The 57671-nt window shown below is 41.5% G+C and carries 37 protein-coding genes and 1 pseudogene (1 of these 38 running past the window's edge); 12 read left to right on the forward strand and 26 right to left on the reverse strand.

All coding sequences use genetic code 11. The features are described 5' to 3' along the window. Positions 1-280: 280 nt before the first annotated feature. Positions 281-535 (forward strand): annotated as a pseudogene (locus HY063_04925) (response regulator). A 144-nt stretch (positions 536-679) separates the two neighbouring features. Here HY063_04925 and HY063_04930 read toward each other — a convergent pair. From HY063_04930 to mnmH, 4 genes are all read right to left on the reverse strand, one after another. Then, the gene (locus HY063_04930) at positions 680-1714 is read right to left on the reverse strand and encodes a PorP/SprF family type IX secretion system membrane protein (protein MBI3501118.1); all 1035 of its coding nucleotides are present in this window, start codon (positions 1712-1714) and stop codon (positions 680-682) included. An 11-nt stretch (positions 1715-1725) separates the two neighbouring features. Then, the gene (locus HY063_04935; GenBank protein ID MBI3501119.1) at positions 1726-16203 is read right to left on the reverse strand and encodes a PKD domain-containing protein; all 14478 of its coding nucleotides are present in this window, start codon (positions 16201-16203) and stop codon (positions 1726-1728) included. A gap of 454 nt (positions 16204-16657) precedes the next feature. Next, positions 16658-17758 carry a selenide, water dikinase SelD gene (gene selD / locus HY063_04940; GenBank protein MBI3501120.1) on the reverse strand — a complete coding sequence of 367 codons (1101 nt, stop codon included), beginning with the start codon at positions 17756-17758 and terminating at the stop codon, positions 16658-16660. Positions 17759-17801: 43 nt separating this feature from the next. Next, positions 17802-18896 carry a tRNA 2-selenouridine(34) synthase MnmH gene (gene mnmH / locus HY063_04945; protein ID MBI3501121.1) on the reverse strand — a complete coding sequence of 365 codons (1095 nt, stop codon included), beginning with the start codon at positions 18894-18896 and terminating at the stop codon, positions 17802-17804. A 53-nt stretch (positions 18897-18949) separates the two neighbouring features. Here mnmH and HY063_04950 point away from each other — a divergent pair, with 53 nt between their 5' ends. Further along, positions 18950-20431, forward strand: coding sequence for a DUF2079 domain-containing protein (locus HY063_04950; GenBank protein MBI3501122.1), 1482 nt, complete (start codon positions 18950-18952; stop codon positions 20429-20431). Here HY063_04950 and HY063_04955 read toward each other — a convergent pair. Beyond that, positions 20415-21887: a T9SS type A sorting domain-containing protein gene (locus HY063_04955; GenBank protein ID MBI3501123.1), complete on the reverse strand. Its 1473-nt coding sequence runs from the start codon at positions 21885-21887 to the stop codon at positions 20415-20417. The genes HY063_04950 and HY063_04955 overlap by 17 nt on opposite strands. Before the next feature lie 69 nt (positions 21888-21956). On the opposite strand from HY063_04955, the gene HY063_04960 reads away from it, so the two are divergent. Beyond that, a complete protein-coding gene (locus tag HY063_04960; GenBank protein ID MBI3501124.1) occupies positions 21957-22610 on the forward strand; it encodes a phosphatidylserine decarboxylase family protein in 654 nt (217 codons plus the stop codon). Between the two features lie 5 nt (positions 22611-22615). On the opposite strand, the gene HY063_04965 is transcribed toward HY063_04960, so the two are convergent. Then, complete coding sequence (locus HY063_04965) at positions 22616-24007, reverse strand: hypothetical protein (protein ID MBI3501125.1); 1392 nt, start codon at positions 24005-24007, stop codon at positions 22616-22618. Positions 24008-24115: 108 nt separating this feature from the next. Here HY063_04965 and HY063_04970 point away from each other — a divergent pair, with 108 nt between their 5' ends. Further along, positions 24116-24400 (forward strand): hypothetical protein, encoded by a 285-nt coding sequence (locus HY063_04970; GenBank protein MBI3501126.1) that lies wholly within the window; start codon positions 24116-24118, stop codon positions 24398-24400. A gap of 45 nt (positions 24401-24445) precedes the next feature. Here the strand turns inward: HY063_04970 and HY063_04975 are convergent, their stop codons facing one another. The 9 genes from HY063_04975 to dnaE all read right to left on the reverse strand — a co-directional run bounded on the left by HY063_04975 (position 24446) and on the right by dnaE (position 34131). Then, positions 24446-24934, reverse strand: a complete 489-nt coding sequence (locus HY063_04975; protein MBI3501127.1) for a hypothetical protein — start codon at positions 24932-24934, stop codon at positions 24446-24448. Positions 24935-24937: 3 nt separating this feature from the next. Next, positions 24938-25588 carry a uracil phosphoribosyltransferase gene (gene upp, locus HY063_04980; protein ID MBI3501128.1) on the reverse strand — a complete coding sequence of 217 codons (651 nt, stop codon included), beginning with the start codon at positions 25586-25588 and terminating at the stop codon, positions 24938-24940. Then, complete coding sequence (locus HY063_04985) at positions 25589-26518, reverse strand: hypothetical protein (GenBank protein ID MBI3501129.1); 930 nt, start codon at positions 26516-26518, stop codon at positions 25589-25591. Then, a complete protein-coding gene (locus HY063_04990) occupies positions 26515-27753 on the reverse strand; it encodes a polysaccharide deacetylase family protein (GenBank protein MBI3501130.1) in 1239 nt (412 codons plus the stop codon). Before HY063_04990 ends, HY063_04985 begins: the two co-directional genes overlap by 4 nt. An 18-nt stretch (positions 27754-27771) precedes the next feature. Beyond that, positions 27772-28920, reverse strand: a complete 1149-nt coding sequence (gene wecB, locus HY063_04995) for a UDP-N-acetylglucosamine 2-epimerase (non-hydrolyzing) (protein ID MBI3501131.1) — start codon at positions 28918-28920, stop codon at positions 27772-27774. Between the two features lie 103 nt (positions 28921-29023). Further along, complete coding sequence (gene radC, locus HY063_05000; protein ID MBI3501132.1) at positions 29024-29725, reverse strand: DNA repair protein RadC; 702 nt, start codon at positions 29723-29725, stop codon at positions 29024-29026. 59 nt (positions 29726-29784) lie between these two features. Beyond that, positions 29785-30039, reverse strand: a complete 255-nt coding sequence (gene rpsT / locus HY063_05005; protein MBI3501133.1) for a 30S ribosomal protein S20 — start codon at positions 30037-30039, stop codon at positions 29785-29787. 59 nt (positions 30040-30098) lie between these two features. Then, positions 30099-30416, reverse strand: a complete 318-nt coding sequence (gene trxA / locus HY063_05010; GenBank protein ID MBI3501134.1) for a thioredoxin — start codon at positions 30414-30416, stop codon at positions 30099-30101. A gap of 115 nt (positions 30417-30531) precedes the next feature. Beyond that, on the reverse strand, positions 30532-34131 hold the full coding sequence (gene dnaE / locus HY063_05015; GenBank protein ID MBI3501135.1) for a DNA polymerase III subunit alpha: 3600 nt from the start codon (positions 34129-34131) through the stop codon (positions 30532-30534). Positions 34132-34327: 196 nt separating this feature from the next. On the opposite strand from dnaE, the gene HY063_05020 reads away from it, so the two are divergent. The 4 genes from HY063_05020 to HY063_05035 all read left to right on the forward strand — a co-directional run bounded on the left by HY063_05020 (position 34328) and on the right by HY063_05035 (position 38288). Further along, positions 34328-34630, forward strand: coding sequence for a T9SS type A sorting domain-containing protein (locus HY063_05020; protein MBI3501136.1), 303 nt, complete (start codon positions 34328-34330; stop codon positions 34628-34630). A 184-nt stretch (positions 34631-34814) separates the two neighbouring features. Continuing rightward, positions 34815-36086 carry a T9SS type A sorting domain-containing protein gene (locus HY063_05025; GenBank protein ID MBI3501137.1) on the forward strand — a complete coding sequence of 424 codons (1272 nt, stop codon included), beginning with the start codon at positions 34815-34817 and terminating at the stop codon, positions 36084-36086. Between the two features lie 69 nt (positions 36087-36155). Next, on the forward strand, positions 36156-37292 hold the full coding sequence (gene mqnE / locus HY063_05030; protein ID MBI3501138.1) for an aminofutalosine synthase MqnE: 1137 nt from the start codon (positions 36156-36158) through the stop codon (positions 37290-37292). Positions 37293-37352: 60 nt separating this feature from the next. Then, the gene (locus tag HY063_05035; GenBank protein ID MBI3501139.1) at positions 37353-38288 is read left to right on the forward strand and encodes a DUF58 domain-containing protein; all 936 of its coding nucleotides are present in this window, start codon (positions 37353-37355) and stop codon (positions 38286-38288) included. Here the strand turns inward: HY063_05035 and HY063_05040 are convergent, their stop codons facing one another. Genes HY063_05040 through mtaB form a run of 3 tightly spaced genes read right to left on the reverse strand, consistent with a single transcriptional unit; the run spans position 38289 to position 42141 of the window. Then, positions 38289-39662 carry a nodulation protein NfeD gene (locus HY063_05040; protein ID MBI3501140.1) on the reverse strand — a complete coding sequence of 458 codons (1374 nt, stop codon included), beginning with the start codon at positions 39660-39662 and terminating at the stop codon, positions 38289-38291. Then, positions 39655-40812, reverse strand: a complete 1158-nt coding sequence (locus HY063_05045) for a prolipoprotein diacylglyceryl transferase (protein MBI3501141.1) — start codon at positions 40810-40812, stop codon at positions 39655-39657. The genes HY063_05040 and HY063_05045 overlap by 8 nt, the downstream gene beginning before the upstream one ends. Positions 40813-40827: 15 nt before the next feature. Beyond that, positions 40828-42141 (reverse strand): tRNA (N(6)-L-threonylcarbamoyladenosine(37)-C(2))-methylthiotransferase MtaB, encoded by a 1314-nt coding sequence (gene mtaB, locus HY063_05050; protein ID MBI3501142.1) that lies wholly within the window; start codon positions 42139-42141, stop codon positions 40828-40830. A 220-nt stretch (positions 42142-42361) separates the two neighbouring features. On the opposite strand from mtaB, the gene HY063_05055 reads away from it, so the two are divergent. After that, positions 42362-43987: an ABC transporter substrate-binding protein gene (locus HY063_05055; protein ID MBI3501143.1), complete on the forward strand. Its 1626-nt coding sequence runs from the start codon at positions 42362-42364 to the stop codon at positions 43985-43987. 3 nt (positions 43988-43990) lie between these two features. Here HY063_05055 and HY063_05060 read toward each other — a convergent pair whose 3' ends face one another. From HY063_05060 to HY063_05070, 3 genes are all read right to left on the reverse strand, one after another. Beyond that, complete coding sequence (locus tag HY063_05060; GenBank protein MBI3501144.1) at positions 43991-45103, reverse strand: endonuclease/exonuclease/phosphatase family protein; 1113 nt, start codon at positions 45101-45103, stop codon at positions 43991-43993. A gap of 115 nt (positions 45104-45218) precedes the next feature. Continuing rightward, the gene (locus HY063_05065) at positions 45219-46082 is read right to left on the reverse strand and encodes a rhomboid family intramembrane serine protease (protein ID MBI3501145.1); all 864 of its coding nucleotides are present in this window, start codon (positions 46080-46082) and stop codon (positions 45219-45221) included. 19 nt (positions 46083-46101) lie between these two features. Next, positions 46102-48192, reverse strand: a complete 2091-nt coding sequence (locus HY063_05070) for a hypothetical protein (GenBank protein MBI3501146.1) — start codon at positions 48190-48192, stop codon at positions 46102-46104. A 42-nt stretch (positions 48193-48234) separates the two neighbouring features. On the opposite strand from HY063_05070, the gene HY063_05075 reads away from it, so the two are divergent. After that, positions 48235-49473 carry an insulinase family protein gene (locus HY063_05075; protein ID MBI3501147.1) on the forward strand — a complete coding sequence of 413 codons (1239 nt, stop codon included), beginning with the start codon at positions 48235-48237 and terminating at the stop codon, positions 49471-49473. Positions 49474-49482: 9 nt separating this feature from the next. Here the strand turns inward: HY063_05075 and queA are convergent, their stop codons facing one another. The 5 genes from queA to HY063_05100 form a co-directional block, all read right to left on the reverse strand. Then, positions 49483-50535, reverse strand: coding sequence for a tRNA preQ1(34) S-adenosylmethionine ribosyltransferase-isomerase QueA (queA, locus tag HY063_05080; GenBank protein ID MBI3501148.1), 1053 nt, complete (start codon positions 50533-50535; stop codon positions 49483-49485). Between the two features lie 354 nt (positions 50536-50889). Then, positions 50890-51735, reverse strand: coding sequence for a tRNA pseudouridine(55) synthase TruB (gene truB / locus HY063_05085; protein MBI3501149.1), 846 nt, complete (start codon positions 51733-51735; stop codon positions 50890-50892). Further along, entirely contained in the window at positions 51732-52523 is a 792-nt protein-coding gene (locus tag HY063_05090; protein MBI3501150.1) for an undecaprenyl-diphosphate phosphatase, read from the reverse strand. The genes truB and HY063_05090 overlap by 4 nt, the downstream gene beginning before the upstream one ends. A 1-nt stretch (position 52524) precedes the next feature. Continuing rightward, complete coding sequence (locus HY063_05095; GenBank protein MBI3501151.1) at positions 52525-52806, reverse strand: DUF3098 domain-containing protein; 282 nt, start codon at positions 52804-52806, stop codon at positions 52525-52527. Between the two features lie 114 nt (positions 52807-52920). Further along, on the reverse strand, positions 52921-53790 hold the full coding sequence (locus tag HY063_05100; protein MBI3501152.1) for a cell division protein FtsX: 870 nt from the start codon (positions 53788-53790) through the stop codon (positions 52921-52923). A 120-nt stretch (positions 53791-53910) separates the two neighbouring features. Between HY063_05100 and HY063_05105 the strand changes: the two genes are divergently transcribed. Together HY063_05105 and HY063_05110 are read left to right on the forward strand one after the other, a co-directional pair. Beyond that, positions 53911-56841 (forward strand): leucine--tRNA ligase, encoded by a 2931-nt coding sequence (locus tag HY063_05105; GenBank protein MBI3501153.1) that lies wholly within the window; start codon positions 53911-53913, stop codon positions 56839-56841. A 64-nt stretch (positions 56842-56905) separates the two neighbouring features. Then, a protein-coding gene (locus HY063_05110; GenBank protein ID MBI3501154.1) for a DUF3108 domain-containing protein crosses the window boundary here: on the forward strand, positions 56906-57671 show its 5' portion. It continues 53 nt past the right edge of the window; 766 of the gene's 819 nt are visible here — the first part of the coding sequence; its start codon is at positions 56906-56908; its stop codon lies off the right edge, out of view.

The following is a 57671-nucleotide window of genomic DNA, read 5'->3' on the forward strand; positions in this document are numbered from 1 at the left end:
AATGATGATGTAGTGTTAATGTTCGGTAATAACTCGCCACGAGTTATTCTGAACATTAATACTGTTGCTCTAAAACAAAAAATGTAACTTTAAACTCTAAACCAAAAATCGCCTTGTTGCGCTAAGGCCTTGAATGCACCTTACAGGTTACGGTATGCAGGTGACACGTTACCACGCACTCGTTACGCGTAACAGAATGCTTGTTACTCGTAACGAGACACTGGTTGCAGCGCACCATGCACTGAATCTCAGGCGCGGAATGCCGGGTGCTAAGTAACCGCCCGATTTAATTCTTCTCGATTTGAATATGCCAAAGAAAGACGGGCGTTCTGCGCTAAGGGAAATAAAAGGAGACGAGCGTTTTCAAAAACTGAACGTAGTTATTTTTTCAACTTTTATTTCCATCGAAGATAAATTATACACGACTTCGCTCGGAGTTTCACAGCATATCACAAAACCTTTTGACTTCAGCGAACTGGTTGAAAAAATAAAATCTGTTTGCAACTCTTTTGCTGTAACCGAATCGCATGAATAAATTTATGGAATTCGAAAAAATAAATAACCTTGACGCGCTGATGATTGCCTGTCCGACAAAGTACGGACTCCGTAACTCCGTTCGGAGCGGAATAATTTTATGCGCGTTTGTGCTTCTGGCGGTTGGCACAGCAAGGTAAAAACATTACAAAGTTTTATTTACGGTTTTCCCTTTTCCGAATTTAGGATTGAACAGCGGTTTTCCTTTTATGCCGGTGAGAATGAGAGAAAACTCAAATGCTCCTCTGCCATTGGTGTAATTATTCAGGTAAGAAGTGTTAATATCATAACTGAATGTAAAAACATGCTGCTCGTATTTTCCTCCCAACTGAATTATAATTGCGTCTTTGTTTCTGTAATTTAATCCGCCCAGCAAATCATACTTGGTATCTTTCAGATGATAAAATCCAAGCGCTCCAATATTCAGTTCGCGCGCTTTTCCCTGCATCATGAATAAAATCATGGGAACAGCAGTTATTTCTTCGGTGATTTTATAATCAGCGCCAAGTTCATACACCCATCGCATCGGAATATTATCTTTTACATTTCCGGTGAGCGATTGATTGGGTTTGGTCAGATGGTAAACGGAATAGCCCGCCCAGGGTTGAACTTTCCAGTCCTCTTTTTTGTATTTGTAAAACACGCCCATGTTCGCATCGAGTTTGAGCAAACTGGTTTTGCCAAAATTTTCTCCGCTCGAAATGTTCTGGTCAAAGCCGGTGGGATTATCGGTGGAAAACTGGTTATCGTATGTAAAATGATTCGGGTCAAAACTTTTATAAATAATTCCCAACTGCATGCCCACCGAAAGATTATGCGGGCTGTTCAGTTCATTGGTAATTTTATAAGCGGCAGAAGGCATGAAGTTAATCGTATTAAATCCCCCGGTGCCGTTGCGGTTGTGAATTAAATATCCACCCAATCCATATTGCTTGTAAGGCATATCGTACGCAAGATAATAAGTTGAAAAAGGTTTTACACCGAGCGAACGCCATTGCGAACGGTAATCGGAATAAATGCGGTAATCGGCTGCGTTGCCGAAATAAACTCCGGTGAGCGCGGGATTAAAGTAATGCGGTGTGGCATCGTACTGCGAAAGATGAAAATCCTGCGCAACAGATTTCTGCCGGAAGAAAATCAGCAGGCAGATGCAAATGAGTAGTGAAAAATATTTTTTCATTTCGAAATTTTTTATCTGATAATTGTTACATCACCTTTTTTATTTATTTCTTCATCTCCGAAAGTTGTTCCCGTAAGCGTATAAACATATCTTCCTGCCGGCTCAAGTTTTCCTTTGTACGTTCCATCCCAACCCTGGGTTTGGTCGGTGGCATGGAAAAGTTCATTGCCCCACTCGTTGTAAATTCTCCAATCCATTTCTTTCAGCGGACCGCCACGCACTTTCAGAATATCATTCACACCGTCTCCGTTTGGCGTGAAAGCAGAGGGAACCGCCACAATATTTGTGTTGAAGATGAAAGAATATTTTGCAGTGTCGGGACATCCATCGTTGTTAGTTACAATCAGCATCACATCCAGCGTTCCGTTTTGGTTAAACTGATGCGAAGGATTTTCCTGCGTGCTTGAATTTCCATCGCCAAAATTCCAAAGCCATGAAGTGGCATTCGATGAGTGGTCAACAAAATCAATCACCGCTCCTACATTATAGGTTCCGTTGTTCGGAGAAAAATCAGCCGAAGGCGGAGCAGTTACGGTCAGCGTATAAGCGGCAACGGATGAACATCCGCCCGAAGTGGTAACGGTGTGAGTAATCACATACGTTCCCGAAGCAGAATAAGTGTGAGATGGATTGCAACTTGCCGAACTTATTGGCGAGCCGTCACCAAAATCCCAAACGCAATTTGAAATGGTATCTCCGTTTGCAACGAAAGAAGAATCAGTAAACGCATAGGAGAAATTGCAATTGCCCGTGTGGCTGAATGCGGCAATAACTCCTTTTACAGGAGTTACCGTATCAGTAAATGTAGAAGTGCATCCGGAATCGGAAGTAACCGTAAGCACAACAATATAATTTCCGAGCGAATCATAATGATGCACAGGATTTTGCAAAGAAGAAATATTATTTGCTCCCGAAGCCGTGTCTCCGAAATTCCAGTTCCACGAAATAATATTTCCGCCTGCAATCGTGGATGTATTGGTGAAGAACATCGTGTCAACTGCGCAAGTGGTCACGAAACTAAATGAAGCAGCGGGAGAAGGATTTATGGTAATGATGTGCACTGCAGTATCGATCAAGCCAAGATTTGTAAACACAATCAGCGAAACAGTATCTGTTCCCGATTGCGAATAGGTGTGCGAAGGATTCTGAACATTATCAGTTCCTCCGTCACCAAAACTCCAGTTCCACGAAACAATGCTGTCGCCCTGCATCACAAAAGAAATATCGGTGAAGGAAATAGTTTGCCCGGTGCAAACGGAAGAAGAAGAAATAAATCCTGCCGTTACATGACTGCATGGTGCAACCGTATCGCTGAATATATCCGTGCATCCTGAATCAGATACAACGGTAAGTGTTACAGTATAAGTTCCTGTTGCAGTATAATTGTGCGCGGGGTTTTGCAATGCGCTTGTGTCTCCGTCTCCGAAATTCCAGTTCCACGAAATAATATTTCCGCTTGCAATGGTGGAAGTATTCGTGAAGAACACAGAATCTTTCTGGCAATCCACCGAGAATGTAAACGAAGCCGCAGGAGTTGGATTGATGTTTACAATATGATAAGCCGTATCGGTGCAGCCGATGCTTGAAGTTACAATCAGCGTTACGGAATCTGTTCCTGAAACAGAATAAGTGTAAGAAGGATTCTGCACGGTGTCATTTCCTCCGCCAATGGTCCAGTTCCACGCAACAATGGAATCATTCACGCTGATAACCGAAGAAGTGTCGGTGAAAGTAATGGACTGCCCGGTACAAATTTTAGAATAAGAAAATCCGGCAACGGGCGATCTTCCGATGGAAAGAATCATTGTATCGCTTACCGCAAGGCACTGGCCATTTCCGGTAGAAGTGAGAACAAGTGTTACACTTCCTGCAACTGCATCGGCTGTGCTTGGCGTGTAAACAGCATTGAGCGTGGAATCATTCGGAACAAAAGTTCCGGTGCCGCTTGTTGTCCACACACCGCCCGTTGCAGCTGAATTAATTGAACCGTTAAGCGCAAGAGAAAGCCCTTCGCAAATAGCAGTGTCATTTCCAGCAAACACATCGGGTGCATCGGTAATGATGAGAAGCATTGTATCGGTAATGGCATTGCATCCTTTCGTTGAAGTGAGCACAAGTGTAATTGTTCCTGCAGCAGTATCACCTGCGCTGGGCGTATATACTGCATTCAATGCAGAACTGTCGGGAGCAAAAGTTCCGCTTCCGCTGGTTGTCCAGTAACCGGTGGTTGAACCAACTGTTATGCTTCCTGTCAATGCAACGGCAGCATTATTCGCGCAAACAGTTAAATCAATTCCGGCATTTACAACGGGAAGAGGCGTGATAATTATTTGCACCGTATCGGTTACCGCCAGGCAAGTTCCGTTGTTGGTGGAAGAGAGAACCAATGTAACTCCTCCGGCTGCAGTATCAGCGGAACTTAAAATGTAACTTGCATTCAGCGTGGAATCATTGGGAACAAAAGTTCCGCTTCCGAGCGTTGACCATTGTCCCGTTGTTGTGCCCACCGAAACAGAACCGTTTAACTGAGCAATGGTGTCGCCCTGGCAAATCGTAACATTTGCTCCGGCATTTACAACAGGCGGAGCAGTGAAAAATACCATCACCGAATCTGTATCGCCCGGGCATATTCCTTGTCCGCCAGTAATAAGAAGAAGAGTTACACTTCCCGCAGTAGTATCGGCACTGCTTGGAATATAATTTCCGTTCAGCGTGGTATCGTTCGGCACAAAAGTTCCGGTGCCGCTTGTTTGCCAAACTCCGGATGACGTGTAGAACACCTGCCCGTTCAGCGGAGCAACGAGATTATTTTTACAAACAAAAATATCTGCTCCTGCATTTGCTGCGGGCTGAGGAGTAATATTCACCGTCATTGTATCGGAAGAAGCAGGGCAAGGACCATTATTCGTGGAAGAAAGCACGAGTGAAATAATAGAATCGCCCGGAGCAAATCCATAATCAGCGCCAAGAATTGTATCGGCAGGAGAAAATGCTCCGTGTCCGGCAGGAAGAGTTGACCATATTCCGGTTCCGGCTCCGCCCGAAATAATTCCATTCAGTTGAAGTTGAATTCCGCAAATGCTCGTGTCATTTCCTGCAAAAGCAAGAGGCGGCTGCATCACAAAAATTTTCATCTTATCAGAAACCGCAAGGCAATTTCCGTTGCCGGTGGAAGTGAGCGTGAGCGTAATGCTTCCCGCAGCGCTGTCAGCAGCGCTTAAATTATACGTTGCATTCAGCGTGGTGTTGTTCGGAGAAAAAGTTCCGCTTCCCGAAGTTGTCCACTGCCCGGTGGTGGCTCCGCCAGTAACAGAACCGTTCAATACTGCGGACATAGTTCCTGCGCAAACAGTTTGGTCTATGCCGGCATTCACCACAGGTTTCGGAGTGAAAGTTACATTGAGCGAATCGGAAGCAGGAGCGCAGCCCTGCAGCGATGTAAGCGTAATGGTTATGCTTCCCGAAGAAATATCCGAAGCGCTCGGAATGTATGAAGCGTTCAGTGAAGAATCATTCGGCATAAAAGTTCCGGTTCCGGCAGTGGTCCACAAGCCCGCTCCGGTGGAAGAGGTTCCGGTGAGCGTAACCGTTGCATTGTTCGCGCAAAGAGTTTGGTCGGCACCGGCATTTACATTCGGAGTGTTGGTGAACGTGAGCAGCAATGTATCTGAAACCGGATTGCACAATCCATTGTTTGCAGAAGAGAGAATAAGTTGCACACTTCCCGCGCTTGTATCGGCATTGCTCGGGGTGTAAGTTGTGCTGAGCGAATTGCTGTTGGCAAAAGTTCCGCTTCCGAGCGTTGTCCATGTTCCGCTTCCGGTGGAAGAATTTCCGTTCAGTGTTGCTACCAGATTCGAAAAGCAAATGAGTTGGTCAGGACCTGCATCCACAATGGGTGCATGATTGATAGTGATGAGCATTGAATCGCTCACTGCAAGGCATCCTCCGTTTCCGGTGGTGGTAAGAATAATAGTTACACTTCCCGCAGTGGTATCGGCAGCGCTAGGAGTGTACGTGGCATTCATGGTGGAAGTATCAGGAGAAAAAGTTCCGCTTCCGAGAGTTGTCCATCCTGCGCCCGATGAAACAGTGAATGAACCGTTCAGCGTGACAACCGCATTGTTCGCGCAAACAGTTTGGTCTGCGCCTGCATTTGCAGTGGGTGATGGTGCAAAAGAAACTTTCATTGTGTCTTTAACCGGGTTGCAGGTTCCGTTCTTTGTGGAAGTGAGAATAATATTTATTGTTCCGGCAGAAATATCAGCAGCGCTCGGAACATACGTTGTATTCAGCAACGAAGCATTTGTGAAAGTTCCCGAACCGTTTGTAGTCCATGCTCCCGAACCCGTATTGGAAGTTCCGCTTAAATAAACCGTATCATTATTAGAGCAAACCGTTGTATCATTTCCGGCAAACACAATGGGTTTGTCAATATAAGTAATCACCAGTGTGCTGGTAACAGCCGCGCAGTTTCCATTGTTGGCTGAAGTAAGTGTGAGCGTAACACTTCCTGCTGTTGTGTCTGCAGTACTTGACATATATGTTGCGTTCAGCGTGTTTGCATTCGGATTAAAAGTTCCGCTGCCCGATGTGCTCCACGTTCCGCTTCCGGTGGAAGAAGTTCCGTTCAGCGGAACATTCGCATTGTTCTTGCACGCAACGGTGCTTGCTCCGGCATTTACATTCGGTGCTTTTGTGATGGTAAGCATCATTGTATCTGAAACTGCATTGCAAAGCCCGTTTCCTGTGGTGGTGAGAACAATAGTTACGCTTCCCGAAGAAGTATCGGCAGAGCCGGGATTATAAGTTGCATTCATCGTGATGTTGTCGGGAGAAAAAGTTCCGTCACCGGAAGTTGACCATTGCGCTCCGGAAGAAACAGTGAACGAGCCGCTGAGAATAACTCCGGCATTGTTCGAGCAAACGGTTTGGTCGGCACCGGCATTTGCGGTGGGCGCAGGAGTGATGGTGATGGTCATCTGGCTGGAAACTGCAATGCATCCTCCGTTGTTCAATGTTGTTAAAGTAAGTGCAACGCTTCCGGCAGAAATATCAGACGCACTCGGAGTGTAAGTTGCATTGAGCGTGTTTGAGTTCGGAGAAAAAATTCCGGTTCCAAGGGATGACCAGTGCCCGCTTCCGGTGGAAGAAGTCCCGCTGAGAGCAACAACGGAATTATTAGCGCACACGGTTTGATTTCCTCCGGCACTGGCAGTAGGAGGCGCGGTGAAAATAATTGCCACGGTATCTTTTTCTGCATTGCAGTTTCCATTTCCGGTAGTAGTGAGAATGAGGTTCACGCTGCCGGCAGAAATATCAGCAGCGCCCGGAACATACGTTGCGTTGAGCGTAGTGTTGTTCGGAGAAAAAGTTCCGCTTCCGAGTGTGCTCCATGTTCCGGTTCCGGTGGAAGAACTTCCGTTCAATGAAGCGTTCGCATTATTGGAACAGACAGAAATATCTGCGCCTGCATTTGCAACCGGAGCATGTGTGATTGTAACTTTCATTGTATCGGTAGCGGGGCTGCAACTTCCAACGCCAGTAGTTGTGAGAACAAGAGTAACCGTTCCTGCTGTAGTGTCGGCAGCGCTCGGATGATACACTGCATTCAGCGTGCTTGAATTCGGAGTGAATGTTCCGGTTCCGGAAGAAGCCCAGTTTCCTCCGGTAGCGGAAGAATTTACCGAGCCGTTGAGTGCAACATCGGCATTGTTCGCACAAACAGTTTGGTCTGCGCCTGCATTGGCGGTGGGCGCATGCGTGATGGTAACGGTCATGCTGCTGACAGCCGCAGGGCATCCTCCGTTGTTGGTGGAAGTGAGCGTGAGTGTAACTTTTCCCGTTGCAGTATCGGCATTGCTTGGAATATAATTTCCGTTCAGCGTGGTGTTGCCCGGAATAAATCCTCCGCTGCCGGAAGTTGACCATATTCCAGTGGTGCTTCCTCCGGAAACATTTCCGTTGAGCGACACGGTTGAATTATTTCCGCACACCGTTTGATTGGCTCCGGCATTTGCCGTGATGCCTTGTGTTACAATTACATTCTTTATTGCATTATTGCTTATACATCCGGCAGAAGAAGTTGCAGTCACAGTATAATTTCCCGCATTCGCGGAAGTTGCCGAAGCAATGGTTGGATTTTGCAATGTAGAAGTAAAACTATTTGGTCCGCTCCAATTATAAGTTGCCCCTGAAATGGTGGTTGCACTTAAACTAATCGTACTTCCCGTGCAAACAGGGCTGTTTGCTCCGGCAGATATTACAGGAGTTTGATTAATGGTTACCGAAACTGTTGCAGTAGAACTGCCGCATCCTCCCACCAATGCAGTTACTGAATAAGTTCCGCTCATCGCAGTTGTCACACTTGAGATAGTTGGATTTTGTGAAGTGGAAGTATAACTGAGAGGACCACTCCATGAATAAGTTGCTCCTGAAATTGTGCTTGCCGTGAGTGATAAAATTTTTCCGGAGCAAACAGGGCTGTTGCTTCCCGCAGTGGGCGAAGATGGAGTTTGATTAATCGTAACACTCGTAGTCGCGTCTGTGCTTGTGCATCCGCTTACCGTTGCATTCACAGTATAGGTGCCGGCATCTGAAGTGGAAGCACTGGCAATAGTGGGATTTTGCAATGTGGAAGAAAAACCATTCGGTCCATTCCACGAATAAGTTGCGCCTGTAATTGTACTTGCTGTCAAACTCAATGTTGAACCGGAACAAATCGGAGAATTATTTCCTGCGGTGGGAGCAGAAGGTGTTTGATTAATAGTTACAGAAGTAGTTGCAGCCGGACCTGTGCATCCGTTTTCCGTAGCCGTAACCGAGTAAGTTCCATTGGCAGCGGTAGTAACGCTTGCAATGGTTGGATTCTGCGAAGCGGAAGTAAAACCATTGGGACCATTCCATGAATAAGAAGGGCTTCCCGAAGTTGCCGCAGTAAGCGAAAGTGTTTGCCCGGAACAAACCGGAGAGTTGCTGGATGCAGCAGGCGCAGATGGAGTTTGATTGATGGTAACCGCCACCGTTCCCGCAGCACCCGGGCATCCGCTCACAGTTGCCGTAACGGAATAGGTTCCGCTTGCGGCAGTGGTAACAGAAGAGATAACAGGATTCTGGGCAGTGGAAGTAAAACTATTGGGTCCGCTCCACGAATAAGTTGCTCCTGAAATAGTGCTTGCAGTAAGTGATACTGTTTGTCCCGAACAAACCGGAGAATTACTTCCTGCAGAAGGAGCCGCAGGCAGCGGAGTAATGCTCACGGAAGTTGTTCCCGCAGGACCGGTGCATCCGGCAACTGAAGTAGCCGTTACGGAATAAGTTCCCGCAGCCGCAGAAGTTACTGCGCTGATGACAGGATTTTGCAACGCAGAAGTAAAACCATTCGGACCATTCCAACTATAAGTAGAGCCAACCGAACTTGCCGTCAAACTCAAATCATTTCCATCGCATACCGGAGAATTGCTTCCCGCCACAGGAGCCGAAGGAGTTTGATTCACGGTAACAAAAACAGTCGCAGAAGGACTGGTGCAGCCGCTCACTTTTGCCGTTACAGAATACGTTCCCGCAGCAGCAGTAGTGACGGAAGCAATCGTTGGGTTCTGAGTTGCAGAAGTAAAACTATTGGGACCGTTCCAACTATACGTGGCGCCTGTTACCGTAGTTGCCGTCAGCGAAAGCGTTTGACCTGAACATACAGGGGAATTGCTCGAAGCAGGCGAAGGCGAGGAAGGAATTACATTTATTGTTACCGATGTAGTGGCGGTATTGCTCACGCATCCGTTGGAAGAAGAAGTTACATTCACGGAATATGTTCCCGCATTATCCGTTGTCACACCCGCAATAGTGGGATTCTGCAAAGAAGAAGTAAACGAGTTAGGCCCGCTCCACGAATACGTAGTTCCCGAAATTAAATTTGAACTCAGCGACAACGTAAATCCTACGCACACGGGCGAATTGCTCGATGGAGATGGAGTGGCGGGTGTGGGATTTACCGTTATGGAAATAGGAACTACCGGTCCTGTGCATCCCGAAACAGTTGAAGTAACAGAATAAGTTCCGCTTCCTGCAGTAGTGATTGCAACAATCACAGGATTCTGGTCAGTGGAAGTGAAACTGTTCGGACCTGTCCAATTATAAGCCGCGCCTGAAATGGTGCTTGCGGTTAAACTCAAGTCCTTCCCCGAACACACAGGTGAATTACTTCCCGCAGTTGGAGAAGTGGGAGCAGAAATAGTTACACTCACAGTTCCAGCAGGCCCGGTGCAGCCGCTTTTTGTTGCCGTTACAGAATAAGTTCCCGCATTATCAGTAGTAACGGAAGCAATGGTCGGGTTCTGAAGCGTGGAAGTAAAACTGTTCGGCCCGTTCCAATTATACGTTGCGCCAGCAAGGGTACTCGCAGTTAAACTCAATGTAACTCCGGTGCAAAGAGGACTGTTGCTGGATGCTGTGGGTGCGGATGGAGTTTGATTCACCGTAACAGAAATGGTTGCCGTGGAACTTGTGCATCCGGCAGCAGAAGTTATCGAAACCGAATACGTGCCTCCTGCAGCAGTGCTCACGCCTGAAAGAACCGGGTCTTCATCGGTGGAAGTAAAACTGTTCGGCCCTTTCCAATTATAAGTTACGCTTGCCACCGTGCTTGCATCGAGCGATAAATTATTTCCGGAACAAACCGGAGAATTGCTCGAGAGCGGAGTGGGCGGAGAAGGCGTTTGATTAATCGTAACCGCAACAGTTCCTGTGCTGCTCGATACGCATCCGGGAACAGATATATATAAGGAATAAGTTCCCGCAGCGGCAGAAGAAACACCCGCAATGGTTGGATTCTGCAGGGAAGAAGTAAAACTATTCGGTCCGCTCCAGTTATAAGAGCCGGCAGGAACAGAGGATGTTGTTAAACTTAATGTCTTGCCTGTGCACACAGGGCTGTTGCTTCCCGGAGAGGGAGTGGCAGGGGCAGTATTCACCACCACGCTTGTTGTTCCCGCAGGACCGGTGCATCCGCTCACAGTTGCAGTTACGGAATAAGTTCCGCCAGCGGCAGAAGTAACAGCGGAGATAACAGGATTCTGCGCAGCAGAAGTAAAACTATTTGGTCCGTTCCAATTATACGTTGCTCCCGAAATGGTGCTTGCTGTCAAACTCAAATCACCTCCTAAACAAACAGGAGAATTACTTCCCGCGGTGGGCGCAGCAGGAATCGGATTTACTGTTACGGAAGTGGTAGTGGTCGGATTACTTGTGCAGCCATTGACAGCCGTTACGGTAACAGAATAAGTTCCCGATGCCGCAGTGGTAGCAGCCGTGATAGTTGGGTTCTGCAATGTGGAAGAAAAACCATTGGGTCCGTTCCATTGATAAGTTACTCCGGCAACTGTGGAAGCAGTGAGAGAAAGATTTTGCCCGTCACAAATGGGCGAATTGCTTCCCGCAGTGGAAGCAGAAGGAGAAACATTTATTGCGACCACTGTTGTTCCCGCAGGTCCCGTGCATCCTGAAACAGTTGCCGTAACAGAATAAGTTCCGGCTGCCGCAGTGGTTACGCTTGCAATGGTTGGATTCTGCAACGTAGAAGTGAAACTGTTTGGTCCGTTCCAATTATAAGTTGCACCGCTGACAGTGCTCGCAGTCAAACTCAACGTGTAGCCCGTACAAACTGTGCTATTGCTTCCCGCGCTGGGCGCTGCAGGCGGAGGGCTAATGGTTACACTCACTGTTCCGGCAGCACCGGTGCATCCGCCAACAGTGGCAGTTACAGAATAAGTTCCGTCTTCTGCAGTGGTTACACTTGATATAGTAGGATTCTGATTTGCTGAAGTGAAACTGTTCGGACCATTCCATGAATAGGTTGCGCCTGAAATGGTGCTTGCAGTCAAACTCAATGTTGTTCCCGTGCAAAGCGGACCATTGCTTCCCGCAGTGGGAGCCGCAGGAGTTTGGTTTATGGTAACACTGGTAGTTGCAGTGGAACTGGTGCAGCCGTTTGTGGTGGCAGTTACGGAATAGGTTCCGCCTGCGGCAGTGGTTACACTTGCTATGGTAGGATTCTGCGAAGCGGAAGTAAAACTATTCGGTCCATTCCACGAATAAGTAGTTCCGGTGGAAGTGGCGGTTAAACTCAATGTTTGCCCGGAACAAACCGTGCTGTTGCTTCCCGCAGTTGGTGCGGCTGGAGTTTGCTGAATGGTAACGCTTGTTGTTGCTGTGGAACTGGTGCATCCGTTTGTAGTTGCCGTAACAGAATAAGTTCCATTCGCGGCAGTAGTTACACTTGATATAGTAGGATTCTGAGAAGCGGAAGTAAAACTATTCGGACCGTTCCACGAATAAGTCGTTCCGCTGGAAGTGGCGGTTAAACTCAGCGTTTGCCCCGAACAAACGGTGCTGTTGCTTCCCGGGGTGGGCGCAACAGGAGTTTGATTAATTGCAACCACAGTGATCGCATCCGGTCCCACACATCCGTTAACCGAAGCAGACACTGTATAAGTTCCGGCAGCGGCAGTTGTAACGCTTGCAATAGTTGGATTCTGCAGTGTAGAAGTGAAACTATTCGGACCGCTCCATGAATACACCGCGCTCGAAACAGAATTGGAAGTCAAAGAAAGTGTTTTGCCGGAACAAACCGTTGAGTTGCTTCCGGGAGTCAGCGCAGAAGGAGTTTGGGTAATCGTAACACTGGTTGTTCCTGCTGCGCTTGTGCATCCGTTTGTTGTGGCAGTAACAGAATAAGTTCCGCCTGCGGCAGTAGTTACACTTGATATGGTAGGATTCTGAGAAGCGGAAGTAAAACTGTTGGGACCGTTCCACGAGTAAGTTGTTCCTGTAGAAGTGGCGGTTAAACTCAATGTTTGTCCCGAGCAAACTGTGCTGTTGCTTCCCGCAGTTGGTGCGGCTGGAGTTTGCTGAATGGTAACGCTCGTTGTTGCAGTAGCACTGGTACATCCGTTTGTAGTTGCCGTTACAGAATAAGTTCCGCCTGCGGCAGTGGTGACACTTGAAATAGTAGGATTCTGAGAAGCGGAAGTAAAACTATTCGGTCCGTTCCACGAATAAGTAGTTCCGGTGGAAGTGGCGGTTAAACTTAGTGTTTGCCCTGAGCAAACTGTGCTGTTGCTTCCCGCAGTTGGTGCAGCCGGAGTTTGCTGAATGGTAACGCTCGTTGTTGCTGTGGAACTGGTGCATCCGTTTGTGGTTGCAGTAACAGAATAAGTTCCGCCTGCGGCAGTGGTTACACTTGCTATGGTAGGATTCTGCGAAGCGGAAGTAAAACTATTCGGTCCATTCCACGAATAAGTTGTTCCGGTGGAAGTGGCGGTTAAACTCAATGTTTGTCCCGAGCAAACGGTGCTGTTGCTTCCCGCAGCAGGAGCAACGGGAGTTTGCTGAATGGTAACGCTCGTTGTTGCAGTGGAACTGGTGCATCCGTTTGTGGTGGCAGTTACAGAATACGTTCCGTCTGCGGCAGTGGTTACACTTGCTATAGTAGGATTCTGATTGGTAGAAGTAAAACTATTGGGACCATTCCATGAATAAGTTGTTCCGGTGGAAGTAGCCGTTAAACTCAGTGTTTGTCCCGAGCAAACAGTTGAATTACTTCCCGCAGTTGGCGCTGCCGGAGTTTGCTGAATGGTAACGCTCGTTGTTGCAGTTGAACTTGTACAACCATTAGTAGTTGCCGTTACAGAATAGGTTCCGCTTGCCGCGGTGGTGACAGGTGAAATAGTTGGATTTTGTAAGGCAGAAGCGAAACTATTCGGTCCGTTCCACGAATAAGATGTTCCGGTGGAAGTAGCAGTTAAACTCAGCGCTTGTCCTGAGCAAACGGTGCTGTTGCTTCCTGCAGTTGGCGCAGCGGGAGTTTGCTGAATGGTAACGCTTGTTGTTGCAGTGGAACTGGTGCATCCGTTTGTTGTTGCAGTCACGGAATAGGTTCCACCTGCGGCAGTGGTTACACTTGCTATAGTAGGATTCTGCGAAGCGGAAGTAAAACTATTCGGTCCGTTCCAAGAATAAGTAGTTCCGGTGGAAGTGGCAGTTAAACTCAATGTTTGCCCCGAGCAAACTGTGCTGTTGCTTCCCGCAGCAGGCGCGGCTGGAGTTTGCTGAATGGTAACGCTTGTTGTTGCCGTGGAACTCGTGCATCCGTTTGTGGTGGCAGTTACGGAATATGTTCCGCCTGCGGCAGTGGTTACACTTGCTATAGTAGGATTCTGTGAAGCGGAAGTAAAACTATTGGGACCGTTCCACGAGTAAGTTGTTCCGGTGGAAGTGGCGGTTAAACTCAATGTTTGTCCCGAGCAAACCGTGCTGTTGCTTCCCGCAGTTGGTGCAACCGGGGTTTGCTGAATGGTAACGCTCGTTGTTGCTGTGGAACTGGTGCATCCGTTTGTGGTTGCAGTTACGGAATAAGTTCCACCTGCGGCAGTGGTTACACTTGCTATAGTAGGATTCTGTGAAGCGGAAGTAAAACTATTGGGACCGTTCCATGAATAAGTTGTTCCGGTGGAAGTGGCGGTTAAACTCAATGTTTGCCCTGAGCAGACAGTTGAATTGTTTCCCGCAACGGGAGCAGCGGGAGTTTGCTGAATGGTAACGCTCGTTGTTGCTGTGGAACTGGTGCATCCGTTTGTGGTGGCAGTAACAGAATACGTTCCGCCTGCGGCAGTAGTCACACTTGAAATGGTAGGATTCTGTGAAGCGGAAGTAAAACCATTCGGACCATTCCACGAATAAGTAGTTCCTGTGGAAGTAGCAGTTAAACTTAATGTTTGCCCCGAGCAGACAGTTGAATTGCTTCCCGCAGCAGGCGCAGCCGGAGTTTGCTGAATGGTAACGCTTGTTGTTCCTGCTGCGCTGGTGCAGCCGCTCACAGTTGCCGTTACAGAATAAGTTCCGTTTGCGGCAGTGGTCACGCTTGCTATAGTAGGATTCTGCGAAGCGGAAGTGAAACTATTGGGACCATTCCACGAATAGGTGGCGCCTGCAACAGTGCTGGAAGAAAGAGAAAGTGTTTGCCCCGAACAAACGGTGCTGTTGCTGCTTGCCGAGGGAGCGGAAGGAGTTTGCGTTACCGTTACGCTTACTGTTCCCGCTGAGCCGGTGCATCCGCTCACGGTGGCGGTAACGGAATACGTTCCTGCTGCATCAGTGGTGATACTGCTGATGGTTGGATTCTGCGAAGCGGAAGTAAAACTATTGGGTCCGTTCCAACTATACGTTGCGCCAGCAATGGTGCTTGAAGACAAACTCAATGTTTGCCCCGAGCAAACCGGATTGGGAGTGGCCGATGCCGTGGGAGCGGCAGGCGTTTGATTCACCGTGACGGAGCCCGTTCCCGCAGTGCTGGTGCAGCCGCTGGTAGTGGCGGTAACGGAATAAGTTCCGTTTCCCGCAGTGGTAATGCTTGCTATGGTTGGATTCTGATTAGTGGAAGTAAAACTGTTCGGTCCGTTCCACGAATAAGTTGTGCCGGTGCTCGATGCCGATAAACTTAATGTTTGCCCCGAGCAAACGGGGTTGGGAGTACCCGTAACAGTAGGAGGTGAAGGAGTAACTTGTGATGCGACATTCACCGTTTGCGTAACTGCCGCGCAACTGCTTATTGTGTCCATTACGGTTACTGTATAATTTCCCACTCCGGCAGAAATAGAAGAAGTGGTGGCTCCCGTGTTCCATGTAAAAGTATAAGGCGATGCGCCTCCCGAAGGCGTTGCCTGCAGGGTTACGTTGGGTCCTCCCGTGCATATAACAGGGCTGGAAGGAGAAATTGAAACCGTGAGCGCGGGAGAAACATATACTCTTGCCGTATCGCAATAATTTCCGCTGCTGCAGCCGGTAAATTGTCCGCATGCCGTGTATTTAATAACGGCTGGCGCTCCCACACCGGGAGTTACGGTGGTGGTGTTGCAACTGGTGCAACTCAAATAGGAATTATACTGCCCCGGTGTTCCCGGGTAAACTGAATTCCAGGTAACGTTGGTAAGCCCGTTTGCCGTAAGGGTTCCTCCGCATCCTATGCGAATGCCTTTGCTTTGCGTTACGGAATAGCCGCTGCTGGCTGAAATGGTATCTTCGTCCGCATCGCCTCCCGCTTTGCAGTAGGTAATACAGAAAGTGGTAAAACCGCCCGCGCATGCCTTTGTTCCTATGGAAGTGGGGTTACCGCAGCCGGCAAAACAAGTATCTATGGAGTAAACTCCGCCACCGGGAGGAGCCGGTTTAACGTTAAAGCCCAGTTGTGTGGTTTTGGGATTAACTGTAATATTAAACTTAATGCATTTGTCCGGGCTGCTTGCACCGCAGCAGAGCCCGTTGCGGGGACCCACGCTGAGAATTACAGTGGTATCGGAATTTTTGGAAAAATCAACCGTATATACAGGAACAGTTCCATCGCAGTTTCCGCAAGTGGTGCACGATTGCGCTGCTGCTTCTTTTGCAAGAGGCAGAGAAAGCAAAATGGTTATAAAAATAAACCTGTAAAAACGCATCAAATTATAAATAGGGAATTAGAAGTTATATATGCCTTGTCGAACGTAAAAAACGTTCAAAAGGTTTCAAAATCTTTTCAAAAAGCTTCATTGATTTGTAATGCTGCCAAAGTAGTATTTTTTGTTGAATATTGAGGTTTTAATTTTCGCAATCGGAAATTGCCGTACCAACGGTGGCGTGGTTGGTACGAACGCTGACGATTGCCGTACCAACGGTGACGTGGTTGGTACGAACGCTGACGATTGCCGCACCAACGGTGGCGTGGTTGGTACGAACGCTGGCGATTGCCGTACCAACGGTGACGTGGTTGGTACGAACGCTGACGATTGCCGCACCAACGGTGGCGTGGTTGGTACGAACGCTGGCGATTGCCGCACCAACGCTGACGTGGTTGGTACGAACGCTGGCGATATTCGTACCACTGCTGGCGTGAGTAGTACGAACATGGACGATTTACGCACCATTAATAATAACTGTTTTTTCCTGTTTCGCAGTAAAAACTCCAAAACTTGCTATAGATAATCCTGCTTTTTCAGCGAAAGCAATAAATTCTTTTTCATACATAGAATCTATCGCCACCAAAAGCCCACCGCTGGTTTGCGGGTCGCAAAGAGTAAGAATGGACTCTGCTTGTTGGTTGGGATTTGAAATCCCAACCAGCGAAACTTTTGCTTCGTAACTGTTCCAGTTGCGGAAAGTAATATCGGGATAAATCATTTTGGATGCATAGTGAGAACTATTTTTCAGCAGGGGAATTTTTTCGTATTCAATTTCCGCAGAGAGATTGCTGCCTTCGCACATTTCAATTAAATGCCCGAGCAAGCCAAAGCCCGTAACATCGGTCATTGCTTTTACATAGTCCAGTTTTCCGAATTCATAGCCGATGGAATTCAGTTGCGTCATGATTTCTACCGCTTGAACAAAATCTTTTTTCTCTGCAACTCCTCGCTTGTGCGCGGTAGTAATCATTCCCACGCCAAGCGGTTTTGTCAGAAATAATTTGCAACCTTCGGTGGCGGTGGAATTCCGTTTGATGTTTTTTATTTCCACTTCGCCTGTTACGGCTAATCCAAAAATCGGTTCGGGAGAATCAATGCTGTGCCCGCCTGCGAGAGGAATGTTTGCCTGCTCACAAATTTTTCTTGCTCCGTCCAAGACCTTTTGCGCCACTTCTGCCGGAATTTTTTCCACGGGCCATCCGAGAATCGCAATTGCCATGAGTGGTTTTCCTCCCATTGCATACACATCGCTGATAGAATTTGCCGCAGCAATTCTTCCGAAGTCAAAAGCATCGTCCACAATGGGCATAAAAAAATCAGTAGTGGAAATAATTGCTTTGCCGTTTCCTGTATCATAAACAGCAGCGTCATCTTTTGTGTCGTAGCCAACCAATAAAGCCCCCTCAATCCCCCGAAGGGGGAATTCAGGAAGCATAGATTTGGTTTCCCCCCTTTGGGGGGAGGGGGGGCTTAGTATTTTTTCGAGAATGTTCGGTGCGATTTTACATCCGCAGCCGGCTCCGTGAGAGAATGCTGTGAGTTTATAAGATTCCATCTACTAATTTACTAATCTGTACTAATGTACTAATGAGCAGCCGTCATTGTATTTCGTATTTTTCGTATAGTTTCGCTTTTCGCTGATTCGCGAACTCAATTACTTTTTTTGCATTCAACGCTGCATCTGCACTTTCGCATTCCACAATAAATACATCCTTGAAATTCCTTTTCTCGTGATTATAGTTGTATGCTTTGTCATAGTAAGAAAGAGTTATGTCTGCAACTTTTCTGAGTTCTCCGTTTTCCAATTCTTCGAGCGCGTATTTTGCGTGCTGCGGACCGAGACGTTTTTCAATTTTCAGAATACAATTACCTAATTCTTCTTTTGAAAATTTTCCATAGTCATTCAATAGCCGTTCAATTCTTTTTTCTTTTGGAATTTTCACTCTGAGAATCGGGGCTTGTTTCATTTTTTCCCATAGCGGATTTGGAATCTGGCAAGTGCCAATACTTCTTGATTCGTCTTCCAGAAAAATTCTTTTTGATAAATCAATTTTATTCAGATGAAAGGATAAATTATTTTCGAATTGTTCCTGAGTGGGCTGCTGCTTTTCTCCCAGCGAACCAAATGCGGAACCCTTGTGCTGCGCGAGATTTTCCAAATCAATTATCTGTTCGCCTGCTTCGCCAATCTTTTTCAGAATTTCTGTTTTGCCGCTGCCGGTTTCTCCTCCGAGAATAAGAAGATTTACTTCCCGCTCAAAACTTTTCAATACAAAATTCCTATATGCTTTATATCCTTTTTGCAGCGTGAAAGTTTTTATCCCGGCAAGATTCAGCAGCCATGCAAAATTTGCGCTGCGCATTCCTCCGCGCCAGCAGTGTATTAATACAGTGGCAGCGGCAGTAGCAGTAGGCAGTTGTTTATACGAATGTTCTGAAATTATTTTTTCAACTTCTGAAACAAAAGAAGAAAGTTTTGGTCCCACAATTTCAAGCCCGAGTTTTATGGCGGCATGCCTTCCAACCTGTTTGTAAGTTGTTCCCACTTTTGCCCGCTCCTCGTTATCGAATAGTGGAATGTTATGCGCGTTTGGAATATGCCCTTGCCCAAATTCAGAAGGCGAGCGCACATCAATTACGGGAAATTGCTCGGAGAGTTTTATAAACTCTTCTATGTTTAAAGGAACATTCACGCGGTAAAAATATACTCTACGAATTTATCTAATTTTATCCATTCATTTTACAGATGAGAAAACTATTTCCTGATACGATTTCGCGTTTACAGTTTTTTTGTGTCATTTTTTTTGCAATAGTTTATTCTCTGCTCTCGCTTGTTAATCACTATAACTTCCGCACGTATGCCTATGATTTGGGATTGATGAATAATGCACTTTGGGATTATTCTCATTTTCGGTTTAATGACTGCATGCTGCTTCAGCCAGAATTAAAAAATTACCTGAGCGAGCATTTTGAAATTGTCATCATGTTTCTTTCTCCGTTTGTTTATATGTTCGGAACCTACACGCTGCTTATTTTTCAGATTGCATTTATTTTGTTCGGGGGATTTGGAGTTTATAAATACATTAAAGAAGTTTCTACGGATGAGAAAATTTCTTTCTTAGCGCAACTGCATTTTTATTTTTTCTATGGAATTTTTTCTGCGCTGAGTTTTGATTTTCATAATAATGTTTTGGGCGCCATGTTTGTCCCTTGGTTTTTTTATTTCTTTCACCTGAGAAAATGGAAACAAGCAACTTTATTTTTTCTTCTGATAGTGCTTGCAAAAGAAAATATGCCGCTGTGGCTCGCGTTTATCTGCGCAGGGATTTCTCTTTTATATTGGAAAAATAAAGTTCAGCGCACAGCTGCTATTATTTTTTCTCTTTCCGCCTTCATTCTTTTTCTTTTGATTGTTCAACTAATTATGCCCGCGCTTTCCAATGCAGGCGAAGAATATGTGCAGTTCAGAAGTAATTATTCTTCGGTGGGAACAACTATCAGTGAAATTTCAGAAACTATTTTTTCAAAACCAATTTACGTTTTGAAATTACTTTTTCTGAATCTATCCGGGAATCTTCTTGGTGATAATCAGAAAATGGAATCGTGGATTTTTGTTTTGCTTTCGGGAGGAATTCTATTTGTTATCCGCCCGCAGTTTTTAGTAATGCTCATTCCCATCTTTGCGCAAAAAATGTTTCACAACGATTATTTGAAATGGGGAATCGGCTCGCATTATTCCATTGAGTTTGCTCCCATTTGTTCCATCGGAGTATTTTATGTAATAACTCAATTTAAAAATGAAAATTGGAAAAAATATTTTGCGTATGCGATTACTGCTCTTTGTCTTGTAGTCACCATTCGGAGTTTTGACCGCACCTATACTTATTTTGACCGCGACCGGCACCGCATTTACCAATCGTGGCATTATAAAAAGGATTACGATGTGGCGGAAGCACACCGCGCGCTGAAATTAATTCCGGAAAATGCAAAAGTGAGCGCGCAGTCGCCTTTTGTTCCGCATCTTGCTTTCCGCGAGTATATTTACCAGTTCCCTGTAATCAACGATGCGGAATATATTGTGGTTTCATCGGAAGAATTTTTTTATCCGCTCAATAAAGAATCTTTTGCTGTGCAACTGGCAATGCTGGAGAGTTCTAAAGAGTGGGAGAAAATTTATGAGAGGAACGGAATGGTGATTTGGAAAAGAAAAATTATTTTACCAGAATAATTTTTTTTCTGGCTGAAAGTTCTTTTGAAAAAAAATCCAAAGTATAAATTCCTACTGGTAAAAATGAAATATTAATTTCTCCGGAGCTTGGTGCATTTTTTAATTCAAAAACACTTTCTCCAAGCAGATTAAAAATTCTTATCTCGGAAAAAGGATAATTCAAAGAAAAATAAAATTTGTCTTGAGTAGGATTTGGAAAAATAGTTGCATCATCATCTTTTTCCGCCAATTCATTTACTGAGACATAGGAATTAATAGTGCTGTTATAATTCATGTTTTTATTCATTCGGACAATAATAATATTATCCGTTCCGGTTCCGTAAGTTCCTGTATAACCTACGAGCACATAACCTGAATCTGAAGTTTCCAAAATATCATATGCTTCTTCATCGTATTGCCCTCCTGTTGTTCCGCCTCCCAAGTAACCGTATCCGGTGTTCCATTTATCAAAACTTATATCCTTCCCGTCACTTGCAACTGCGTCTGTCCATCCAACAGTATAATATTCTCCTTCTTTATTTTCCCGGATGCGAAAAATTTCCCGGTTGCCTGTTCCTGCTATGTCAATATTTGAATTAAGTAAATTCCCCTTAGCATTTGTTTTAATAAAAGATTTTTTTTTCAATGTTCCTACTATGGAATATCCACCAAGCAAAAATCCTCCGTCCATACAAATAGTTAAAGAATTACACGCATCATCGGCTGTGCCGCCAAAAGTTGTATCCCATTGCCAATTACCCTGTGAATTTGTTTTAAGAAGATAAAAATCCAAATCACCAAGAGAAGTTCTTGTATATCCTCCTGCAATAAATCCACCATCCGAAGTTTGATGAACTTCATTAAATACATCTTCATTTGAATTGCCAAATGCTTTTGTCCAGAGTGTGTCACCGGAAGAATTGGTTTTGACAAGATATGCCTGAGCATTATTTCCGAAACTATATGTTTCTCCTGCAAGAATGTATCCGCCATCATTTGTTTGCTCTGCCCAATAAGTAAAGTCCCAATCAGTTCCCCCAAAAGTTTTTTGCCATTGAAAATTTCCCTGCGAATCTGTTTTTACAATATACGCATCATACGTACCCAACTCATTAGTATATCCGCAAAGAATAAATCCTGAATCGCTTGCTGGTTGAATTGAAAAACAGTTTTCAATATTAATTCCCCCAATAGTATTTTGCCATTCATATTTTCCCGCGCTGTTAATTTTCAAAAGATAAAAATCTGTACTACCCATTCCATAGCTGCTCGTTGTCGCGCCAATTATAAAACCACTGTCAGGTGTTTGGCAAATTCCCTGTCCTCTGTCATAATTCATTCCGCCATAAACAGCAACCCATGTGCCTGGCTGTGAAAAGGAAAAAATAAAAAAGCATAATGTAAAATAAGCAAGCAATAATATTCTAAGAGAAAAAATATTTTTGCTACTTTCGGAAAAATTTGATAGTGATTTCACGAAGAAATAATTTTCATCAAAGATATGCAGAACTTTTGACTTTTGAATTTTTACTTTTGAATTGAATTTATGATTCACAAAGAAGGAACTCCGACTATTATTCTCACTTTAAGTTTTATTGCAATCCTCAATGCGCTTATTTTTTTTCTTGGCGGAAATGACATTGTAAAATGGATTGGATATTCTGTTTCTGCATTTCTTCTCATTACTGTTTTGCAGTTTTTCAGAAACCCTCCGAGAAAAATTTCTGCTAATGAAAAACATATTCTCTCTCCTGCCGATGGAAAAGTGGTGGTGATTGAAGAAGTAATGGAAGAAGAATATTTTCACGATAAAAGAATTCAGGTTTCCATTTTCATGTCTCCTGTGAATGTGCACGCAAACCGTTATCCTATCAGCGGAAAAATTTCTTACTATAAATATCATCCGGGAAAATATTTAGTGGCATGGCATCCGAAATCATCCACCGAGAATGAACGGACAACAGTGGTGATAGCCCCCGCCCTAAAGGGGGAAAGCATTTTATTCAAACAAATAGCAGGAGCATTAGCGCGAAGAATTGTTTTTTACGGAAAAGAAAATGAAACGGTAAAACAGGGCGAGCAATGCGGCTTCATCAAATTCGGTTCGCGCGTGGATGTGCTGCTTCCGCTCGGAACAAAAGTGAATGTAAAGTTGGGCGAAGCGGTGAAAGGAGGAATCAGCATTATTGCGGAACTCTGAAGAAATTATTTCAGTTCATATGCTGAGAAATTTATTTCTCTCTTCTCATCTGCAAAATTTGCATTATAGAAATTAATCAGATTAGTATTGTTATTCAATTGTTCTTTTGTAACTCCTCCTTCCACTACCGAATACCAATTATCCCAAATAATAATATCATCTTTTTTCAGCTGACTTAAATTTTCATTTGTGAGGTCCAACTTTTTACTTTTGTCAAAGCAATCAATATTTAATACTTCGCTTAAATAGGGCGCCATAAAAATAAAGCGATGTTCTTTTCCTTTCTGTTGAATTATAAAATTGGCGATTTGAATGGCGCATTGCTGTTCTGCGGAAAGCATCATGTCGTTTTTCCAGATTATTGCGGATGGATTTGGAGTGAATGGAAAAATAATTACATAGGAAATCAGAAGCGAGTAACTGATTTTTCCCCACATTTTATTTTTCTCCGAGATTTTTTCAGTAATAAAATTAAATCCTTCAAGCGAAATAATTGCTATGAGCGGAACAATTCCCAGTAAAACCCGTTTCAATCCCATGGAACCAAAAATTCCGAAATACCAGAAGAGAGAATGGGCGGAGAAGTAAACAATGAAACCGAATAAAACCAATACCTGCAGTTCGAGTGATAATTTTTTTTTCAGTAGCATCCAAATCATAACCAGGGTTCCGATTCCAAACAAAAAATAAATCGGAACACCCACTACATCTATCATTTCTTTTGCGAAATGAAATATTCCACCGCTGCCATACGGGCTGCTGAAACCTGCATAGGGAATTTTAGTGAACACCCAGAGCAAATCATGATAAACAAAAAAACCGGCAATGGAATAAACAACATGTCCGGCAAGAAGCAGAGGAAGAAATTTCCATTTTCGTTTCAGCAGTAAATACAAAACAAAAATTCCAATGATGATTAAACCTTCTGAACGGACAAATGGAAGAAATGAAATTAGCAAACAGGAAAGAATATATTTTTCTTTGAGCACCGCATAAATACCCGCACTAAGAAATAAAGCGAAGAGCGGTTCTGTCAATCCGGAAAAAGCAAGTATGTAATATAGCGGAGTGAAAATTAAAATTATGGCAACAATAATTGCATTTTTGATTTTTAATTCGCAGCAAATTTTATAAGTCAGAAAAATAGTAGTGAGAGAAACAAGCGCATTGAAAATTTTTATTCCGGTAAATCCAAATTGCGCAAACGGGCTGGCTACTAAAACAAATAAAGGTTTTGCCCAGTGATGAAAAAAAAGTTCGGGATGAACGGGCGCATATTTGGCATAGAGATAATGCATCACACTGTCTCCGGCATCTCCTGTTCCGTCAAAAAAATAAATTGTAAATCCTGCTATGAGGGAATAAAAAAATAATAAAATATAAATAGGATTCTTCAAAAGGAATTTTCGTTTAACTAAATTTAACAAACAAAAATAGTTTATTTGTAAGTAAAGGTTGTATATTTGATTTCACAAAAAAGAAACAACAACCAATTAATAAACTCTATGAAAAAATTATTTTTTGCTTTAGCGTTCACCGGATTTCTCGGAGCAGCAACCGTCAATACAATTTCTGCGGCAACTCATGTAAAAGTTTTTGTGAAAGGTGGAGAAGATGATAAAAAGAAAAAGAAAGATTGCAAGAAAGACAGCAAGTGCTGCTCGAAGGATGCGAATGCTTCCGCAGGAGATAAAAAAACCTGCGCGAAAGGAACAGGTTGCTGCCATGCGAAAACAACTTCTTCTTCAGAAACAAAAGTTGAAGAAAAGAAAACCGAAACTCAAAAGTAAATTTTCTTTCGTGAACTTGAAGCCCGGTAATTTTATCGGGCTTTTTTATTTGGGAATGTACTGCGAAAGTTTCAGGTATTGCGCAAGGCCGTTTATAATCACCGACCAGAAAAGAACGGACAGCATCAGGAGAAAAATGTTTCTTCCTTTCTTCCGGTAAAAACGGTGAACCATAAAAGTTCCTATGGGAATTGAAATAATTAACGGGGTGGTAATGACCAGTCCAAATTCTCCAAATCTCATTTTTGTTCGGATGATAAATTTATTAAGCCAGGTAAATTTTTTTCTTGGTTTATCTTCTTTTCCGAGCGGCTTGCGGAAAAAATTTATAATCTTCCTCCATCCGTATGCAATCACTTCGCCAATGAAAGTGAAAACAAGAATTCCGATAAATCCTCCACCCGTTGAAATAAAAAATGCTTCTCTGAAATTAAATCCCTGCCGTTCGGCTTCAAAAGGCGCAACCACAAATTTTACACTTGCAATCAAAGCTACTTCGAGAATTTTCAGAAGGTGGATAACATTCGCATCCATGCATCAGATTTTTTTTCCGAAAGCCAAATCGCCTGCATCGCCTAAACCCGGAACAATATACGCCTGCGCAGTGAGTTCTTCATCAACTGCACAAGTCCAGATGGAAATATTTGTGGGAAGATTTTTTTTAATGTAATCAATTCCCTGCGCGCTCGCAATCACCGAAGCAATGTGAATGTGTTTCGGAATTCCGTTTCGCTTCATGGCTTTGTAAACAAGTTCAATCGAAATTCCGGTTGCAAGCATCGGGTCGCAGAGGATTAAAGTTTTTTCATTTATGTCGGGGGAAGACAAATATTCCACCTGCACATCCCAACTTCCATCCTTATGATGTTTGCGGTAAGCGGAAATAAAAGCGCTCTCGGCTTTGTCAAAATAATTCAGCATTCCCTGGTGAAAAGGAATTCCAGCGCGAAGAATTGTTGCAATCACGGGTTGTTCATTCAAAACAGAAGCAGGAGAAATTCCTAGCGGAGTGGTAACTTCAATTTTTTTCCACGCCATCTTCTTGCTGATTTCATACGCGCAGATTTCTCCGCAGCGCTCCAGGTTTTTTCGGAAACGCATGGCATCTTTCTGCATTTCCATATCGCGCAATTCCGCAATGAACTGGCTGAGAATTGAATTTTGTTTGCTGAGTTCGTGAATCATAATTTAACCTTTGAGCCAGCGTACAAGTTTTGATAAATTATTTTTTCTTATTTGTAAATATACATTTTCCTTCGAGCCAAATCCTTTGTAAAACCGCGCGAGCCCGGGCAAGTTCGAACCCTCGAAATCCAAAGTCATTTCTTTTCCTGAATGCTGCTGAATAAACTGGTCAATCAAAAAAAACATGCCACCGTTCTTTTTTGCTTCGGCATTTGTAGCGGAGAAAAGAAAAATAGCACGATTATTTTTAATCAGCCACACAATCCCTGCGCATAATTTATTTTCACCGGTGAATCCTCCCCGTGTTTCTGCATAACCTTTTTTAATGCAAGTGTTAATCAGGTTTAGCAGCACCTTGTAATTTTTATCAGTGAGATTTGTAATTTTCTTTCCGGTATTTTTCCGGAATATGGAAATTATTTCTTGCGGAGGAATATTTTTCCTAAATGTAATTTTATGCTTCTCCGATTTTTTTATGTTGCGCTTTGTATCCTCGGAAAAATTTTTCCGAAGTATTTCATAAGAAGAATTCAAATCAAGTTCAATGTTTATATTTTTTTTTATCTGAAACCCAGAATCCCGATAGCTATCGGGATCAAATGTATTTTGTGTGTTGAGATACATCTCCATGAATTTATATTGTGAAGGAATTTCTTTCAGAAACTCTTCCACTTTCTCCTTCGATAATTTTTCCGTTGAAAAAACTCCGAGTTGCTGGGCGAAATATGGCGGGTACAAATATTCTATTCCGTATTTTTTCCTTGCTGTCAGCGGCATGACTGATTTGTAATCATCTTCTATCAAACAGTTCCAGTTCGGGCAAACAATATCCAGATACCACGAGCAAGCATAAATCAAATTATTTACCGAATGCTCAATGCATTCATCCCATTTTATTTTGTCAATCTCGTTATGTTTGAGAAACCGAATCATTGCGCAAGTTGAATTATTTTTTCGTAAACATCTTTCCATCCTTTCCATTCGCGCCAGTCACTCAGCGTTTCATTATGCCAGATGGAAATAAATTCTCCGTTCACATTTTTTATTTCCTGAATAATTGCTTTTACTTTTTCCAGTGCCTGTTCGGGAGAAAGTTTTAAATAATTATTCAATGTGCCGTCCATCACTGCGAACGGATGGATGATGAGATTTGTTTCTTCTTCTTTTTCCAAATCATACCATTTATAGGGCGTACAAATGCCCGCACGAAAACCAATTTCATCCGCAAAGCCCATGGTAAAATCATCCGTAATCCCCGAAGCGATTAAGTTTTGGTATGTCTGCGGAAATTTTAAAATCAAAAAATGCTGGCGGCTTTTAATAATTTCCTTTCCGGAAATCTTCTTCAACCTTTCTTTTTCAATTGAAATCTTTTCCGGATTTTTATTTGAAGCAAACGAAGGATGAATTCCTAATGCATAACTTTGCGAAATATTTTTTATCAGCGCTTGCATCAACGGATTTGTATGCGGAAGATTTTTATCATTCTCCGCCCAATCACCGAGAAGAAAAAAATAAACCGGCTTCAGATGATATTTTTTATGAAGAGAAAATTGAAAATCGTATGTATCATACGGATCTTTTTCTTTTCCGGATAAAACATTTTTTCTTTTTGCAAAATCTTCTTTATCCGATTTTGAAATGGCGCGCGCATAACCGCCAAGAGTTCTTGTAAAACTTTTTCCTTTATATGCATACGCATTATCTATATCAATACTCGGCTGATAAGAATATTTTTTTTCAGGGAAATTAAAATCTGAATATCGCTCAGAGATTTTTTTTTGAATTTCTTTTGCAGACAGATTTACAGTTGGCTTGTGAAGAAGATTGTAAGAAAAAGATTTCTTAGCAGAAAATCGCCCATATTTATCCGCTTCGAAAGGAAGATATTCTTCATAGCGGGTTGTGAGAAAAAAAGCAAGAGCAAAATTGTCTGAAGGGAGTTGAAAAATATTTCTAATCCCATTTTCAAAAAGCAAATCTTCACTTTGAAAAAATAATTCATCTGCAATGGGTTTTTTCGTGTAGGAGATTTTTGCTTCATCATACGTTTTAAATTTTTCCGCATCCGTTGTAATTTCAAATTCAATTTCCAAAACAGTTTTGAAAATTAAATTGAACGTATAGCGAATCCGGCTGGTAATCTGATGTGTGTAGAGGAGCAGCATTTCCCTGTTGAACGCAGATTACTTGGAAAAATTTTTCACAATCTCTCCGCAGATAAATTCTGACGCGTGTCCGTCTCCAAAAATCGGAGGGAACGAAAGATTTTTTTTATTCTTGAACTGCGTAAAAGCAAATTGAATTTTCTTTTCATCCACATCGGTGATGATTGCCGTTCCGCTTTCCACCAGTTCCACCCATTCGGTTTCGGGGCGAAGAATAATGCAGGGCTTGCGGAAGAAAAAAGATTCTTTCTGCACTCCGCCTGAATCGGTACAAACCAACATGCAGTTTTTTTCCAGCACAATCATTTCCAAAAAAGAAGCGGGAGGCATCAACACAAAATTATTGTTGGAACGAATGGCTTCAAACACTTCCTGCTTCAGATTGCTTTGCAGCGCTTTTGATGTGCGCGGATGAAGCGGCAAAACAATTTTCAGTTTATTTTCCAGAGAAATTTTATTCAGCGAGAGAAAAACGGAAGCGAAACGTTCGGGGTCATCTGTATTATTATTTCTATGAATAGTTGCAAGAATAAAATTTCCCTGAGACAATCCATATTGATTTATTATATCCGATTTTTTTTCGGCAAGTTCGGAAAAATAAATTGCGTTATCATACATGATATCTCCGCAATGAAAAATTTTCGGATTGTCTGCCGTATAAGGCCGCTGGTTAAATTCGGGAAAACCTTCCTTCAAAAGATTTTTATATCCTTTTTTCGTAGGAGAAAATAAAAGCGTGGAGCAGTGGTCGCAAAGAATGCGGTTGATTTCTTCGGGCATGGATTTGTTGAACGAACGCAAGCCCGCTTCAATGTGCACAACAGGAACATGAATTTTCACAGCGGCAATTGTGCCTGAAAGAGTTGAATTGGTGTCGCCATATAAAACAACGCAATCCGGTTTTTCTTTCAGAAGCAATTCTTCAATTCCGGAAATCATAGTGGCAGTTTGCTTTCCGTGCGAATCGGAACCAACCTGCAAATTATAATTCTCATGAGGAATTTGCATTTCCTCGAAGAACACGCGCGACATATTATCATCGTAATGCTGGCCGGTGTGTACAATTATTTCCTGAATCTTATCAGAAAATTTATTCCGGATAGCGCGACTCAATGCGGCTGCTTTGATAAATTGCGGACGCGCGCCAATGACTGTGAGAATTTTTATCATTTACAAAATACGAATTGAGTACGAATATAGCAATGAAAATAAAGTCGGCAATTTGTATTGGCTGTAATTCGTAGGTTCGTACAGATTCGTTTTTCGTAGATTACATCATGCCTTCATCTGCAAAACTGAAATAACCGGTATCGGTAATAATCACATGGTCGAGAATTGGAATTTCAAGAAATGCTCCCGCCTCTTTAATTTTTTTTGTAAGTGAAATATCTTCTGAACTTGGTTTCAGATTTCCCGAAGGATGATTATGGCAAAGCACAATGGAACTTGCCTGGTAAGATAAAGCTGTTTTGAAAATTATTTTCGGGTCAACCACCGTTCCTGAGATGCCGCCTTTGCTTACGTTTTCTTTTTTGATAAGAAGATTTGTTCTGTTCAGAAGCAGAATATGAAATTCTTCGTGCGGCAAATCCAGAAACAAGGGGCGAAAAATTTCATAAATGTCTTTGCTCGAAATAATTTTTTCGCGTTTCGCTGCGTCAGTTTCCTTTCTTCTTCTTCCGAGTTCGAGAGCCGCGACAATTGAAATTGCTTTTGCCTCTCCGATTCCGTTAAACCTCATTAAATCCTGAACGGAAAGTTTTGCGAGTTCGTTTAAATTATTATTCGCGAGTTCAGCAAGAATTCTTTTTGAAAGTTCAACCGCAGATTCTTTTTTTGTGCCAGAGCCGATGAGAATGGCAATGAGTTCGGCATCGGTGAGAACATGTCTTCCTTTCAGCAAAAGTTTTTCTCGCGGACGGTCTTCTTCCGCCCAACTTTTTATTGAAAATGATTTTTCAACTTCTTCCATGACTTGGCTAAAACAAAAAATCCCGCTGTGTTGCGGGATTTTTTTCTATGAATCATTTTTTATTTCAAAGCATTAACGTGCTTCGCCAGTTTCGATTTGAGATTTGCCGCTTTGTTCTTATGAATAAGATTGCTCTTGGCAAGTTTATCAAGAAGCGAACTTGCTTTTATATATTCTTCGGAAGCGGTTTTTTTATCCTTATTCGTACGAATTTTTTTTAGGATTGCTTTCACTGCGTTTTTGCGAATGCGGTTGCGCCCGCGTTTTGCTTCGCTCGCACGGTTGCGTTTTTCTGCTGACTTATGTGTTGCCATTTTTATTTTTAATTAAGGGATGCAAAGATAGAAACATTTCATTTCCCTTAGCGAAAAGATTAAAGTTGTGCTTTCAATTTCCCTTCCAGCACAGGTTTGGGAACTGCTCCCACTTGCCTATCTACCAACTGCCCGTTTTTAAAAAAGAGAAGAGTAGGAATGCTGCGGATTCCGAATTTCATAGAAACATTCGGGTTGAAATCAACATTTAATTTTCCGACAACGGCTTTGCCGTCATATTCTTTTGCGAGTTCTTCCACAATCGGACCCACCATTCGGCATGGCCCACACCATTCTGCCCATAAATCTACGAGCACAGGTTTATCTGATTTGAGAACTACCTCGTCAAAGTTTGCGTCTGTGATTTCTACTGCCATAAAAAAGAAATTATAAATTAAAAATTATGAATTATAGATTTAGTAATACAAATTTAAGATTTCTAAATTGAGAGTCAAGAATTCTGCCATCAATTTTTCTATGACGGACTGTCTGCTAATTTAATTTAAAGGTCACATTCGGCAGGTTCTGAATTGTATTCAAGAATGAATTGTCAGGATTTATTCTCACTCTGCGCGAAGGCATGCTCACCTGGATTCCTTCTTCCGAATCCATGATTTGAATTTTCAGCGTGCAGGTTCCTTGTTTCTTTTTGATATTTTCCTTTACAATATTTTCTAAATCCGCTATGAATTTTTCTGAAACTTCCGTAATCGGAATGTTGAGCGTGATGGACTTCAGCATTTTCTCGCGAAGGTCTGAGAGTAATTGTACGTGTGTGATTTTAAATTCCACCAAATCGGAATTGTTCCAGCGCTCCTGCACTTTTCCGCGCACGTATACGAAATATCCAAGCGAAAGATAACCTTTGAATTTTATATAATCATCTCCGAATAAAACAAACGGGAATGAATCGTGATAATCTTCAAGCGTGAAATTTCCAAAGGGCTTGTTGTTTTTTGATAAGCGATGCTGTACATCCGAAATCATTCCGCCAAAGAAAAATTCTTTTCCTTTGTGCTTTTCCATATCGCGCAATTCCGAAAGTTTGTTCTTGCAAAAAGTTTCGACTTCCAAACGGTAATTATCCAGCGGATGTCCCGAAAGATAAAATCCAATCACATCGCGCTCAAATTTCAGTTGAACTAAATTTCCCCACGGCTCCGTCTGCGGAATTTTTGGTTCGGGAATTTGCGCTTCGGCAGAATCTCCAAACAGAGAAGTATGCGCTCCCATTTTTGATTCCTGGAAACGCGAGCCCCATTTCAGAAGCATTTCGATAAAAGTAATTTCATCTTTATCTTTAGTAAGATAAGCTCCCCTATGAAGTTCAAACGAATCCAACGCGCCCGAGTAAATCAAACTCTCAAAAGTTTTTTTATTTGCCGAGCGAAGATTTACACGCTTTACAAAATCAAAAATGTTTTTGTACGAACCGTTTTCTCTTTCCTTCACGATTGCCTGCACTGCCGCTTCGCCAACTCCTTTCACTGCGCCAAGCCCGAAACGGATTTCACCTTTTTTGTTCACCGAAAATTTATACTGCGATTCATTCACATCGGGACCGAGAACGGGAATTCCCATCCTGCGCGCTTCTTCCATAAAAAAAGTAATCTTGTCAATGTTGGCGAGCGAATGCGTGAGCACTGCCGACATATATTCCGCAGGGAAATGCGCTTTGAGATACGCAGTTTGAAACGCCAAGAGCGCATAACAGGTAGAGTGAGATTTGTTGAATGCATATTGCGCGAACTTTTCCCAGTCAATCCAGATTGCATTTAGTTTGTCTTCCGGAATTTTATTTGCTTTTCCTCCTTCCAGAAATTTTCCTTTCATCTTATCGAGCACCGACTTTTGCTTTTTCCCCATTGCTTTTCTAAGCACATCTGCATCTCCTTTCGTGAAGCCCCCAAGTTTTTGCGAAAGCAACATCACTTGTTCCTGATAAACAGTAATGCCATACGTCTCTTTCAGAATTTCTTCCATCTGCGGAAGGTCATATGTAATTTTTTCTCGTCCGTGCTTTCTCGCTATGTAATTCTGGATGTATGCCATCGGTCCGGGACGATACAAAGCGTTCATCGCAATCAAATCATCAAACTTATCAGGACGTAAATCTTTCAAATGCTTTTGCATTCCTGCCGACTCGAACTGAAAAGTTCCGTTTGTTTCACCGCGCTGATAGAGTTCAAAAGTTTTTTTATCGTCAAGGGGAATTTCATCAATATTAATTTTCACTCCGTGATTTTCTTCGATGAGTTGTAATGCATCGCGAATAATCGTGAGCGTTTTTAATCCAAGGAAATCCATTTTGATTACGCCCGCGTCTTCCACAACCGTTCCCTCATATTGCGTAACATAAAGTTCATTGTCTTTTGCTGTGGCGATGGGAATAATTTCCGCTAAATCTTTTGGCGCAATAATAATTCCTGCCGCGTGCACGCCCACGTTCCGCACTGAACCTTCGAGCACGATGGCTTCCTGCAAAACTTTTCCTTTTAAATCATCGCCCTTGAAATATTCCCGAAGTTTTTTTGCCGATTCAATTTCATCCGAAGAAAGATTTTCTTTTTCTTTATCCACCAAACTTCCTTCACCGCCAAGCGGAGCGTTAATTAATCTGTTGAGCGAAACTCCGGGACGTTCCGGAACAAGTTTGGTGAGAAAGTTTGCCTGGTCGAGAGGCAAATCCAAAACGCGCGCGACATCTTTGATGCTCGTCTTTGCCGCCATTGTGCCGTAGGTAATAATCTGCGCGACTTGGTTCTTGCCATATTTTTCCACCACGTAATCCAAAACTTTCTGCCGTCCTTCATCGTCAAAGTCCGTATCAATATCGGGCATTGATTTTCTTTCGGGGTTCAGAAATCTTTCAAAGAGCAAATTATATTTGAGCGGATCAATGTTGGTGATGCCGGTGCAGTACGCGACAATGGAACCCGCAGCACTTCCTCTTCCCGGACCAATCAGCACACCCAAATCTCTTCCGGCTTTTATAAAATCTGCAACAATTAAAAAATATCCTGCGAAACCCATTGTCTTCACCGTGAAGAGTTCGAAGTTCAAACGCTCTTCCACTTCCAGATAAATTTCTTTGTAGCGTTCTTTCGCGCCTTCAAATGCGAGATGCTTTAAGTAATCATCCTGTGAAGAAAATTTTTTCGGAATCACAAAATTCGGAAGAAGAATATCCTGCTTGAGTTTCAGCGGTTCGATTTTATCAACGATGGCGTTGGTGTTATCAATCGCTTCGGGCACATCGCTGAAGAGTTCAGTCATTTCTTTCGTTGACTTAAAATAAAACTGGTCGTTGAAGAACGCAAAACGTTTTCCTTTTTTATTCAGCGTATCATCATCGTCAAAATCTTTTGCGGAAGGAGTGCTTTGCTTTTCGCCTGTGTTTATGCAGAGCAAGATATCGTGCGCGTTATAATTTTCCACATTTACATAGTGAGAATCGTTGGAAGCAATCACTTTCACTTTATATTTCTGCGCGAACTTCAGCAGCACTTCGTTCACTTTGTTCTGCTCGGGAATTCCGTGGCGCTGAATTTCTATGTAGTAATCTTCGCCAAATAAATCGAGCCACCATTTGAAAACTTTTTCGCCTTCGGCTTCTCCTTTTTTCAGAATCGTGCGCGGAACTTCTGCGGCTAAACAACAAGTAGTCGCGATTAATCCTTTGTGATATTGCAAAATCAATTCCTTGTCAATGCGCGGGTACTTTCCGTAAATGCCTTCCACATATCCGAGCGAACATAACTTCATCAGGTTTTTATATCCTTCTGAATTTTTTGCGAGCATGAGTTGATGGAAGCGTACATCTTTATCTTCTTTTGTAAATTGCCTCTTGTGGCGGTTTTCCACCAGATAAAATTCACAGCCGACAATCGGTTTTATTTTATTCGGATTCTCAGGAGTGTTATGCTTACCGGCTTCTGCAACAAAAGAAAAAACACCGAACATGTTTCCGTGGTCGGTAATCGCAACAGCGGGCATGCCTTCAGCGACCGCCTTCTTATATAAGGAAGAAATATCTGCTGCTCCATCGAGGAGAGAATACTGGGTGTGAACGTGGAGATGGGAGAATTTCATGGCAGATGTAAGAGGGCAGAGGGCAGATGGAAAAACATATTAATTGAAAAGGGAAGCGAAAGTAAGTAACTAAAATTTAATTTTGAAAGATGTTGAAAAGTTTTTAGTAACGAATTACGAATAGGGTTCGAATAGTACGAATCATAAATTCAAGAATTATTTTGACATTCGTGGTTTCATATCGTATCTTTAAAGCATGAAAAGAGTAAAAGTATTTATAACAATTATTTTTTTAGCGATTGGCGTGGCAGCGCAGGAACAGCGTTTTAATATTCCTAATGATTCATTGCCAAGAATAGATATTTATCCAAACCCGGCTTTTGAAGTATTTTATGTTCAAACAAAAAATATTTTCCCGAATGATTACACGCTGAAAATTTTTGATTCAAATGAAAAACTTGTTTTGGAAACAAAAGCAATTTCATTGTCAAAGGGGACGTATTCCATTCAAATAGTATCAGGGGGAAATATTTATTATAGAAAAATAATTGTCCAGTAATCAGGATGCTTTGAAAGTGAATTATTGAAAACATCAATTTTTTGCATTTCAGTTATTTATATGCATCACTGCTTTTTTTAGAATCCTAAAAAAAAGTCCCTTTTAATTTGGAAATTGATTTATCATTTATACCTTTACCCTCAATTATAAAATCTTCTCAACTATATTCAATAAATCAATCACTATGAAAAAACTATTACTCTCTTCGTTTTGTCTGGCATTTTTTTTCTGCCAGAACACATTTGCGCAATTGCGCTGTGGAACTACGGAACACGAAGCATATCTGCGTTCCATGAATCCTTTGTATGACCAGGAAAAAGCAAATCTGGAAAAACAACTTCAGGAGTTTATAAAGAAACAACAAGAAGAAAGAAAATTGACCGGACAAGAAACAAATGCGCAATATACTATCCCGATTGTTTTTCACGTTCTATGGAATACAAGCGCGCAAAATGTAACCGACACAAAAGTTAAAGCCATGCTGGTGCAATTAAACCAGGATTGGAGCCGCACCAATACCGATAAAGGCAACACGCCTTCTTATTTTGCAACAGTTGCCGTTGACATGCAGATTCAGTTCTGCCTTGCCACAGTAGACCCCAGCGGAAATGCAACTACCGGAATTGTGCATAAGCAAACTTCTCAGACAAGTTTCAGTTCTTCCGGAGACCCGATTAAAAAAAGCGCATCCGGTGGAGATGACCCATGGAATGTGAATAAATATTTTAATGTTTGGATAGGAAATTTGGGCGGAGGGCTTTTAGGATATGGAGTATTTCCGCCAATCAGTTCTCTTTATGGCGTAGTAATTCATTACTGCACGGTTGGAAGTTTATCTTCTCCCGGAACCTGCTCACCTTATGGCTATGGCAGAACATTGAGCCATGAAATCGGGCATTGCTTCAACCTGTACCATATTTGGGGCGATGACGGTGGCGCCTGCACCGGAACCGATAATTGCAACGATACGCCCAACCAGGCAGACGCAACTGCCGGCTGCCCGAGCGGAGTGAAGACCGATAATTGCACTCCTTCCGGAAACGGAATCATGTATCAGAATTATATGGACTATACCGATGATGCCTGCTACAATATGTTTTCGAATGACCAGAAAACACGCGCGCAGAGCGCTGTATTCAATTCGCTCATGTCGCTCGCGAATAGTTCTGCCGCTGAATGCGCGGCAACAGGCGTGGCGGAAAATTCTATTGTAGAAAATATTTCATTGTATCCGAATCCATCCACAGGCGATGTGTTTATTTATGTCCCGCAAACAGGCATCAGCACCATGGATATAAAAGTGTACAATGCCATTGGCGAAGCGGTGGTGACAAAAAGAATTACCGTTCCCGCTGAAACAAAAATTAATATGAATAACAATCCCGATGGAATTTATCTTTTCGAAATGAGAACTCCTGAAGGAACAGTTACAAAGAAAGTTATTATTAACAGGTAAAATTTTTCATAGCTAAAATGAAAGCCCTGCAAGATTTTTGCGGGGCTTTTTATTTTAACTTCGCGAAAGATGAATGATTCATTTTCCATATTGGAAAAAGTTCCGAAGCATTTGCTTTCAATAACGAAAAAAGTTTTTTCAGGAAAAAGAATTTCATTTGATGAAGGAGTTGCATTATATAAGGAAGGTGAACTTGGTTTTCTCGGAGCGCTTGCAAATTATGCGAGAGAAAAAAAGAATGGCAATTACGCCTATTTTAATCGTAATCTTCACATCGAGCCAACCAACCTTTGCGTGTTCGACTGCAAGTTTTGTTCTTACTCCCGCCTGCTGAAACAAAAAGGCGATGCCGGTGCGTGGGAATATTCCGGTGAGCAAATGCTCAGCATGGTAAAGAATCACAAAGAAGATATTACCGAAGTTCACATTGTGGGAGGCGTTCATCCCAAAATGGATTTATATTATTTCGCCAACCTGCTGAAGCAAATAAAAAACTTTCGACCTGACTTGCATATCAAAGCATTCACCGCGGTGGAACTGGAATACATGTTTCGCAAAGCAAAAGTTTCGTATGAAGAAGGATTAAAAATTCTGAAAGAACACGGACTTGATTCTATTCCCGGAGGTGGTGCGGAAATTTTTTCGGATGAAATCCGAAAACAAATCTGCGAAGATAAATGCACTTCGGAACAATGGCTGGAGATTCACGAACGGGCGCACGCGCTTGAAATTCATTCTAACGCAACAATATTATATGGACACATTGAATCGTATGAGCACCGCGTTGACCACATGGAGCGCTTGAGAAATCTTCAGGATAAAACCGGAGGATTCAATTGTTTCATTCCGCTGAAATTCCGGAATGCGAACAACCAGATGTCGCATATAAAAGAAGTGAGCGCAGTTGAAGACCTTCGCAACTATGCCGTGTCGAGAATTTTCTTGGATAATTTTCCGCACGTGAAAGCATACTGGCCCATGATTGGAAAAAGCACTGCACAACTTTCTCTGCAATTTGGAGTGGATGATTTGGATGGAACTATTAATGACTCCACAAAAATTTATTCAATGGCAGGTGCTGAAGAACAAAATCCTTCCATGACTACGGAACAAATTACTCATCTCATCAGGCAGACAGGAAGAAATCCTGTGGAGCGCGATACCTTATATACTATTATCCGCAAGTACGAAGAGGTAGAAATATAGAAAAGAAAATTTTTCGGCTGTTATTTCGTATATTCGTATTAATTCGTTTTTCGTTGATTCATGCCGTTAGATCAGCAACATCTTCAACAATTATCCCACCTCGAACTTCTCGCGAAGCAGGTGGTGGAAGGATTTATCACCGGCTTGCATAAAAGTCCGTTTCATGGATTTTCGGTTGAGTTTGCCGAGCATAGAATTTACAACACAGGCGAGCCCACGCGTCACATTGACTGGAAACTTTTCGGACGCACGGATAAACTTTTTGTAAAGCGCTACGAAGAAGAAACAAACCTGCGGTGCCAGATTGTGATGGATGATTCTTCGTCCATGTATTTCCCCATGGAAAAAACCTGGAAGCGCGATGGAGTTCCTGTGAACAAACTTACATTCTCTGTTTATTGCGCGGCTTCACTGATGTATCTTTTGAAAAAGCAGCGGGACGCAGTCGGACTAACTGTATTTTCTGATAAAGTAGATTTGCATACACAATCGAAATCAAACTTCGCTCATCAGAAAATGCTTTTTGCAGAACTGGAAAAATTACTTACCCCCATTTCAGAAGATGTGCACCGGAAAAGTTTTGCGTCAAATGCTTTGCATGAAATTGCCGAATCCATTCACAAGCGTTCACTCGTAATTATTTTTTCTGATATGATGGAATCAGGAAAAAAACAGGAAGAACTTTTTTCTGCATTGCAACATCTTCGCCACAACAAGCACGAAGTAATTTTATTTCATGTGGTGGATAAAAGCAAGGAACTTAATTTTGAATTTGAGAACCGTCCTTACAATTTCATTGACATGGAAACGGGCGAGCGCGTGAAAGTTCATCCGAGCGAAATCAAGGAAACCTATGTTCGCTCCATGGCGGAATACAAAAAAGAACTCATGCTTCACTGCGCGCAATACAGAATTGATTTTGTGGAAGCCGACATCAACGAAGGTTATAAGCAAGTACTGATGCCTTATCTCATCAAGAGAAGTAAAATGCAGTGATTAACTTTTCCTGACAAACAACTGCGCAGTTTCAAATCTCACCACTTCAATCTTTTCTCCTTTGTCAATATAGCCCGTTTCGGCAGTGGCATCAAAAATGTTTCCGTCAATCTCCACTTTTCCGGATGGGCGGAGAATTGTAAATGCAATTCCTGATTTCCCTACAAGATTTTGCGAAGTCATGTCCACTCCCATGAATCCTTCCTCTTTGGAAATTTTTGATTGAACGGAAACCCGGCTGAACGCAGATGATTTTATAAATCTTCCGAAGAGATAAAATGAAAGTCCTATAGAAATTATCATTGAGACAATTACAATGAACAGCGCTTTCACAAAAGCATTTCCTTCGGGAAGATTCACCGGGAAATTCGGAGACGGAACATTTTTTACGAGCGAAAGAGTTAATCCGAGAACAATAAATAAAATTCCAAGCACACCCGCGACTCCGAAACCGGGAATGACAAAAATTTCCAGAGCAAGAAGAATTAATCCGGCAATGAATAAAAGTATTTCCCAGTTTTCCGCCAGACCTTCTAAATAATGCGGAGCAAAATAAAGAAGTGCAGCAAGTATGGAAGCAGCAATAGGGAAAATTGTTCCGGGCGCCTGAAACTCATAGTAGATTCCCGCAATGATTATCATGATAAGAAATCCGCTGATGACAGGGTTGATGAGCCAGTCAATGATTTTTCCTACTCCGCTTATCTCGTAGGTTTGAATTTCATACTTCTCAACATGCGCGAGTTTCAAAACTTCTTCTACCGATTTTGCTTCTCCTTCACAGTAATTATTTTTAATGGCTTCGCTGGTTGTGAATGTCAAAACTTTTCCTGAATCATTAACGCCAGGAATAAACATGCGCGGGTCGTTCATGGCTTCGGCAATTTTCGGATTGCGTCCGCTTTGTTCCGCAGTGGAACGCAACATGGAGCGCATGTAACTCTGGTATTTTTCAGGAGCAGGAGCGCCATCTTGCCCAACCACCGTTGCAGCGCCAATGTTTGCACCGGGCGCCATGTAAATGCTGTCGCATGAAATTGCGATGAGCGCGCCTGCAGATGCAGCGTTGTTATCTACAAATGCAAAGACAGGAATTTTACTTTTCAGAATCAGAGTGCGTGTTTTATCTGCGTCATCCACCGCACCTCCATACGTGTTCAGATGAAGAATAATATAATCTGCGTTTGCTTTTTCCGCCTGCCTGAAACCTTCCTGAATATGACGCGATGAAACCGGTCCGATTTCTTCCAGGATGGGAAGAACAAACACAATCGGTTTTGGATTGTTTGGTTTGAGCGTATCGCCAGCGAAAAGAAAGTTGGCAGTTGGCAACAAGCAGTTTGCAAGAAGGAAGTATCGTAATAGTTTAATCATTTTTCTTTTGAAGTTTTCTGAAATAAAATATTCCTGCAACACCTAAAAAGAAAAGCAGCGTAGAAATTATTTCCGCTTGTGTTATATGGTGCCCGAAAATATTGTAAGTGGTATTTACCCGGATTTTCTCTATGAAAAAACGTTCGATGCCGTTCAGAATTAAATAAACGGAGAACATTACTCCAGGCACAGTAATTTTTTTTCTTACCGACCATAAAACAAAAAATAACCCAATGCAAATGATTGCTTCCCATAGCGGAGTGGGAAATACAGGGTTTTCCAAAACAGAACAAAACTTTCCCGTGCAGTCAGGAATGGCAATGCCTTCGTTATTTACGTTATGCGGATAGTTGTATCCCCACGCCCATTGCGGAAGAAAAAACCAACCTGGCTTCGCAAAAATATTTTCAATTCCCCAGTCGCCATCGCCAGCAATGTGGCAGCCGATTCTTCCTACACCATACGCGAGCATTAGTGCGGGAGCGCAGGCATCAATGAGATGTGTGGTGGTGATTCCGTTTTTGCGCGCGTAATAAATCACGGAGAAACTTGCAACAATTAAACCTCCATACATCGTGAGCCCGCTGAAAGAAAATAAACTTCCGAGAGGATCTTTTATAAAGTCATTCCAGTTTTCCAGATTGTGAAAAATTTTTGCTCCGAGAATTCCAGCGATGGCGGCAATCAAGGTCATGTTCGGAACATGTTCGAAAGGATGAACGGTGAGCGTTACCTCTTCGGGTTTTGGTAATTGTTCTTTTTTCTTTTCGCGCCAGCGCATGTAAGCCAGCAAGGCAGCTCCCACAATTCCTCCTATGAAATTTCCATCTTTGGAAAGAATAAATCCTTGTGTGTCCTGCGTGAATGCAGAAAAGTGCAATGCAATGTAAACGAGTTTGTAAAAAATAATAAAACCAAAAATTCCTGACAAAATAATCTCAGAAGTTTTTGGCGCTTCTCCTTTCAGAAATTTTTTTGTAGTGGTTCCGATGAGCATCTCGTTTTCTTTTCGCTTGAGTTCTTTAGAAAAAAAATACGCGGCAAGCAAAAATGCAATTGCCACCATCACTCCAAAACTCTGGAATATTTGCAGAAATCCGATTTCGATTCCGAAAATATCTTTGAAGAGATAATAGAGGTTGGGATACACTGTGCGATGTAAGATTTAAGATTTAAGATTTAAGGTTTGAGCAGCCGTTTCCATTTCGCACAGTACATTTCCATCGAAATCAATTTCGCTTAAATAAACTTCGCGCAGTTCATTTATTAAATCAGAATTAAATTTTGTTTTCACTTTGATATAATTCTCCGTAAAGCCGAACAGAAATCCATTTTTATTTTCCTCTTCAAATAAAACAGTTCGCTCTGTTCCGATATTTTCCGAATAAAATTTCTGCTGCTTTACCGCAGAAAGATTTCTCAGTATTTTATTTCTTTTTCTTCTTTCTTCCATCGAAACAACGGGTTTGAAAGTTATTGCTTCCGTATTTTCTCTTTCAGAATAAGTGAATACATGAAGATAAGAAATATCAAGGGAAGAAATAAAATTATATGTATCAAGAAAATCATTTTCTGTTTCTCCGGGAAATCCTTCTATCACATCCACGCCAATGCAGCATTGAGGCATGAGAGATTTTATTTTCTGAACTCGTTCTGAATAAAGTTCGCTCATGTATCTTCTGTGCATCAAGCTCAGAATTTTATTAGAACCGCTCTGAAGAGGAATATGAAAATGCGGAACAAATTTTTCAGAGTTCGCAACGAATTCAATTATTTCATCGGAAAGCAAGTTCGGCTCAATGGAAGAAATTCTGAAGCGAGAAATTCCTTCCACTTTATCCAACTCCGTAATCAAAGAAAGAAAATTCTTATTTGAATTTCTAAAGTCGCCAATATTCACTCCCGTCAAAACAATTTCTTTTATTTCCTGCTCAGTAATTTTTTTTGCGTTGCTCACAACATTTTCAATCGAGTCGCTTCGGCTTGCTCCGCGCGCAAGGGGAATGGTGCAGTAAGAACAATTATAATCGCAGCCGTCTTGCACTTTTAGAAAAGTTCTTGTCTTGTCTGTGGAATAACTTCCAATGAAAGTATTTGCATTTTCAATTTCGCAGGAATGAATTTCTGCTTTCTCTTTTTTATGTCCGCCATTCATGAATGTGAGCGAGTTGAATTTTTCATTCGTGCCTAAAACCAAATCCACACCTTTTATGTTTGCTATTTCTTCCGGTTTGAGTTGTGCATAGCAGCCCGTTACAATTACAAATGCTTCCGGGGAATTTCTCAGGGCATTGCGGACAATTCTCCGGCACTCGCGGTTGGCATCTTCGGTAACAGAACAAGTGTTAATCACAAAAACATCAGCACCATTTTCAAAATCAGTTTTGGAAAAACCATTTTGCTCGAATTGTCTTGCAATCGTGGAAGTTTCTGCAAAGTTGAGTTTGCAGCCGAGTGTGTGAAATGCCACTGTTTTCATGGGAGGGTAAAGATACTATATAGTTTATGGTTTGTTGGTTTTTAGTTTTTGGTTTTTTAGTTTTAGTTAATATTCAAAAACCATAACCATCAACTGCCTAACTAAAACCAATCAACTATAAAACTATAAACTGATGAATATGTTAATAAACTTGTTCATCATTCCTTTGCTGTCAGGAAGCGTGTTCGGTTTTGTTTTTCTAAACTTGCTTTTTAGTCAAATGAAAAAATATTTCTATTTCTTTTTTGTTATTCTCGCTGCGTGCGGAGCGCACGAGGAAAACTCGGAGAAAAAATTTTTCCGCTATAATGAATCGGGAGATATTACTTCGCTTGACCCGGCTTCTGCAAAGCGCACGGAAAATATCTGGGCGGTAAATCAAATGTTCAACGGGTTGGTGCAGTTAAATGATAATTTGGAAGTGATTCCGTGCATCGCGAAGAGCTGGGAAATTTCCGACAGCGGAAAAGTGTATACGTTTCGTCTTCGCAACGATGTTTTTTTTCATGACCATCCGCTTTTTCCAAATGGCAAAGGAAGAAAAGTGGTGGCGCAGGATTTTGTGCTCTCGCTTTTTCGTTTGATGGACATGGATGAGGAGCAAAGCGCAAAATATCTTTTCTCCAATATTGCGCGTGATGAACGCAGCGATAATTTAGGTTTTGCCGCGCCCGATGATTCTACGTTTGTAATTTATCTGCAAAAATCTTTCCCTCCGTTTCTGAATATTCTCACTATGCAATATTGCTCTGTGATTCCGAATGAAATCGCAGAACACTATGGCGCTGACTTCCGGAGAAATCCTGTAGGCACCGGTCCGTTCATGTTCAAAGCGTGGGAAGAAAATGTAAAACTTGTTTTGGCGAAGAACGAAAATTATTTTGAGCACGAAGGTTCAACTAAATTACCCTATCTCGATGGTGTTACTGTGAATTTTGTGAAGGACAAACAAAATGCATTTATTGATTTTGAAAAAGGAGATGCCGATATGCTTTCGGGTGCTGACATGATGAACATTGATTTGATAATTGACAAAGAGGGAAAATTGAAATCAGAATATGCCGGCAAGTTTAAAATGCAAACGGGTTCGTACTTGAAAACAGATTACCTCGGATTTTTAGTTGACATGGATTCAGCGATTGTGAAAAAATCTCCGCTGCGTATTAAAGAAGTGCGGCAGGCAATCGGTTACGCGATTGACCGCGATAAAATCGTGAAGCACCTGCGCAACAGTATTGGAAATTCCGCCACGCAGGGATTTATTCCGAAGGGAATGCCTTCATTTGATTCTTCACTTACAGGGTTCACTTACAATCCCGACAAATCGCGTGAACTTTTGCAGAAGGCGGGATTTTCCGGAGGAAAAGGAATTGATGAAATCACTTTGAACGTTACGGAATCTTATCTCGAACTCAGCCAGTTCATCGAACACGAGTTGGAAGAAGTTGGAATTCCTGTGAAAATATTTTTGAACCGCAACATTGTGCAAACAGAAATCATTGCGAACGCCAAGGTGAATTTTTTCCGCAAGTCGTGGGTGGCAGATTATGCCGATGCAGAAAATTTTTTCGCCTGCTTTTATAGCAAAAATCTTTCTCCGAAAGGACCGAACTACACCCATTTCAAGAATAAAAAGTTTGACGAACTTTTTGAACGTGCATTGAACGAACCCGACAACGGAAAACGATTTGAGATTTACAAAGAGATGGATAAAATTCTTATTGACGAAGCGCCCATCGTTCCGCTTTTCTATGACCAGGTTTTCCGGCTGGTGAACAACAATATTGAAGGGCTGGAACTAAATCCGATGAATCTTCTAAATCTGAAAACGGTTAAGAAGAAGTAAAAATTACTTTCCTTCTTTTTTCGTAATGATAGTTGAAATCGGATAATGGTCTGATAATTCTTCCGAATGCACTTCAAAGTTTGATGAAGTGAATTGCAGAGAATGAAAAATATAATCAATCCGGTAGGAAGGGAAATCTCCAATGTAAGTATTGCCGCTTCCGCTTCCGCTTTCCATAAATGAGTCCTGATATTTTTCTGCGAACAAATGATAGGTGTACGAGAAAGGCGTGTCATTAAAATCTCCGCAGATAATAACGGGATATTTGCACGTGTTAATATGCTCAATAATTTTTTCTGCCTGCGTGGTGCGCTTGATGAACGCACGCTTGATTCTCCTTAAAATATTTTTTGAAGCAATTTCTATATCCTCCACATCCAGCGTATCATTATTTTCTTTCAGCGCTTCAATAAATTTATAATCAGAATAAGTAAAACTTATTGACTGCAAATGCATATTGTAAACACGAACAGTGTCATCGCCAATTTTCATATCGGAGAAAATACAAATGTTGTTGCTTTTATATTTGAAGGGAACTTTTCCTTTGAACACAATCGGAAATTTGCTGAGCGTAGCAATTCCCCAGTGGTCGGTTTTTCTGCGGGTGAGAGTATATTTTATGTGATTGTCAATTGCATTTGTTACTTTTATTACTGTATCGAGCGTTTCGAAATATCCGCTGTCACCCTGGAAAAATTCCTGCAGGCAAACAATGTCAGCCGATTCGTTTTTTAGGAAGGAAAATATTTTGTTTCGGGTTTCTTTGTTTCCACTCCAGTTATACAAATCAAAATTGCGGACGTTATAAGAAAGCACTTTAATTCCTTTTTCGTTTTCAATTCCGTTTCCGAAGTGAAATAAATTTTTCATATTGTTCCATCCAATCAAAATAATCACGAGCGAAATCCAGTATAATTTTTTCCAGCGGATAATCCACCAGATGAGAAATAAAACATTTATGAGAAGAAGATATGGATACGCGAGGCCGAAAAAAGCAAATATCCAGAATGATTTTGGATTTGCATAAGGAGCGAAATAGGAGAGAAGCAAGGAGATTAGAAAAATAAAATATACAATTCGAATCAGAAAAGAGAAAATATTTTTTAATCGTTTCACAATTTTTCGTTTATAGTTTTTTGGTTTTTAGTTGTGGTTTACTGAGTTTATAGTTCTGGTTTAAAACCAAAACCGAAAACTAATTAACTAAAACCATAAACCAATCAACAAACAACTAATTTCTCCCGCTTGCTTTAAATAAAAAATCTTTTTCTTCTTTGGTAAGCGCATCGTATCCCGATTTGGAAATCTTATCCAGTATCTGGTCAATCTTTTGTTGTTTTAATCTTTGATTTGAATTAAAATCATCATCTGAAACTTTCCTGCGGTAACTCACTTTTATTTTTGGTCTTTTGGGAGAAGCAATCCAGTCAAGCAGGTTTGTAAAAGGTTTTGTAATGTCTTTTCCGTTTTTATATTGCAGCATAAAAATCATTCCGAACAATGCTCCGCCAATGTGTGCGATTTTTCCTCCGGTGTTTTGAGAAATGTCGAGCAAACTTGTGAGGACAAAAGAAATCAGTGCCAAATATTTCAAACGTACTCCGCCAAAAAATAAAAGATGAATTACATAATCGGGAAGAAGAATTGCAATGGCAATTACCACTGCCATCACGCCAGCCGAAGCGCCCAGCAAAAAAGTATTTTGAAAGTAGAGAGGAAAAACAAGAGAAGAGAGCAAATACAAAATTCCTCCGCTGATTCCGCCAAGAAGATAAACAGCTACCAGTCGTTTGCTTCCAACATATTCCACAAAAATTTTTCCGAGCCAGTAAAGCCAAAGCATATTGAAGAGAATGTGAAAAAAATCTTTGTGCAGGAACATGTAAGTAATGAGCGCCCATGCGTGTGTGAGCGCGGTTGAAATTTCCCCAGGAAGAGCGAGCCAATACACGAGCGAAAATCCTTGTCCGGAAAACCGTAAAAGTTCATCCACAATATTTACCACAATAAAAACAATCGCATTGATGACGATGATGCGCATCAGCCCGCTTCCGCTTCGAGTGAAAACTCCTCTCAAGTCATTAGTAAATGACATAATTCAAAACTTATCAATTTTATTTTTTGTCGGAAATTTTTTTCAAAACAAATTTATTAATTTCTATAGTATTGTCGGAAGGTGTGATGGATAGTTCATGTATTTTGTTAGTAAGATTTTTAAAAGAAAGAGGAAATTTTTTTTCATCAATGAAAAACCATTTCCAGTTTTGTTCGATATTATTTTTTATTTCTGCAATTTCTGTTCCATCCAAAAAAATTTTTATTCCTGATTTCTTTTCTTTTCCTCTCATTAGAATCTGAAATAAAAAAGAAGCAGCAGAATCTCTGGGAGTAAAAAAATATTTTAATGAACTCGATTTATAGCACGAGATATAACTTGTGAATGATGAAAAATCATTTTCTTTTGCATTGGCGGGAAGTTCTGTTTTAATGGAAATGTTTTTTTCATCGTTATCAAATAATTCTGCTTCAAAATAAAAATCTTTACTCCAGCGTGAAGGATGGCTTGCTTCATGCCATGCATCCAACTGATAAAAAACCGGATGCTGAGAATCTTCTGCATTGTAAATATAAGTGCTTCCTTGCCTTCGAACTTCAAATTTTAATTTCGCTCCGTCAAGATTTATTTCCGCTATGGCATTCAAAGGAGCATCGCCTTTTTTGTTGGATAAATTCTGAATTGTTCCCGTAATTGCATAAATTTTTTTGCCAATAATTTTTTTTGCAACAATCATTATTCTTTTGTCACCGGATGGAAAAATAAATTCGGGGACATTCATAATTTCTCCATGACGAAAAATATTTTCAAACCTGCTTGTGATTGCCTGAGCATACACCGGCATTGCTGCCTGCCAGATATAAGTTTCCGGATTTGCAAACGGCTGCCGCTCATTGAAAAATCCTGTGTAGAAAAATTCTGCACCTGTCATTGCGAGAAGTTTTAATAAGCCAAGCCATTGTGCAGGACAAATATTTTTTATCGGGTTATTATCCCATCCCGCGGCTACAAACGGAGAATACAATGAATCTCCAAGCGCTATTTCATTCGGACGAGATTCAAAAATCCAGGAAAGCCCGTGCCAGGGACCACTCCAGTAACGCCAGTTCGATGGATAACGCGGATAAAAATCAGGAGTGGAATAATATTTTTCATTGATTGGAGTATTTGCTTTTCTCATTGCGCTGTATGCAAAACGATAATGCGGATGGCCATCAATTCCATACACAGAGTAAATTGAATTTTTCATTTGCGGCAGATTCATGAAACTATCTCTGTAAGTAATTTGAATTTGTTTTATTTTTTCTGCCTGGTAAATATCCCAATTATTGATTTTCATTTTTGTTTTATCTGCAACTAATGAAGGTTCTTTTTTGAGGATTGAAGAATCATACACAGTAAAAATTTCATCTTCTTCATTAAAACAATTCAGCGGGCGTTTCAAATACTGAAAAATATTTTCAAGAAGATGCCGCTGTTTTAATCCATCAAGTGCAATTGTGTCCAGCGAAATATTCGGACTGAAAAGTTTTCCTCTTCGGTGCACGCCATTATTATCAATTACATCAGTTATAAAATTATTTTTTTCATCCCGCAAATAACAATTATCTCCAAGTTTTTGACTCATCACATGATTTCCTTTCATTCCAATCCAGAAAGAAATTGCCGATAGCGGAAGTTCAGGATGTTCATTGGCAATGTTGAGCCATGCATTTTGTAATGTGCCCTGCCTGCCATATGCTTTTGCATCTCCGTTTGTATTCGGACAAATCTGTAAATAATAATTCCAATGCAATGCTAATTCAAGTTGAATGTCGGCACTGTTTTTTATGGATTGTTGCCGTGAAATTTTTTTTAAACCATTTCCTCCTATGAAAGTGGGATCCATCCACAAAAAATTTGAAAGCAATTTATGATTCGACTTAAATCTCGGCAATGGAAAATTTAAAATTTGTTCTACAGCATCCATTTTTATATTCGGAAAGCCGGGAGGAAATTCATTGGTGTCAATATCTTCAATAGTTAATTCCTCGGGAGAATTTTTTTCAAATCGGGTAAAAAGATTTTGGTAAGAATCATTGTGATATGAAAATAAAATCAACGCCATTCCAACAACAGCAAGAGTTAAAATTATTTTCTTATAACGCATAAAAGTTATCGGCTAACTTTGCAAATATCTTATTTAAATGAAATGATTCGGTTTGATAAATTTTCTCTTGCAAATGGGCTCCGTGTTATTCATCACGAAGACAAGTCCACTCCGCTTGTCTGTGTAAATATTTTATACGATGTAGGAGCGCGCGATGAAGATTCGGCACGCACCGGCTTCGCTCATTTATTCGAGCATTTGATGTTTGGCGGAAGCATGAACATTCCCAATTACGATGAGCCGCTGCAAAGAGTAGGAGGAGAGAACAATGCGTTTACTTCGAATGATATTACGAATTATTATCTCACGGTTCCTTCCGCGAATCTCGAAACTGCTTTTTGGTTGGAGAGCGACAGAATGTTGTCGCTTGCGTTTTCTGAAAAAAGTTTAGAAGTGCAGCGCAATGTTGTCATCGAAGAATTCAAGCAGCGTTATTTGAATCAACCATATGGTGACATCTGGCTTTTGCTTCGCCCGATGGTTTATAAAGTGCATCCGTATTTATGGGATACCATCGGAAAAGAAATTTCTCACATTGCGGAAGCAAAGATGGACGATGTACGCGCGTTCTTCAAAAAATTTTATTGCCCGAACAATGCAATCATGGTGGTGAGCGGAAACACTTCGCTCGATGAAGCGAAACGGCTTTCCGAAAAATGGTTTGGTTCCATTCCGAAATGTCCGGATAACAAACGCAATCTTTCTGCAGAACCCGAACAAAAAGAAGTGCGCTCGCTCACCGTTGAACGAGATGTTCCTGTGAATGCTATATATAAGGTATATCACCAGTGCTCGCGCAAGGACAAAGAATATTACACGGTGGATTTGCTCTCGGATATTTTGTCAGACGGAAGTTCTTCGCGCTTGTATAACGAACTGGTGAAAAATAAAAAAATGTTTTCCGAACTTACAGCTTATACCGATGATAGCTTTGACAAGGGAATGTTTGTTGTTTCCGGAAAGCCGGCAAAAGGTGTTGCGATACAAGACGCGGAAAAGGCAATTGAAATGGAACTCGAAAAAATAAAAAATGAACTGGTTGAAGAAAAAGAATTAAAAAAAGTTCAGAATAAAATTGAAGCCACACTCGAGTTTTCAGAAATAAATATCATGAACAAAGCGCTGAATCTTGCCATATCCGAATTATTCGGGGATGCTGATTTGGCAAATCACGAGGCGGAAAAATATCTTTCCGTTACACCTGAGCAGATAAAAGAGCAGGCAAATAAAATTTTTAAAAAAGAGAATTGCTCAACACTGTATTACCTGGCGAAAAACTAAAATAGAGATTTACAAAATCAGCATCGCATCGCCATAGGTAAAAAACTTATATTTATCCTTGATGGCTTCCTTGTACGCTTTCATCATCAAATCATAGCCGCCAAAAGCGCATACCATAATGAGGAGCGATGATTCAGGCGTGTGAAAATTTGTAATCATGCAATCTGCAATGCGAAAATCGTAAGGAGGAAAAATAAATTTATTCGTCCATCCCTTGAATGGCTTCAGGCGGTTTGTAGTAGAAACAGAAGTTTCAACAGCACGCATCGCAGTTGTACCCACCACACAAACTTTTTTCGCGGTGTTCTTCACTTTGTTCACTTCATCAACGCACGGCTGAGGAATTTCCATTTCCTCCGAATCCATTTTATGCTTGGTCAAATCTTCCACTTCAATCGGGCGAAAAGTTCCGAGGCCAACATGAAGCGTAAGTTCTCCAAAATGTATTCCGCGAATCTGAAGTTTCCGAACTAACTCGCGGCTGAAATGCAATCCTGCAGTTGGCGCTGCAACTGCTCCTTCAATTTTTGCAAACACCGTCTGATAACGCTCGGCATCGAGCGGTTCAGGTTTGCGCTTGATGTATTTCGGAAGCGGAGTTTGCCCGAGATTGGTGAGCAGCGTTTTGAATTCGTCATACGGACCGTCAAAAAGAAAACGCAACGTCCTTCCGCGCGAAGTGGTGTTGTCAATTACTTCTGCAACGAGCGAATTTCCATTGCTCTCAAAATATAATTTATTTCCGATACGGATTTTCCGTGCAGGGTCAACGAGCACATCCCACAAACGGCTTTCGCGGTTGAGTTCGCGCAGCAAAAAAACCTCAATGCGTGCACCGGTTTTTTCTTTGTTGCCGTACATGCGCGCGGGAAAAACCTGCGTGTTGTTCACCACCATCACATCGCCCGGTTCAAAATAATTTATAAGGTCTTTGAATTTTTTATGCTCAATGCGTTTCGTCTGGCGATGCACCACCATAAGGCGCGCATCTTCGCGATTCTTTGCGGGATATTCAGCGAGTAAATCTTTAGGCAGGTTGAATTTGAACTGTGATAATTTCATAAAGCAAGTACAAGTATTATGTAGTTAGTATTATGTACAATGAAAAAAGTAGTTGGTAGTTTTCTTAATACTTAATACTCGCTACTTAATACTTTCCTTTTTTTCAAAAAGGGCGCGAATGTACACTTCCAAAGAGGGCTTGTCAAGGGTTTTTGAAAATTTATTTTGGGCGTTTCCTTCGCAAAGCCTCAGGTCGCGCTTTCCGTTTCAATCTTTTCACGAAGCGTGAAAAGGATTTCCACTGCAATCACTAACGCAAACAGCCATATATTTTTTTCAAAGTTAAATTCCCTAGGGATGAAATAGTGACAAAATTTAGGAATGGAAATAAACTCCGCAGGATGAAATAAAATGCTATTTCTTTTTCTTCGCTGATTTTTTTTTCTTGACAGAAACTTTTTTCACTGGCTTATTTTCCACCTTCGCCATTTTCTTTCTTTCCTTCGCGCGCTCTTTCATTTTTTTCATAGCGGTTCGTATGGGAATCCTTTTCTTGGGCGCAACGGGCTGAACGGCTTCGAGCCAATCTTTGAGGTCGCGGGCGTCTTTCAATTTGTATTTTCCGATTCGTGTTCTGCATAGCGAAGCAAGCACCGCACCGCAACCAAGTTGTCTTCCGAAATCATGCGCGAGCGAACGGATGTAGGTTCCTTTTCCGCACTCCACTTTGAATTCAATCATCGGCAGCAGCACGCTCACAATTTCAAACTTGGAAATATTCACGAGAACAGGTTTTACATCTGCCTGTCCGCCATTACGCGCGATGTTGTAAGCGCGTTCGCCCATAATTTTTTTAGCAGAGAAAGGCGGAGGATATTGCCAAACGTTTCCGACAAATTTTTTTGCGGTTTCATTTATGAGTTGCGGAGTAACATGCGTAATCGGATAACGTTCCGTAACCGGAGTTTCAAAATCATACGAAGGAGTGGTTGCGCCCAGCATCATGGTGCCTGTGTATTCTTTTTCCATTCCCTGGAACTGGTCAATCTTTTTAGTGTTTTTTCCTATACATATAATAAGAAGTCCGCTGGCGAGCGGGTCGAGCGAACCTGCGTGGCCGATTTTTACAAACGGAATCTGAAAATTGTGGCGCACATCGCTGCGCATTTTATTTACCACGTCAAACGAAGTCCATGTTTTTGGTTTGTTCACCAAAATAGTTTGCCCGTTGTAGAAATCGTCTTGAGTGATTTTGCTCATGCGGAAAGATTAATGCCCAAATATAAACTTAAACTTAAAAAGAGGATTCCAAGAATGATGCGATAATATCCAAAATGTTTGAACCCATATTTCTGAACGAAGGAAATAAATCCTTTCACTGCAATCACTGCGAATATAAAAGCCACAATTCCTCCTATGAGAAGAAGTTTAATGTTATCCGAATGAATCATGTCTTTCGATTCCCATAAATCTTTTCCGGAAGCCGCAAGCATGGTGGGAATAGCGAGGAGAAAAGAAAATTCTGTGGCAAGTTTTCGGTCGAAGCCGGCAAAAATTCCTCCGAAGATACTTGCCGCTGCGCGCGAAACTCCGGGAATCATTGAGAGGCATTGAAACAATCCAATCTTCACTGCGCCACTATAAGAAATATCTTCCGGTTTTTCGAAAGAAGATTTTTTTTCTTCCGTCCATTTATCCAGCAGAATTAAAATCACTCCGCCAACAATCAGCGCAATGCTCACCACAAACGGATTGAACAAATATGCTTTGATGGTTTTATAAGCGAGAACTCCGATAATTCCCGTTGGAATAAATGCCGCGATAAGTTTGAGATAAATATTTATGCTCACGAAAAATCTTTTTATATAAAGCACCGCCACTGCCATGATGGCTCCGAGTTGAATTACAATTTCAAAGGTCTTGGCGAATTCAGCATCTTGAATTTTCATTACAGCCGAAGCAAGAATCATGTGCCCGGTTGATGAAACGGGAAGAAATTCTGTAATGCCTTCAATGATTGCAAGAATAATTGCATGGAAGGTTGTCATATTATTCCTTCGGCTTCTTGATGATGGCGAGAAGCACCACCACATAGCCACCGATAATCACAATGGGCGCGAGCGTTAATCTGCGGAAAGAAAAAATTTCGTCAGACATTTTATTCGGGTCATCCGAGGCACCGCCAATCATCAGCAGCATTCCGATGGCAACCACCGCGATTCCAATCAGCATGAGTTTATAATTTTCTTTTCCGAAAACAAAACTTGCTTCTTTCTGCTGGGCAGAAACTGTTTTAGTTTGTGCAGTTGATTTTTGTTTTACTTTTGCCATTGCCATTATTTTTCACGAATGTACAAATATTGTATATATGGAATGTTGGAATATTGGAAGAATGGAAGATTGCAAACAGCCAACCATCCAATATTCCATTCTTCCATCTTTCCATTAGTAATAAAGTTCTTCCGAACTCAGGCGAAGATATTTTCTCACAGATAAAAAAGTGGAAACACCGGAAATAAAAATTCCAAGAATAAAAATAACTCCGAAAAGAAAAATCATTAACCGCATGTCGGTGACTTGTTCGAGGTCGGGAATTTTTTTTACGGCAGTAAAAATAATTCCCCAGAGCATGAGATTGGCTATGATTCCCGAAATCATTCCGTGCTTGATTCCATTCACGAGAAATGGCTTGCGAATAAAATTTCCTGTAGCACCAACCAACTGCATTGTTTTAATCAGAAATCTTTTTGAATAAATCGCAAGACGAATGGTGTTGTTGATAAGCGCAAGCGCGATAACAAGAAGAAGCGTAATAAAAATCAAAAGCACTAATGCAATTCGGTTTACATTTTTATTTACGAGATTCACCAGCGATTCCTGGTAATTAAATTCTTTCACGCTGCTGAAATCCGTAATTTGTTTTTGAATCCACGCGATGCTGTCGCGGTTTGCGTAATCGGCTTTCAGTTGCACTTCCATGCTTGCTGGCAGCGGATTATATCCGATGAACTTCACAAAATCTTCTCCCACATCTTTTTTATAAAGCAATGCCGCGGAATCTTTGGAGAGATACACGCTTGATTTCACATAACTGCACGCATTCAGAAAATTATGTAAGCGTTCTGTCTCATCATCTGTTGCTTTGTCTTTGAGGTAAACATGAAAACTGATATTTTCTTTCAAGTGCTCAGATATTTTTTTCGCACTGATGAGAAAAACTCCGAGCAATCCCAGCAAAAATAAAACCAGCGAAACACTTATCACGGTTGTGATGGATGATGTAGAAATTCTTTTTTTTGATTTTTCCTCAGACATTTTACGAAATTAAAAATTAAAAATTAAAAATTGAAAATTGAAACGCGGAGTTATTAGAATAGGAATGTTAATTGCATTTTCCAATTAACGAATAACCATTAACTATTAACTTCGCAGCCCATGGCGTATCCTTTTCAGGAAATAGAAAAAAAATGGCAAAAGTATTGGGCGGAAAAGAAAACTTTTCGCGCGGAAAATAAATCCGGCAAAGAAAAATATTATGCACTTGATATGTTTCCCTATCCTTCGGGCGCGGGCTTGCATGTGGGACATCCGCTCGGGTATATCGCGAGTGATATTGTTTCTCGCTACAAGCGTTTGAAAGGTTTTAATGTGCTTCACCCGATGGGTTATGATTCGTTCGGTTTGCCAGCAGAACAGTACGCGATTCAAACGGGACAGCATCCTGCCATCACTACAGAAAATAATATCGCGCGTTACCGCGAGCAGATGGATAAAATTGGTTTCTCGTTTGACTGGGAAAGAGAAGTGAGAACCTCCGATCCGAATTATTATAAATGGACTCAGTGGATTTTTCTCAAGCTGTTCAACTCTTGGTATAATCCCGAAACAAATAAAGCGGAACCGATTGAAACGCTGATTCCAAAACTGAAAAATTATTCTTCGCTTTCAGAAAAAGAAAAATCTGATTTGATGATGAACTATCGCCTCGCTTACCTCAGTGAGGCGTGGGTGAATTGGTGTCCGCAACTCGGAACTGTTTTGGCAAACGAAGAAGTGAAAGACGGTGTGAGCGAACGCGGTGGTTATCCTGTAGAAAGAAAACTTATGCCGCAATGGAGTTTGAGAATCACAGCGTACGCTGAAAGATTACTAAACGACCTTGAGAAAATAGATTGGAGTGAATCAATAAAAGAGTCGCAGAGAAATTGGATTGGAAAATCGGAAGGAAGTAGTTTGAAGTTTCAGGTTTCAGGTTTCAAGTTTCAGATTGAGGTTTTCACAACTCGCCCTGACACAATTTTCGGAGTAACATTTTTAACGCTTGCTCCTGAAAGCGATTTGGTTCCCCAACTTACAACTCCTGAACAAAAACAAAAAGTGGAAGTGTATGTTCACTATGCGAAGAACCGTTCTGAAAGAGAAAGGCAAACAGAAGTGAAAAAAGTTACCGGAGAATTTACCGGCTCGTATTGCATTCATCCGTTCACAGGAGAAAAACTTCCCATCTGGATTGGAGAATATGTTTTGGCTGGCTACGGAACCGGAGCAGTGATGGGCGTTCCCGCGCACGATACGCGCGATTTTGCTTTCGCAAAACATTTTGGACTGGAGATAAAAAAAGTAATTGCTCCGAATGATAAATCGCTGCAGAAGGAAGAATGTTTTGATACGTATGATGGCTACGCAATCAATTCTGATTTCATAAATGGTTTGCAGGTAAAAGATGCTATCAAAAAAATAATTTCTGAAATTGAAAAAAGAAATTTAGGAAAAGGAAAAACGCAGTACCGCTTGCGCGATGCAATTTTCGGAAGGCAGCGTTACTGGGGCGAGCCCATTCCCATCTATTATAAGGAAGGAATTCCCTGCTCGGTGGATGAAAAAGATTTGCCGGTTATTCTTCCTGAAGTGGATAAATATCTTCCAACAGAAACAGGAGAGCCACCACTCGCACGCGCGAAGAATTGGAAATACAAAAACTCTTTCGAGTTTGAAAAAACCACCATGCCCGGCTGGGCGGGAAGCAGTTGGTATTATTTGCGCTATATGGATTCGCAAAATAAAAATGAGTTTGCGAGTAGGGACGCACTGAATTACTGGCGCGATGTGGATTTATACATTGGCGGAAGCGAACACGCCACAGGACATTTGCTCTATGTACGCTTCTGGACAAAATTTTTATTTGATTTAGGTTTTTTGCCGATTGTTGAGCCGGCAAAGAAGTTGATTAATCAAGGAATGATTTTAGGGAGAAGCAATTTTGTCTATAGAATTAATTATACACTTGGCTCAATAAATGCTTATGATGATACATTGAAAGAAGTTGAAGCCTGGAAAAAAGCAGAAGATCAATTGCCTTTTATTTATGTTACTAAATCATATTTTGAAAGATATTTAAGTGGTCTTTATACAAAAAAGAAAATAGTAGATGACATTAATAATGTGCTTAGGCGAAAAAAAATTAATACAGAAAATTTTGTAGTTGATTTTAATAACCAAAACAAATTAATTGATTCATGGCGCACAGATATAAATGCAGTCAATAATGATGAATTAGATTTGGATAAGTTTATAATTGGTGTAGAAAAAGAAGCTGAATTTATACGTGAAGATGATGGGAAATATATTTGCGGTTTTGAAGTAGAGAAGATGTCAAAGTCTTTCAAAAATGTCGTCACTCCCGATTTTATCTGCAATGATTTTGGCGCTGACACTCTCCGCATGTACGAAATGTTTCTCGGTCCGCTGGAGATGAGCAAGCCATGGAACACAAACGGAATTTCCGGAGTGTTTAATTTTCTGAATCGTTTCTGGAGGTTATTTCATAAAGAGAATCCAACTAAAAATCCTGAAGAAAAAATTCAGAATCCGGAATTTTATTCTGTGAGCGATGACGAGCCGACCAAAGAAGAATTAAAAATTCTTCACAAGACAATTAAAAAAATTCAGGAGGATATTGAAAATTATTCTTTCAATACCGCAGTGAGCGCATTTATGATTTGCACCAATGAACTCACGGAACTAAAATGCAGCAAAAGAAAAATTCTTGAACCGCTGGTGATTTTACTTTTGCCCTTCGCTCCGCACATTGCAGAAGAACTTTGGAACAAGCTAGGACATAAAGAAAGTGTCACATTTGCTTCCTTTCCGCAGTACAACGATGCGCTCACCATAGATGATTCGTTTGCGTATCCTGTCTCCTTCAACGGGAAAATGCGTTTCAACATTGAACTTTCACTCAGTTTATCTCCTGCCGAAATTGAAAAAGAAGTGCTTGCATTAGAGCAGACAAAAAAATACCTAGAAGGAAAACAACCAAAAAAAATAATTGTTGTGCCTAAAAGAATCGTAAATATTGTGGTATAAAAGTTGTATCTTTCTTCCTATGAAATTTCCGGGTCAACTATTTTTGTTTTTTATTTTTTCATTTATGCTTTTTGGATTTGCATCCAATCAACTAATTACTCTACCGATATCTAACGGGATAACCGAAAAACCAATTTCCGATTCTGCGCAGCAAACAAAAAATTCTGTTCTTCGCTCGTGCAAGAATGAAGCGTTTAAGCGCGGAGAAAAATTAACGTACAGAATGCATTATGGTTTTATAAATGCAGGCGAAGCAGTGATACAGGTGCTCGATGACAACAAGCAGATTGGCGGGCGAAATACTTTTCACATGCTCGGGCTTGGCTACACAAACAGTTCGTTCGATTGGTTTTTTTATGTGCGCGACCGCTATGAATCGTATATTGATGAAGACGCAATGGTTCCCTGGCTTTTCATCAGGCGCGTGAATGAAGGCGGATATAAAATCGAACAGAACCACATTTACAATCATTATAAAAACAGTGTGGACAGCAACGGAAAAAAATTTGATGTGCCCGATGGAGTTCAGGATATGCTCTCGGCTTTTTTTTATGCGCGCACGATTGATTTTTCAAATGCAAAAGAGGGAGATATTTTTGAGTTCCCTTGTTTTGTCGATGACCAGGTATGGCCACTCAAAATGAAATATGCCGGAAAGGAAGTTATCAAATCGGATATCGGAAAAATCCGCTGCATAAAATTCCGGCCCGTTGTGCAGACGGGAAGGATTTTTAAAAAGGAAGAAGATATGACCGCGTATATTTCCGATGACAAAAACAGAATTCCCATTCGTGCCGAAGCAAAAATTCTTGTGGGTTTCATCAAAATGG

It is taken from the genome of Bacteroidota bacterium (assembly GCA_016195025.1).
Classification (GTDB): Bacteria; Bacteroidota; Bacteroidia; order Palsa-948; family Palsa-948; genus Palsa-948.

Coding starts and splice junctions, on each gene's coding strand:
- HY063_04970 (MBI3501126.1), top strand. CDS start 24,116: ATGAAAAAATTATTTTTTGCTTTAGCGTTCACCGGATTTCTCGGAGCA.
- truB (MBI3501149.1), bottom strand. CDS start 51,735: ATGAGCAAAATCACTCAAGACGATTTCTACAACGGGCAAACTATTTTG.
- HY063_05040 (MBI3501140.1), bottom strand. CDS start 39,662: ATGATTAAACTATTACGATACTTCCTTCTTGCAAACTGCTTGTTGCCA.
- HY063_04930 (MBI3501118.1), bottom strand. CDS start 1,714: ATGAAAAAATATTTTTCACTACTCATTTGCATCTGCCTGCTGATTTTC.
- selD (MBI3501120.1), bottom strand. CDS start 17,758: ATGGAATCTTATAAACTCACAGCATTCTCTCACGGAGCCGGCTGCGGA.
- dnaE (MBI3501135.1), bottom strand. CDS start 34,131: ATGAAATTCTCCCATCTCCACGTTCACACCCAGTATTCTCTCCTCGAT.
- HY063_05090 (MBI3501150.1), bottom strand. CDS start 52,523: ATGACAACCTTCCATGCAATTATTCTTGCAATCATTGAAGGCATTACA.
- HY063_05075 (MBI3501147.1), top strand. CDS start 48,235: ATGATTCGGTTTGATAAATTTTCTCTTGCAAATGGGCTCCGTGTTATT.
- HY063_05105 (MBI3501153.1), top strand. CDS start 53,911: ATGGCGTATCCTTTTCAGGAAATAGAAAAAAAATGGCAAAAGTATTGG.
- HY063_04975 (MBI3501127.1), bottom strand. CDS start 24,934: ATGGATGCGAATGTTATCCACCTTCTGAAAATTCTCGAAGTAGCTTTG.
- queA (MBI3501148.1), bottom strand. CDS start 50,535: ATGAAATTATCACAGTTCAAATTCAACCTGCCTAAAGATTTACTCGCT.
- HY063_05100 (MBI3501152.1), bottom strand. CDS start 53,790: ATGTCTGAGGAAAAATCAAAAAAAAGAATTTCTACATCATCCATCACA.
- rpsT (MBI3501133.1), bottom strand. CDS start 30,039: ATGGCAACACATAAGTCAGCAGAAAAACGCAACCGTGCGAGCGAAGCA.
- HY063_05035 (MBI3501139.1), top strand. CDS start 37,353: ATGCCGTTAGATCAGCAACATCTTCAACAATTATCCCACCTCGAACTT.
- mtaB (MBI3501142.1), bottom strand. CDS start 42,141: ATGAAAACAGTGGCATTTCACACACTCGGCTGCAAACTCAACTTTGCA.
- HY063_05065 (MBI3501145.1), bottom strand. CDS start 46,082: ATGTCATTTACTAATGACTTGAGAGGAGTTTTCACTCGAAGCGGAAGC.
- HY063_04935 (MBI3501119.1), bottom strand. CDS start 16,203: ATGCGTTTTTACAGGTTTATTTTTATAACCATTTTGCTTTCTCTGCCT.
- mqnE (MBI3501138.1), top strand. CDS start 36,156: ATGAATGATTCATTTTCCATATTGGAAAAAGTTCCGAAGCATTTGCTT.
- radC (MBI3501132.1), bottom strand. CDS start 29,725: ATGGAAGAAGTTGAAAAATCATTTTCAATAAAAAGTTGGGCGGAAGAA.
- HY063_05020 (MBI3501136.1), top strand. CDS start 34,328: ATGAAAAGAGTAAAAGTATTTATAACAATTATTTTTTTAGCGATTGGC.
- trxA (MBI3501134.1), bottom strand. CDS start 30,416: ATGGCAGTAGAAATCACAGACGCAAACTTTGACGAGGTAGTTCTCAAA.
- HY063_04960 (MBI3501124.1), top strand. CDS start 21,957: ATGATTCACAAAGAAGGAACTCCGACTATTATTCTCACTTTAAGTTTT.
- HY063_05095 (MBI3501151.1), bottom strand. CDS start 52,806: ATGGCAAAAGTAAAACAAAAATCAACTGCACAAACTAAAACAGTTTCT.
- HY063_05070 (MBI3501146.1), bottom strand. CDS start 48,192: ATGCGTTATAAGAAAATAATTTTAACTCTTGCTGTTGTTGGAATGGCG.
- HY063_05055 (MBI3501143.1), top strand. CDS start 42,362: ATGAAAAAATATTTCTATTTCTTTTTTGTTATTCTCGCTGCGTGCGGA.
- HY063_05025 (MBI3501137.1), top strand. CDS start 34,815: ATGAAAAAACTATTACTCTCTTCGTTTTGTCTGGCATTTTTTTTCTGC.
- HY063_04950 (MBI3501122.1), top strand. CDS start 18,950: ATGAGAAAACTATTTCCTGATACGATTTCGCGTTTACAGTTTTTTTGT.
- HY063_04990 (MBI3501130.1), bottom strand. CDS start 27,753: ATGCTGCTCCTCTACACACATCAGATTACCAGCCGGATTCGCTATACG.
- HY063_04985 (MBI3501129.1), bottom strand. CDS start 26,518: ATGATTCGGTTTCTCAAACATAACGAGATTGACAAAATAAAATGGGAT.